The organism is Anaerovibrio lipolyticus, from assembly GCF_021531495.1.
Taxonomy (GTDB): domain Bacteria; phylum Bacillota; class Negativicutes; order Selenomonadales; family Selenomonadaceae; genus Anaerovibrio.
The window spans coordinates 57,672-101,717 of sequence record NZ_JADYTY010000004.1; the positions used below are offsets into that span (position 1 = coordinate 57,672).

Genomic DNA, 44,046 nt, shown 5'->3' on the forward strand with positions numbered 1-44,046 from the left:
TCAAAGAGGGCGTTTCCGAAGGTAAGGCTATGGATATGATGCAGACTGCACAGATCCTGAACTTCAACACTACTATTACCGGTGTTACCAACGACTATGCAGCTACTGCAGGTTCCAAGGTTGTTGTTATCACTTCCGGTATTCCTCGTAAGCCTGGTATGAGCCGTGAGGATTTGATCGGTGTTAACGCTGGTATCGTTGGCAGCGTTATTGAGCAGGCTGTAAAGTATTCTCCAGATGCTATCTTCATCGTAATCTCCAACCCAATGGACGCTATGACCTATTTGGCACTGAAGAATTCCGGTCTGCCTAAGAACCACGTAATCGGCATGGGCGGTATGCTTGACAGCTCCCGTTTCCGTTATTTCCTGTCCAAGGCTCTCCAGAAGGCTGGCTATCCAGCAACTCCTACCGACATTGAGGGCATGGTAATCGGTGGTCATAGCGACAAGACCATGGTTCCTCTCGGATCCATTGCTACTTACAAAGGTATCCCTGTATCTCACCTCCTCAGCGAGGCAGAGCTGGAGGATGCTATTGCACAGACCAAGGTTGGCGGTGCTACTCTGACTAAGCTGCTGGGTACTTCCGCTTGGTACGCTCCTGGTGCTGCTGCAGGCGAGTTGGTTAAGTCCATCATCACTGATGGCAAGAAGCTGATTCCTTGCTGTGTATATCTCGAGGGCGAGTATGGCGAGGATGATCTCTGCATCGGTGTTCCTGTAATCCTGGGCGCTGACGGCGTTGAGAAGATCGTTGAGCTGAAGCTGGATGGCGTAGAGAAGGATCGTTTTGCTGAGTCCGTAGCTGCTGCACGTAACACTCAGAACAACCTGGGCGACGCTCTGAAGAAGTAATTAACGTTGCTTCGCAAATTCAATATAGCAAGCTAGCATAACCAAAGACCTGCGGAGAAATCTGCAGGTCTTTTTTTCTGTCTACACCGACATATGTTAAAAAGAATTTAGCAAAATTTCAACAATGATTAATAATATTTATAAAAGTATTAAATTCTTTTTAGGTATTGTAAAAGCTATATTAGGAGAGGATAGGAGATAAGGACTGGAAAAAATGGGAAAAATATAGGCAAAAAGTATTAATAAAAGACTTTTTCCAGACGATATATATGTAAAGGAGTTGAAGGTATGTAAGTAGTTTATTGTTCCCTGGTAGCAAATGAGGTGATTGTCATGATGGGCAAAATTGATAAAGTAAGCAGAATTACAGGTGTAAAGCTGGATCCCAATAGTCCTTGGCTCCAAAGGCGGCAGCGGGATGGTCAAGGTAATGAGAGAAGCTTTCAGGATATGCTGAAAAACCGTAAGAGCAGGCTGGAGGCCAATGCCCCAGAAACTGAGGCGGCTACCTGGGAGGGAAATGGAGCTACTCAGTCCTTGTTTTATGAAAAGGGTGTAAATTTGGATTTCTTTTATCATCAAAGGATTGGAATGTAATTGTATATGCTAGACCATGAGAAATATATGCGCATGGCTCTAAAAGAGGCTGTTAAGGCCTATCAGCAGGGTGAGATTCCCATTGGGGCAGTTTTGGTAAACAATGAGGATGGTCAGGTGGTGGCCACTGGCTTTAATCTGAGGGAGCAAACTATGGATGCAACAGCTCACGCAGAAATGGAGGCCATTCGCAAAGGGTGTCAGGCTCTCCACCGTTGGCGCCTTAGTGGCTGTACATTATACGTAACCATTGAGCCATGTGCTATGTGCGCTGGGGCATTGGTAAACAGCAGAATAGACAGGCTGGTATATGGCAGTAATGAATCCAAATTTGGAGCTGTAGAGTCTATTTTCAATGTGGTGAACCACAAACTATTGAATCACCGCATGGAGGTAGTGGCCGGGGTTTTGGAAGATGAATGCCGTCAGCTGATGAAAAGCTTCTTCCATATGCGACGTTTGCAGAATAAAGCTCGCAAGCAAAAGCAGCATGAATTGGACTGTTAAATAATTTATCAAAATAAAAATCCCGCTACACTAGGGCAGTGTAGCGGGATTTTTGTTGGCTGGGATTAGATATCCCAGTGAATATTGTCTGGGTTTGGGGTGGCCTTGTCGATTTCTGCCATAATCCAGGAAATATTTTCATGCTGAGCCTCAAAGGCAGTTTTTAATTTTTCCTGATTAATAGGTGGAATATCCATAGCATGGAGAGCCATATGCATAAAGTCCTTGGCTACCAGTACTACGCCACGCTCTGCGGCCAACTGAGCCTTGAAGCGATAGCCATAGTAGAGATAGCTGTTGTGAGCCACAGGAATATCCTTGAAAAATCCAATTCTTTCGTCGGCTTCCGCTTCTGCCTCCTCAGTACGGTTCATGAGGTGAAGCAGATTCCAGCGGTCAGCCCACAGCTCTCCCCGAAGAATGTATTTGTAGAGAAAATCTGATTCCTCAGCAGTTTCCAGAGCGATATTGATGTAGTTGAGAGCTTCCTCGTAACGGTTGGCCTCCCGTTCCATTTGGCTGAGATGCTGGAGAGCATAGGTCTTTTCCTCAATGTCCTCAGCGTTTTCAGGATCTGGTTCCACATCAATTATGGAGTGGAATAGCTCCTTGGCTGCCTCTGGACGGTTCAGCTCCGGCATGGCCAGAAAATGAGCCAATCTAGCTCGGCAATGCCAATCCTCATAGCCACCGGCGAAAAGCTTTTCCGGTGGGCGGGCATTGGTTTCCAATACGGTATCTACCAGTACATCAAATTGTTCCTTATCCATAGTAAATCTCCTTCAAATTTATATACAATATTTTTGTTATTAATAGCGCAATGGTATCTGATTGGCCAGTAAAACTACAAATCCCACCAGGCTAAGGCCGATTAATACCAGACCGCCGTAATTGGGCATACTGTCCAGATTGCAGAGGAACAGCAGGGACAAGAGCAGCAGCACATTGACCAGCAGAGCCATAATCCAGCTGGTGCGTTGGCGCTTTTTTACCATAATAGCAATGTTCTTAGCGGTGGCAATGGTGCCAATGCTATTGGTGTGAATCAGCACATCTGCCATATCCTTGACACTTTGCTGGGCGTATTCCAAGGCAAAGCTAATATCACAGCTGCGGAGAGCCCCTTCAAATTTGCTGGTACGGCCAGCAGCAGCAACTACCTGGCCAGTGGCCTGCTTCAACAGCATTTCCTTGGCTTTTTCCAGATTACTTAGCTGGCTTCGCACTACATCTGCCCCAGAGGCCTTAAGATAGCTTTTGGCGGTGGAGCGATTGCTGCCACTCATAATCGTGACCTTGATACCGGTTTCCTGCAAAAAGCTGATGTCCCCGGGAATACTGCGTTTTAGCTTGTCCTGCAAGGTAATAAAGCCACGGCAGAATTTACCGATAGCTACAAAAACAATAATATGTCCCTTGTAGGCCAGTTGATCTGCCTTGGTGTAGATTTCCGCCGGAATATCAATGCCTTGCTCCTGAAAGAAATCAGCAGAGCCAACGCTAAGAGTCTGGCGGTTCATAAGAGCCTCTGCTCCTCGGCCGTTAACAGGATTGGAGGTGGAAATCTCTGGCAGTTCCAGTCCTCTAACATGGGCTTCCTCTACAATAGCCTCTGCTATAGGATGATGGATACCTGTTTCAATGGCTGCCGCCAAGGCCAGCAATCTGGCGGAAGAAATGCCGTTAGGATATATATCTGTAACTTGGGGTACTCCATAGCTGATGGTGCCAGAAAGATTTACTACCAATTCCTGCAGCTGGCTGAGGAGAGGCAGCTTCTGTCTGTTTTTCAGCACGATTTTCCATTTTCTTAGCAGGCGTCGTACTTGCCAAGGAAAAAGGATTTTTTGCAATCCCAGATTCAACAGGTTAAAAATTACTAGAATGGCGGCAAATATGATATATATTCTGAAGGGCTGTCCCTCCAGCAGAAGATAGTCCAAAAAAATCACCCTCTTAGAAAAGTATATTACTAAAATATTATCCTTTTCTTGGGAAGAAAAGTCAATAATACTTGCTGAAAAGCTAAAAAATTGGTAGAATTTATAAGCGATAAGTAAATTTCGACCAATGGGATGTGGGGATACATTGCTAACTTTAAGTGCGAATGCAAAGATTAATCTAACCCTTGATATTCTTGGCACCAGAGAGGATGGATATCATGAGGTGGCTATGATCATGCAGGAAATTTCTCTGCATGATACTTTGAGCATGGGGAAAATTAATCAGGGTATTAGTTTGACCATTGTTATTGAGGGCCAGCAGGGAACCCTGCAGGCAGATGAAAGCAATCTCTGCTGGAAGGCTGCAGCTCTGGTACAAAAGGAATACAATTTGCAGGAGGGTGTGGAGATTCACCTTACCAAGAGGATTCCTATGGCAGCTGGCTTGGCTGGAGGCTCCGCCGATGCTGCGGCTGTGTTGAAGGGCATGAATTATCTTTTCCGGCTGGGGATGACAGAGGCAAGGCTCTGTGAGTTGGGAGCAAGATTAGGCTCTGATATTCCTTTCTGTATTATGGGAGGCACCATGCTGGCTACCGGCCGAGGAGAGATTTTGACCAGATTGCCTAGTTTCCCGAGACTTAGTGTGGTTTTGGCCAAGCCACCGGTAGATGTATCAACGGCTTGGGCTTACAAAACCTATGATGCAGGCTATGATGGTCCTCATCCTGATAATGAGGCTATGTTGGAGGCTATTCATGGGGGAGATGCTCACAAGGCAGCTGGTTTGCTGTGTAATGTGCTGGAGGGTGTTACAGAGACTGAACATCCTGTGATAGCAGATTACAAAAGGCTTATGATGGAGCATGGGGCTATGGCCAGTATGATGTCTGGCAGCGGTCCAACAGTTTTTGGTCTGGTAAGAGAAAAGCAGCAGGCATGGCATTTGGCAGATACACTGAAGAAATACGATGGTGAAGCCGGTGTCTTTGTGGCTGAGACTTTGGGTTAATTTTTTATTTTAGAATAAAAGGATTTGAGTTTAATGGAAAAAAAGCTGACACCTATTAAATTGGATAGTTATCAGCCTTTGCGGGAGGTTGTGTGTGAAACCCTTCGGGATGCTATCCGCAAAGGTGTACTAGCTCCTGGCGAGCGGTTGATGGAAATCCAGCTGGCAGAGGAACTGGGGGTAAGCCGTACTCCTGTTAGAGAGGCTATCCGCAAGCTGGAGCTGGAAGGATATGTCATTATGATGCCTCGCCGTGGTACTTATGTGGCCAATCTTTCTATTCGTGATGTGAATGAGGTATTTGAGATTCGTACCTCTTTGGATTCTCTGGCCAGCGGTCTTGCTGCGGAGCGCATTACTGATGAGGAGTTGGAGCATTTGCAGCGCTTGTTGGTGTCCATTGGTGAGTACATTGAGGAAGGGGATATGGATAAAATCGTGGAAACTGATATGGAGTTCCATGATTTGCTGTATCAGGCCAGCCGTAATTCCCGCTTAGTAGGCATTATCTTTAATCTGCGGGAACAGCTGACCAGATTCAGATCCACCTCTATGTCTTATCCGGGGCGTTTACAGGCAACTCATGAGGAACATTGCCGTATTGTAGAGGCTATTGCCAAGGGGGATGTTAAGGAAGCCCAGGCGGCAGCAGAGTACCATATGGAGCAGGCAGAGCATACTCTCCTGGCCAGCATGGAGGAATTGAAGAAAAAGGCTGGCGGCAAAGCTGGTAAATAAAAAGGCTGATACCTGTCACGAGACAGGATTTGCAGGATAGCTGGGGAAAGCCCCGAAATTGCTATCAATATGAATATATTTTTTGGAGGCAATCAAATGCTGGATTTAGTTACTGTTATTCTGGCAGCAGGCAAAGGAACTCGTATGAAGTCCAAGCTGCCTAAGGTTCTGCACAAGGCAGCAGGGAAGCCAATGCTGCAGCACGTGTTGGATGCTGCAAAGGGAGCAGGCGCCAAGCGCAATATTGTAGTTGTAGGCTTTGGCGGTGAGATGGTAAAGGAAGCTATGGGAGATCAGGCTGAGTTTGTGGTGCAGGCAGAGCAGCTGGGTACTGGCCATGCAGTGCGTCAGACTGAAGCTTTGTTAAAGGATGAGCAGGGTACTGTAGTGGTGCTGTGCGGTGATACTCCTTTGGTAACAGCAGACCTTATTACCAAGCTGTATGAGGGACACAAGGCAGCAGGAGCCAAGGCAACCGTGCTGACTGCTATTATGCCAGATGCTACCGGCTATGGCCGTATTATTCGTACTGCTGACGGTGATGTGGCTCGAATTGTGGAGCAGAAGGATGCTACTGAGGAAGAGCGCAAAATCAACGAGGTAAATTCCGGTATTTATTGCTTTGAGTGTCAGGATTTGTTTGCTGCATTGGCACAGGTTGGCTGTGACAATGCTCAGGGTGAGTATTATCTGCCAGATGTTTTGGGGATTCTCAGAGACAAGGGAGAAAAAATCTGGGCAGTAGCTGCTGATGATTATGAGTCCACTCTGGGTATCAATTCCCGCTTGCAGCTGTCTGGAGCAGAGAAGATTCTCCGTCGTCGTAAGAATATTGAGTTGATGAACAATGGCGTTACCTTGATGGATCCAGACAGTACCTTTGTGGATGCAGATGTAGAGATTGGTCCTGATACCATAATCTATCCATTTACCTGGCTGGAGACTGGTACTGTAGTAGGTGCAGGCTGTGAAATTGGCCCTAATAGCCGTTTCAGCAATGCCAAGATTGGCAATGATGTTCACGCTCAGTTTGCTTATGGTCATGATTGTATTATTGACGATGGGGTTACTATGGGACCATATGTGCATATTCGTCCAAACAGTCATATTCATAATCATGTAAAAATTGGCAACTTTGTAGAGGTAAAGAATTCTCAGGTAGGAGAGGGTACTAAGCTGCCTCATCTCCAGTACATTGGTGATGCTGATGTCGGTGCTAATGTAAATCTGGGCTGTGGTACTGTTACTGTCAACTATGATGGCAAGAAAAAATTCCGCACTACCATTGGGGATAATGCCTTTGTAGGCTGCAATACCAGCCTGGTAGCTCCTGTAGAGGTAGGGGATGGTGCCTATATTGGTGCTGGCTCCGTTATTACCAAAAATGTGCCTAGTGGCACACTTGCTATTGGCCGGGCTCGTCAAAAGCTGATTGAGGGCTGGACTGATAAGCGGGAATAGGCTATAATAGTATCATAGGGGGAGTTTGGGAAAAATTTTCCCTAGAGCATTCTGGTTTCAGGACAAGATATGCTCATAGAGTATGAGGAAAAAGAAAATATTGGAGGCATTCAAAACAATGAACGACGCTGCGAAAAATTTACGACTTCTGGCCGGTAACGCAAACCCAGAGTTAGCACAGGAGATTTCCAAGTATCTGGATATTCCTTTGGTTGATGCACAGGTTGGCCATTTCAACAATGGTGAGATTCAGGTCATGATTGGTGAAAGTGTTCGTGGAAAAGATATTTTTATTATCCAGCCTACCTGTCAGCCTGTAAATGAGAATCTGATGGAGTTGCTGATTATGACTGACGCTTGTAAGCGTGCTTCTGCAAGAAGTGTAACTGCAGTAGTACCTTATTATGCATATGCTCGTCAGGATCGCAAGACTCGTGGCCGTGAGCCTATTTCTGCTAAGCTGGTAGCTAACCTTATGTCTGCTGCTGGTTTGAACCGTGTAGTAACTGTTGACCTGCATGCTGGTCAGATTCAGGGCTTCTTTGATATCCCTGTAGACCATCTGGCTGCTGCTCCAGCACTGGCTGATTATTTCCGTAAGCTGGATTTGGAGGATATGATTGTTGTTTCTCCTGACCTGGGCGGTGTAACCCGTGCCCGCAACATGGCAGATTTGTTGGGTACTGGCATTGCTATTGTAGAGAAGCGTCGTCCTCGTCCTGGCTGCGCTGAGGTTATGAACCTGATTGGCGATGTAAAGGACAAGACTTGTATCATGATTGATGATATGGTTGATACTGCTGGTTCTCTTTGCGAGGGTGCCAAGGCTCTGAAGAAGCTGGGTGCCAAGGAAGTATATGCTTGCTGCTCTCATGGTATTCTTACAGATCCTGCTGTACAGCGTATTCAGGATTCCTGCATCAAGCAGTTGGTTATTACCAACACCATTCCTTTGGACCCTGCCAAGAAGCATGAGAAGATTGTTAGCATCTCTTTGGCTCCAATGTTGGCTGAGTTCATCAGATGCATCTATGAGAATGAGCCTGTCAGCAATTTGTTTGACAAGAACTGGGCAAACTAAGCCACAGGAAAATATGCAAATTAAAGCTAAAGGGCGATGTATTTCGCCCTTTTTCTTTTTAAAAGTAAAGAGAGGTTAGTATTGTGAAGTTTGCAAATAGAATGAATCAGTTTGGGGAGGGTGTATTTTCCCGTCTGGCTGTTATGCGGAAAAATAGACTGGCCCAGGGCAAGGAAGTATATGATTTGAGCATTGGTGCTCCGAATATTCCTCCTACCAAGAGAATTATGGAGGTGATGGCAGAGGCGGTTATGAAGCCTGCTAATTATGTCTATGCCATTAATGATACTCAGCAGCTGCTGGAGGCAGTAGCTCAGTGGTATAAGAGACGGTATGATGTGGAACTGAATCCTGAGACAGAAATCTGCTCCCTGCTAGGCTCTCAGGACGGTTTATCACATATTGCCCTGTCTATTTTGGATCCTGGGAATGTTATGCTGGTGCCAGATCCTTGCTATCCTATCTTTGCCGATGGACCTCGTATTGCCGGGGCAGAGCTGTACTATATGCCTTTGCAAAAGGAAAATGATTATGTAATTCAGCTGCAGGATATTCCAGAGGAAATAGCCCGTAAAGCTAAATTCATGTTGGTGTCCTATCCTAATAATCCTACGGCGGCTATGGCTCCAGAGTCCTTCTATCATGAGGTGGTGGCCTTTGCCAAAAAGTATGATATTATTGTTCTCCATGATAATGCCTACAGTGAGCTGGTATTTGATGGTCAGAGCTGTGGCAGCTTTTTAAGTATTCCTGGGGCTATGGAGGTAGGCGTAGAGTTTAACTCTCTGTCCAAGACCTATGGACTGGCTGGGGCTCGCATTGGCTTCTGTGTAGGCAATAAAGAAGTAGTAGGGATGCTGAAAACCTTGAAGTCCAATATGGACTATGGTATGTTCCTGCCAATTCAGGCAGCAGCAGTGGAGGCTCTCACAGGTAATCAAGCTGTAGTAGCAGAAACCAGAGCAGCTTATGAGCACCGTCGGGATGTGCTTTGTGATGGTCTTATAGAGGCAGGCTGGCACATGGAAAAGCCGGCAGGTACCATGTTTGTGTGGGCACCAATTCCAGATAGTTACCAGGATTCTGAGTCCTTTGTGGCAGATTTGCTGGACAAGACCGGTGTACTGGTAACTCCAGGCAGTGCCTTTGGTCCATCTGGAGAGGGCTATGTCCGCATGGCGCTGGTACAGAGTGAGGATACCATGAAAAAAATTGTGGAGGCTGTAGCAGTCAGCGGTATCTTCGATAAATAAAATATATTGATGACAGTATCAAGTAGATTTCTGCTTGGTACTGTTATTTTTTTAAGATATAACTTAAATTCTAAAGGAAATACAAACTTCTTGAAAACTAATTGTATATATTATAAAATAGATATAATGTTAAATATAACGAGGTGTCCGATGTCCCCCACCTCTATTGGTGGCGGGAAGCTGTGCTAATGACAGGGTGGAGCTAATATCTCCACCCTCGTCGAAACCCCATTGAAAGAAAATGAAAAAATCATTTTCTTTGAATAATCTAGGGGTTATAATTTGCTTCTAGGAATTTGATACATAGAGGTAAAGTGGATTTGCAATAGAGGGATGAGTATGAATAAATATGAAGAAATAGCTAGGGATATCTATAATGATATTGCTAGTGGCAAATATGAGCCAGGCAGTCAGCTGGCTTTGGAAAAGGAAATGTGTGCTCAATATGGCGTTAGTAGAATCACTGTTAAAAGGGCTGTGGATGAGCTGGTTAAGCAGGGATTGGTAGTAAAGCGACGTGGCTCCGGCACCTTTGTGAAGGGAGTGCAGGAGGAGGATGTGGAAAATGTAGGCATGTGTGGCCAGTTTCAGGGCTTTTCCAAAAATAATGAAGGCCATGATATGCGTACTGAGGTGAAGCGGTTTGAAATTATTCATCCTACTGAGAAAATTGCAGAAAAGTTGAAAATCGGCGTGGATGATTTTGTCTACGATATTGTTCGGGTGCGTTTTTTGGATGGCAAGCCTAGTAATGTGGAATATACTCAGATGCCTATAGAGGTAATTCCCGGGGTTAAGATGGACGTGCTGGAGAACTCTATTTATAATCATATTGAGAATGTACTTAAGCTGCAGATTCAGTCTGCCCATCGTACTGTCAGCGCGGATATGCCTACGGAGGAAGAGAAGCAGTGGTTGCAAATCGAAGGTGTAATGCCAGTGCTGCAGGTGGCCCAGGTGGCTTTTCTCAGTGATGGCAGGCCCTTTGAATACTCCAAATCCAGACACCGGGCTGATACCAATGTGTTCCGGGCAGTAAGTATACATTAAGTATACTTACAAAAATATCACAAATGACTTGTTAAATATACTTTTTTGCTATACAATACATAAGTCAGTTATTATATGCAAGAAAGTGGGGATTTTTTTTATGGCGGAAACTGTTTGGTCAGTATTGCCTCCGGTTATTACCATTGTTTTGGCCTTGGCAACCAAAGAGGTGTACATGTCATTACTTATCGGTATTTTTTCCGGAGCCTTGATGTACACAGATTTCAGTGTGCTGAATGCAATTATGACCTTGTTTGAGGTTATGGCAGACAAGGTAGGGGGAAATATCAATATTTTGATTTTCCTGGTTATTTTGGGTATTCTGGTGGCGGCTATTACCCGCTCTGGTGCAACCAGAGCCTATGGTGAATGGGCAGCCCGTAATATTAGCGGACGCCGCAGTTCCATGCTGTTGACTGCTTTGCTGGGTGTGGTTATTTTTATTGATGACTATTTCAATTGTCTTACAGTTGGTACTGTTATGCGCCCTATTACAGATAGGTTCAAGATTTCCAGAGCCAAGCTGGCCTATATCATTGATGCTACAGCAGCTCCTGTATGTATTTTGGCGCCAGTGTCCAGCTGGGCAGCGGCTGTAGGTTCCTCTCTGCCAGAGGGCAGCGAGCTGGATGGCTTTAGCCTGTTTTTGCAGACTATTCCATTTAACCTTTATGCCTGGATGACTGTTTTGTTTATGCTGTTCATTATCTGGTCCCAGCGAGATGTATTTGCTATGGCCAAATACGTTAAGAGAAATCAGGAACATTTTATTGTACCTGAGGAGTACAGAGACAGTGAGGAAGCCCATGTAGAGGGTAATGGCAAGATTATTGATTTGGTATTGCCTTTGTTAGTGCTGATAGGCGCCTGTGTCTATGGTATGCTGTACACTGGCGGTATAAACGAGGGAGCTTCTATTCAGCAGGCCTTTGCAGATTGTGATTCCAGCAAGTCTTTGGTATTTGGTTCCTTTATTGCCTTTGTTTTTACAGCTTTGCTGTATCTGCCTCGCCGGGTTATTACCTTCAGCTCCTTCTGTGAGACCTTTGCTCAGGGCTTTAAGGCTATGACTCCTGCCAATTTGATTCTCTGCTTTGCTTGGACCTTGTCCGGCATCTGCAGCGACAAGTATTTGAATCTGGGTGGCTATGTAGGCAATTTGGTTAGCGCCAATGTGGATGTACTGGTATTCCTGCCAGCTATTTTCTTCCTGGTGGCTATTGTACTGGCTTTTGCCACTGGTACTTCCTGGGGTACCTTTGGTATTCTGATTCCTATTGCTATTGCCGTTATTGGCAACGGTGATCCAAGCCTGCTGGTATTGACTGTAGCAGCAGTTCTCTCTGGTGCAGTAGGCGGTGACCATGCTTCACCAATTTCTGATACCACTATTTTGGCTTCTGCTGGTGCACAGTGCAGTCATATTGACCATGTCAATACTCAGATACCATATGTGGCTATGGTTTCCACAGCTAGCTTTATGGGCTATCTGGTAGATGGCTTCACCAAAAATGGCTGGCTGGGGTTGGCTACTGCTTTGGGCATTATGGTAGTCATTATGTTGGTTATTTATTTCAAGGTAAAGCCTGTAGATGTAGCACATTAATTTTTATATGATTCTGCAACGCCGTAGATTTGATAAGAATCTACGGCGCTTTTGTATATTAAAGGATGGTTTTTTTACTATTTATCTAGGGTTAGGGGGATTAATTTCGGGTAATTCTTGACTTTTTGCCATAATAGATTTATAGTGTAAAGGTTATTGAAAATATGTATTTTTTGAATAGAAGGAGGCTGGAATATGGTTACGACAGCAATCCACAAGGTTAATTTTTATGATACAGATGCTATGGCTGTAGTGCATCATGCCAACTATATCCGCTGGTTTGAAATCGGCAGAGTAGAATTTCTCCGGGCAGCAGGTATTACTCTTACAGAAATGATGGATGATGGCTATGTATTTCCTATTACAGAGGTTAGCGCCAAATATATGAATTCTGCTCGTTTTGATGATGAGCTGTTGATAGAAACTACTCCGGAGGCTTTGACCAAGGCTAAGATGGCCTTTACCTATCGGGTGTTGCGGAAATCTGATAATCTGCTGCTGGTAACAGGGCGTACTCAGAATGTATTTACCAGCATGGAAACTGGACATATTACCAGATTGCCAGCTAAATATTATGAAAGATTGCAAAAGGCATTGGAATAAGATATGCTGTGTTTTATTAATTTGTATTTATAGATTCATGGGAGGAAATTTTTATGTGTACATTTACTTTGGGAAGTTGTCTGCTGTGGCTGGCTGTCATAGTAGTTGTTTTGTGTCTGCTGGTAAAGCTGTATCTCTGCCATGCTGGTACGGAGATTATTGTACCATTGGTAGATAGCCGTACTGCCTTTAAGGCTGAGGAGATTACTGATAACAGCATGGTGCTGACAACTGACATTGGCTTTGAGAATCGGGGCAAGCAGTGTGCTACCATTATGGATGCCTTTGTCCGGCCTCAGCTGCCTTATGAGCAGTATGATGGTCTGGAAACCAGGGGCCATGCTGAGCTGGTAGGTGTACCTCGTGAGGATGATTATTTCGAGGCTTATATCATTCAGGCCAAGGGTTATAAGGGCGGCTTGGATAAGGCTGCTATTCGTGCTCAGGTTCGTCTTACAGCTAGAAAGGGCATGAGCTTGAAAGAGGCTGTGGCTCATATGCCAGATTTCAATTTCCAGCTGATTTGGCTGGAGACTGGCCGTATGCCATGCCACTATCGTCAGGTTCGTATTGAAGTGCCTGCTGCCGAAGTAGCTAATCTGCTTGGCGTAGAGCTGGTAAAGGATTAATGGGAGGTTGCAGCAATGAGTGAGATAAAGATAGATTTGATTCCAGTTCCAACCCGTATCCTGACTGATAAGGATGATATTATTGACGAGGTTGAGCGTTATACCAAGGGTAAGATTGGCCCAGATGATGTTATTTCTGTAGCAGAAAGCGTTGTAGCTATTACTCAGGGGAGAGCTGTTCGTCCAGAGGATTTGAAGATTACCCGTGTAGCTAGACTGTGCTGTCGTTTTATTCCTGATTATGGTTCTCTGGCCAGCCCTCATGGTATGCAGTCCCTGATGGATGTAGAGGGTAAATGGCGGGTAGCTGGTGCCTTGGTGCTGGGCTTCCTGGGCAAGCTGGTTGGCATGAATGGCCTTTTCTACAAATGGGGCGGTGAGCAGACTGCTCTGATTGATGATGTTACTGGTACTATGCCTCCATTTGACAAGCATATTGTTTATGGTCCAAAGAATCCTAATGAGGTAGTGGAGAAGTTGAAGAAGCGTCTGGGCTGTTTTGGCGGTTTGATTGCCGATGTAAACGATCTGAAGCGTTCCCGCGTGGTAGGCGCTACTGAGGGCTTGGATGGGGAAAGAGCTGCCAGATTGCTGATTGATAATCCATTTGGTAATGCTTCTCAGAAAACTCCTATTGTTATTATCAAAAACTTCCGTAAGCTGCAGGAGCAGGGCTAATGTCTGAAATGCTATGGAATCCCTTGTTGGTTTTTCTAGGCGGCGGCTTAGGGGCTGTCAGCCGTTATCTGGTAACTACATTTATTGGCCATCAGGTGGGAGGAAATTTTCCTTTTGGCACTTTTACAGCTAATATTATTGGCAGCTTTCTTATGGGCTTTGCTATGTTCTGCTTTCTCAATAGGGGGATGGCAGTGCCAGAGCATATACGGCTTTTGCTGTTAGTAGGCTTTCTAGGGGGCTTTACCACCTTTTCCTCCTTTAGCATGGAAACGGTTAGTCTGATTCAGAATCAGCATATTTTATCCTCCATTATGAATGTGGCTGGTAATGTATGCCTGGGTATTGGAGCTGTGCTGGCAGGAATGTTGGCAGCAAATACTTTGAATTGAAAAAGCAAGGCTCTATTTGATGAGTGTGTAGATATAGTCAAGGGAAGTTTAGATTAAGGGGATTTGTTTGACAAATTTTGTCCATAATTGTATAATTATGGGAGTTTAATATGTACGGACAGGTGTCTGTTTATCAGACTTAATAAAGAATCCAGTGAAAAGCTGGAACGGTCCCGCCACTGTAAGATTGAGTGATGCACATATATGTCACTGGGAGTAATCCTGGGAAGGCGTGCAAAGCGATGAAGTCGAGTCAGGAGAATTGCCTGTTTGATCGTCACCGTTAGCAGATTTTTATCTGCTTGTACCTGCGAGCGATGGGTAGGGGATGCGCAGCCATGATTTTTGTTTAGATTGCGGTTTAACCATCTGTTTGCTCAAAACAGATGGTTTTTTTGTACCTCTCAGCGGTGAAGGTTTTGTAGAAATAAAGGAGAGAAACAATGAGAAGAAAAAGATGGGTGACAATTGGTATTACTCTGGCACTTATGGCTGGCAGCAGCGGAGCACTGGCAGCGGAAAATGTTGATGCACAGTCAGGGGGGGCAGATGTCTATGAAATGGATGATACCATTGTAACTGCTGAGCGTATGCCCAGCAAGACCATGGAAACTCCTGCTAATGTGGCTGTAATTACTGCTAAGGAGATTGAGGCCAATCATTTCAGCAGCTTGGATGAGGCTATTGGTCATGTTAATGGTGTATCTGTAGTACGTGGTGCTGGCGGCGAGAGACAGTATGTCCGCATTAATGGTGACGACAGAGTGGTTATCATGGTTGATGGACAGAGATTGAATACAGATCAGGGAGAACTAGTAGGTCGTTCTAGTGTAGATATGAATATGCTTCCTACTATGGAGAATATTCAGCGCATTGAGGTAGTAAAAGGTGGTGGCAGTGCCCTCTATGGCAGTGATGCTGTAGGCGGTGTGATCAATATTATTACCAAGAAGGTATATAAGAATCAAACTAAGATTGATATGAATACCGGTTCTTGGAATACCCATAATTATGAAATTACAACTCAGGGTAAGGAAAATGATTTTAGCTGGCTGATTACTGGTGGTATTCAGCGGAGAGGCCATTATGATTACAAATTCGATGGCAAGAGTCCTACCATGGAAAATAGTGATTATAACAATAATAGCTTTTCCATGAAGCTAAATAATCGTTTTTCCGACGCAGAGTCTCTAACTGCATATTATGCACATAGATCCATTGATAGTGGATTATGGAACTGTTATGGAACTACATCAGAAGTGCCTGGTATTTTTGCTGGCGTGTCTGCTAGAATGCAGGAGAACTTTAATAATTATAGTTTGACTTGGAATTTCAAGGAAGATACGGAAGTACCGGCTTATGTTCGTCTATTTTACAACGAAAAAACTGTTAATATGGGCGGATCTGATCCAATAACTTTTATGACAATACAGCATGCACCATTTACGACACAGACACAAGGTATTGATTATCAGGATGGTTGGAAGCTCAGTGATAAGCATACCTTGGTGGCTGGTGCAGAGTGGCATGAGAGTAAGTCCAGCAATAGTAATTCCGGCTATAAAAATGGTAAAACTATAAATAAGAGTGTATATGTGCAGGATAGTTGGCAATTATCTGATAGATGGATACTGGTGCCGGGGTTAAGAATGGATAATCACAGTAAATTTGGCACACATTGGTCACCCAAAATTGCGTTAAATTATCTTGCAGATAAAGATACACATATCTATGCGTCTTGGGGTAGAGTATTTAAGGCGCCTACTGCGGATGATTTATATACCTATCTTCCAGGTGGATGGTCCACATTAGGAAATCCAGATTTAAAACCTGAAACCGGTTATACGGCTACGCTGGGAATGGATCATAATTTCGATGAAAATATAAGTGCAGGTGTTTCGTTCTTCTATACCGAGTTGAACGATGCCATTGCATGGCCACAGATATCACCTAGTGTTTATGTTGCACAAAATGTAAATAAGGAAAAGCGTACTGGCATGGAGCTTTCCTTTAAGCAGAAGCTCAGTCCAATGTGGAGTTATGACCTGGGATATTCCTATATTAGGCGTGAAATAGATAAGAATAATGGCTCTGGCATGGTTTTGCAGGATAACCTTCAGCCAAATGGCTATAAAATAGGTCTGCACTACAATAGCGGTGCTTGGAAGGCTAATCTGCTGGGCACTATTGGCAGTGGTCTCAATGAATATTATTACAATGGCAATAGCAGCTATAATATTTGGGATTTCAACCTTAGTTATGAGGTTAATAAAGAGTTGACCACTTATTTCAAGGTGAATAATCTGACCAATCAGGAATATTATGAAAATGGCGCTTCTTATGGTAATTATTATCCTTGCGGCGGTCGTTTCTATCAGGTTGGCTTTAATCTGACTTTCTAATTCCTTTTTCATTTTAGCAACGGCAGGATATGGAGCAGTTGACCTTTTCATATCTTGCCCATAAAGGGGATTTTGCTATGCTGCAATTGGTGAATTTGTCCAATGATCCTACTGATACTGAGGGACTGCTGGGGGGCAGTCAAGAGAGATTACAAAATTTCTTGCAAGCTCATCATTTGGATGGCATTGAATTTATGTGCTGTGGACCTTGGGATAGGAGCTTTCATACTCCAGAGATGATACATGGTCTCCACCTATGGTTTTGGCCCAGTTGGCTGGACTTTTGGCGTGGCAATGAGGAGGCACTGATGGAGGAATATGGTTCCCTTTCTACTGTGGAGGCCGTATTTGGTACATCTCCTGAGGCCTGGCTGAATAGCTGGCAAAGGAATTTCCAGCAGGCAGCTGAATGCGGCGCTGAATATGTGGTTTTTCATGTAGCTCAGGCTCGCAGCAGTGAGGTCCGTTGTCGGCAGTTTGCCTATAATTCAGCTCAGGTAATAGAGGCTGTGTTAGAATTTATCAATAATTTGACACTCTGTCTGCCAGAGGATATACCTTTATTGTATGAAAATCTTTGGTGGCCAGGTATGACCTTGTTAGAGCCAGAGCTGGCAAGAGAGCTTTTAATGGGCACCAATCATGCTTGTGGTCTTATGCTGGACACAGGCCATCTAATGAATACTAATGTTCATCTGCAAAATGAGCAACAGGGAATTGATTATATTTTGCAGGTAGTGGCCAAGCTGGGGGATTTGTCAGATAAAATCTATGGTATTCACCTGCATCAATCCTTATCCGGCAGGTTCACAGAAGAGCAACGGCAAAGGCATCCAGTACCAGAAGATAATATATCATCAGGGGAGTTGATGAATTATGTGCTGGATGTGGATAGGCATCAGCCCTTTGGCACAGGGGCAGTGAAAAAAATAGTGGCAGAAATCAAGCCACAATGGTTGGTACATGAATTTGTGCCAAAGAATTTTGCGGATTGGCAGGCCAAGCTGACGAAACAGCAGAGAGCTTTGTCTTTCTATTGATATATGGTATTTGGAGTGTAGTGGCTTGTTTGGAAGCAAATAGGCTGCTGCACTATTCTTATTTCTGTGGAAAGGAGAAAATTTACATCTTATGGAATCAATCACAACAGGTATTGAGTTTTTTCACAAGGGCGGAGCAATTATGTATGTGTTGCTGTTATGCTCCTTTATGGTCATAGCTATTGGGGTGGAAAGATGGCAGTATTTTAGGCGGGAGGATTCTGGCCGAGATTTTGCCAGGAAATTTTCGCAGCATTTGTCCCAGGGAGACATCCCAGCAGCTATCTTGTTAGCAAAAAAATCGAAAGGTTTGCTGGCGGGTATTTTGGCAGAGGCTTGTCCTCTAGCTGGCAGAGGCAGTATGTACAGCTTTATGGAGGTGCAATCAGGCATTGCCCTTTCCAAGCTAAAACAGCGTTTATACTACCTGAATGTCATTGTCACCATGGCGCCCTTGTTGGGATTGTTAGGAACTATTAGCGGTATGATTTCTGCCTTTAGTATCTTTAATTTGGAATCAGGTCAGGCCACAGCTATTACTGGCGGCGTAGGGGAGGCTTTGATTGCTACAGCCTTCGGCTTGTGTGTAGCCATTATCTCCTTGGCAATTCATGCCTATTTTATCCAGAGGCTGGATAATATCATTACAGATATGGAGCAATGCTTTTCCATGGCAGAGGCTAAGGAAAAACAACTGGCCGGGTTTATGGGAGCAGGTGAGGCAGTATGAGGTTGCGGGAGCGTCGTTCCATGACTAAGCCAGAGGTAAATATCATACCTATGATAGATATTATGTTTTTTCTGCTGGTATTTTTTATGATGAGTACTTTGTACATGGTAAATATCAAAACTGTAAATGTCAATCTGCCTCAGGCCAGTCATGCAGAAACTGAAATGAAAGTGACCTATTTGGTTACTTTGAAGGCAGATGGCTCCCTTTGGCTGGAGGATAAGCAGATAGAGGAAGCAGCCCTGTTAAATCAGGCGGCCAGAGAACAAAAGCGCAATCCACGTTTTGCAGTGGTGCTGCGGGCAGACCAGAATATGGATTATGGTATGGTTATAGGTTTGCTGGATAAATTAAAGGGTGCTGGTATTAGCAAAATAGCTCTGGCGGCAGATAGCGGGAGGCAATGATGATACAGGGGCAAAAGGATAAATACAAGGCCTATAGTATCTCTGTTGTGCTGCATCTGATTATTTTTGTCATCATCTGCTTAACAGGACTTTTTACTAGAGTTTCCCCTGAGGTGCCTCATAATATAGATGTCGATATCTACGAGGCTGTAGATTTGAGTGATGGAGGCGGTGGTGGCGGAGCCAGCCCTCCGTCGGTGGATTCACCTATAGACTCAGGGGGTGAGGCTGTTACCTTTAATATTGAGACAAAAAAATTGCCGGAAATAGCTGAGGAATACACCAAGGAACCAGAAAAGCAGCAGCAATATCGCCAAGAACATCAGGCTGAGAATGTTTCTGCTAAGGGTAGTAATGGTGGGGTGGCTTCCTTAGGTGGAGCTGGCTCTGGTACCGGTCAAGGTATTGGTCAAGGCTCTGGTAATGGCAGTGGCAGCAGTACAGGCAATGGCGATGGTGCGGGCAGTGGTAATGGCACTGGCCATGGCAGCGGGCGAGATGAAGGAGCGGCCAAGGTGGCCAAGGTTCCGCCACGTTTTCTGGGAGGCAGCAATCCCGTTTATCCTGAGGATTTGCAGGATCAGGGCATCGGTGGTACGGTGGTATTGCGTTTGACGGTATCAGCTGATGGAACAGTAACCAATGTGGATATAGCAGGAAGCTCTGGTATTAGTCAACTGGATAAGGCTGCGGTTAAAGCGGCTTATACCTATAGCTTTGCACCGGCAAGAAATGTTTATGATGAACCGGTTATGTGCATTATGAATAAAAAGGTAGTCTTTGTGCCATAGAATAAGTTCCTATGAGGTATTTAATCTACAGATGGGGGGAATTTTAAGTATGATAAATTTCTTCAATGTAGGTGTTATAATGGACAAGGCCATATTTCTTTGATAAAATATCATTAAAAGGTAATTTGCCTTGACTAGAATGATTAGAAAAGGAAGTTGATTATGAACACAGACAGATATACCAGTCCTTTATCAGAGCGTTATGCCAGCAAGGAAATGCAGTATATTTTCTCTCAGGATAAGAAATTTACAACCTGGAGAAAATTGTGGATTGCTTTGGCTGAGACAGAAATGGAATTAGGTCTTTCTGAGAATGGCAAGCCTGTTATTTCTCAGGAGCAGATTGATGAGATGAAGGCTCATGTTGATGAAATCAATTACGATGTGGCAAAGGCTAGAGAAAAGCTGGTTCGTCATGATGTTATGAGCCATGTTTACGCTTATGGCCAGCTCTGCCCAAAAGCAGCCGGCATTATTCATCTTGGTGCTACTTCCTGCTACGTTGGTGATAATACTGATATTATCATTATGCGTGAGGCATTGGAGCTAGTTCAGAAGAAATTGGTTAATGTAATTGCTGAACTGGCTAAGTTTGCAGATAAATACAAGGATCTGCCTACCTTGGCCTTTACTCATTTCCAGCCAGCCCAGCCTACTACTGTAGGTAAGCGTGCTACCCTGTGGGCTCAGGAGTTTATCATGGATCTGGAGGATTTGGAGTATGTTAAGGACAGCTTAAAGCTATTAGGCTCCAAGGGTACTACCGGTACTCAGGCCAGCTTCCTGGAGCTCTTTGATGGCGATCAGGAAACCATTGATAAGATTGATCCATCTATTGCTGCGAAAATGGGCTTCAAGGAGTGCTATGCTGTTTCCGGTCAGACCTATTCCAGAAAGGTAGACACCAGAGTTGCTAATATTCTGGCAGGTATTGCCGCCAGCGCTCACAAATTGTCCAACGATATTCGCCTCCTGCAGCATTTGAAGGAGGTAGAGGAGCCATTTGAGAAGAATCAGATTGGTTCTTCTGCTATGGCATACAAGAGAAATCCAATGCGCAGTGAGCGTATTGCTTCCCTGTCCAGATATGTGATGATTGATGCTTTGAATCCTGCCATTACCTCTGCTACTCAGTGGTTTGAGAGAACACTGGATGATTCTGCTAACAAGCGTCTGTCCATTCCAGAGGGCTTCCTGGCTATTGATGGTATTTTGGATTTGTGCCTGAACGTTGTAGACGGCTTGGTGGTTTATGACAAGGTTATTACTAAGCATCTGATGGCAGAGCTTCCTTTCATGGCTACTGAGAATATTATGATGGATGCTGTTAAGAACGGTGGCAACCGTCAGGAGCTTCATGAGAAGATTCGTACCCTTTCCATGGAAGCAGGCAAGAATGTTAAGCAGCAGGGCAAGGACAACAACCTGTTAGAGCTTATTGCTGCTGATCCAGAGTTTAATCTTACCTTGGAGGAACTGCAGAAAACCATGGAGCCTTCCAGATATGTGGGACGTTCTCCTATTCAGGTAGAAAAGTTCATCAAGAACGTGGTTCAGCCTGTTTTGGATGCCCATAAAGAAGAGTTGGGCATGACTGCTGAAATTAATGTGTAAGCAGGTTGAAAGCTGTAAAATAAAATAATACCGCTATGCGGAATGAAAGTCCTCGTAAGTTAGTAAAATGAGACTTATTCAGTGGGAGCTTTAGACTCCCACTGAATTTAGTCGAATAAATCCAGAGCCTTACGGGTGCTTAACTCCCTCCTAAGAGGAGGGAGCCTTAGCACCCGTTAGCGTGGGGTCAATCTAGCTTATGGGGACTTTTTAATATATATGTATATTAATATTAAAATAATAAATAAAATATGCGATATCACTTTCGATTTTTCTTTACATTACCAGATAAAAGCAATATAATTTTGAATAACAAGAATATTGCTAAGGGGTGATAGTATGTACGCAAGGACATATGGTGCAGCTACTATGGGGGTAGATGGGCTATTGATTGATGTGGAGGTGGATGCGGCTAATGGTCTGCCGGGGTTTGAAATGGTTGGGATGCCGGATACCCTGGTGCGGGAGGCCAAGGAAAGGGTTAGGACTGCTATTCGCAATAGCGGTATTATGATGCATCAGGAAAGGGTTACTGTAAATCTGGCTCCAGCGGCTATTCGCAAGGAAAGTGCTGGTTTGGATTTGCCTATTGCTATTGCTCTGCTAGCTGCAGATGGCATAATTGGCAGTGAAAGCATTGGTAATTATGCTTTTATTGGGGAGTTGTCCCTAGAGGGGCGGTGTCGTCCAGTGCGGGGCGTTCTGCCTATGGCTATCAAGGCATTGGATATGGGGCTTAAGGGAGTGTTTATTTCCAGGGAGAATGTACAGGAGGCCTTGCTGGTTAAGGGGCTTACTGTTTATGGGGTAGAAAATCTGCGGCAGGTGGTGGAGCATTTGCAAAATCATCAGGTATTGTCGCCTGCCTGCAAGCTACAGCAGACAGACTGCTCTAGGTTGGAAGCAGATTTTGGGGAGGTGCAGGGGCAGTTTCTGGCCAAACGAGCCTTTGAGGTGGCAGCGGCAGGAGGACATAATATCCTTTTGTCTGGCGCTCCAGGTTCAGGAAAAACCATGCTGGCAAGGCGCATGGGCAGTATTTTGCCAGAAATGACAGATAGGGAAGCTCTGGAGGTAACCAGAATATATAGCATTGCGGGGATGCTAAAGGAGGGGGAGGGATTGATTCGTCAGAGGCCTTTCCGCAGTCCCCATCATACGGTATCGGCAGCAGCTATGATTGGCGGAGGTACGATTCCCCGTCCGGGAGAAGTGACTCTAAGCCATAATGGAGTGCTGTTTCTAGATGAATTACCGGAATTTGGTCAGCGGGTGCTGGAGTGTCTCCGTCAGCCATTGGAGGATGGCACAGTTACGGTTTCTAGAGCTAATGCCAGCTATCGTTTCCCATCCCGCATTATTCTCATAGGGGCCATGAATCCATGTCCTTGCGGCTATTACGGAGATAAAGAGCATAGTTGTGAATGTACACCATCCCAGATACGCCATTATACACAAAAGCTATCTGGTCCCTTGCTGGACAGGTTTGATATTCAGATACAGGTGCCTCGGGTTTCCTATCAGGAATTAACTGCTGTGAAAAAGGCAGAAACTTCGGCTCAAATCCGCCAAAGAGTCATGGCAGCTAGGGAAAGACAGCTATACCGCTTCCAGAAGATGGATATTGTTTCTAATGGCCAGCTTACTCATAGTATGCTGGGCCAATATTGTTCTATGACAGCAGAGGCGGAGCAGCTGCTAGAGACAGCCTTTCATCAACGGCAGATGTCGGCTCGTTCCTACGATAGATTGGTAAAGGTGGCTAGGACTATTGGTGATTTGGCAGGAAAAGATACCATAACAGCAGAATACATAGGAGAAGCTTTGCTGATGCGAAATGATAATATTGCCAAGGCCTTGTAGGCAAGAGTCTCACAATGAACATCTTGCCAAGCCATTGGATAAGGATTTGTTGTTAAAAACCTTGTATAGTTTTAGCAAGGGTAAAGAGTAACTGGCAGGTGCAGGGATAAATGCAACAAATTTGCGAAATAAATTTTAGAAAATATTTGACAAAGGTGTTGCATGCTGATATAATATCAAATTGTTCGGTGCTTGTTTAAGCACTGACCTACATCGCGGGATGGAGCAGTAGGTAGCTCGTCGGGCTCATAACCCGAAGGTCAGAGGTTCGAGTCCTCTTCCCGCAACCAATTGCTGATATAGCTCAGTAGGTAGAGCGCATCCTTGGTAAGGATGAGGTCACCAGTTCAACTCTGGTTATCAGCTCCATTTTTGGCTGCGTAGCTCAGTTGGCTAGAGCATTCGGTTCATACCCGGAGTGTCAGGAGTTCAAATCTCTTCGCAGCCACCATTTGAAAGTTCGAACCGTCTGCCTGATTTTATCAGGAGGCGGTTCTTTTGCTATATTATCGTAATCTGGAGGAGGTTTGTCTTTATGTCTGAGAATATTCCCTTTGCCCATCTACATGTACATACAGAGTACAGCCTTTTGGATGGAGCTAATAGAATCAAGCCTCTTGTGGCCAGAGTCAAGGAAATGGGCATGGAATATATTGCTATTACAGATCATGGCAATATGTTTGGCATTATGGATTTTTACAAGACCTGCAAGGCAGAAGGGGTTAATCCTGTTATCGGCTGTGAGGTTTATGTAGCTCCTAGAGATAGACATGAGCAGTATGAGGTAGAGGGCACCAGATATTATCATTTGATTCTTTTGGCAGAGAATAATGAAGGGTATAAAAATCTGGTTCAGCTGGTGTCCAGAGCCAATACAGAGGGGATGTATTACAAGCCAAGAGTGGACAAGGAGCTTTTGCGCAAGTATAGCAAGGGGTTAATCTGTCTAAGCGCCTGTATTGCCGGAGAGGTGCCGGCCTGGATAATTCGTGGGGATATGTACCGGGCGGAAAAGGCTCTTCAGGAATATCTGGAAATTTTTGGACCAGAGAATTATTTTATTGAAATTCAGAATCATGGTATGGCTGAGGAAAAAATTGCTATGGATGGCATTATTCCCTTGGCCAAGAAATACAATCTAGGCCTGGTAGCCACCAATGATGCTCATTATCTGAAAAAAGAGGATAGTGAGTTCCATGAGGTGCTGCTTTGTATTCAGACAGGTAAAAACTTGGATGATCCTAATAGAATGAAGTTTTCCAGTGATGATTATTATCTCAAATCACCAGAGGAAATGGCGGGAATTTTTCGTGAATATCCAGAGGCTATTGCCAATACTGTGAAGATAGCTTCCCGCTGTCATGTGGAATTTGATTTTGATCATCGTCATTTGCCATTGTTCCCTTTGCCAGAGGGTATGACAGATGAAATGTATCTGCGGAAGCTGTGTGAGGACAATCTGCCAGAAAAATATGATGTGATTACTCCAGAGGTAAAGCAGCGGTTGGAATACGAGCTAGGGGTTATTCACAGCATGGGCTTTGACAGCTATTTTTTGATTGTTTGGGATTTTATTAATTATGCCCGTAGTGTTAAGATTCCTGTAGGGCCGGGACGAGGCTCTGCTGCTGGCAGTATTGTGGCCTATGCTTTGGGAATAACAGATTTGGATCCCTTGGAATACGATTTGCTCTTTGAGCGTTTTCTTAATCCAGAGCGAGTTACCATGCCAGATATTGATATTGATTTTTGCTATGTACGGCGGGAAGAGGTTATAGAATACGTAAAGCGCCGTTATGGTGAGGACCATGTTAGCCAGATTATCACCTTTGGTACTTTAAAGGCCAAGAATGCAATTCGGGATGTGGCCAGAGCTATGGGTATGCCCTATGCAGAGGGAGATAGAGTAGCTAAGCTAATACCATCAGGTCCCAAGGTTACTCTAGAGGGAACCCTGAATACAGTGGAGTCCTTTCGGCAGTTATACAATGAGGATGCCAATGTGCAGCGGCTGGTGGATATGGCCAAGCGGGTGGAAGGATTGCGGCGGAACTGTGGCAAGCATGCGGCAGGAGTGGTAATAGCCCGCAATCCCATTACGGATTATATGCCTGTAATGATTGCCGATGGCGCCTTGGTTACTCAGTTTGAAAAGGATTTGGTAGAGGAATTGGGCTTGTTGAAAATGGACTTTCTGGGCCTGCGCACTCTAACGGTTATGGATGATGCTGTAAAAAACATCAAAAAAACTCATAATATAGACATAGATTTGCGGAAAATTCCTCATAATGATGCTAAGACCTGCGCCATGCTTTGTGACGGTGGTACCAGTGCTGTATTTCAGATGGAGTCAGCAGGTATGACTAGAATCATGCGGGATTTGAAGCCAGAGGGCTTTACGGATTTGATACCTTTGGTAGCTCTATATCGTCCAGGGCCTTTAGGCAGCGGCATGGTGGATGATTTTATTCAGGGCCGTCATGGGGAAAAGGAAGTGGTATATCTGCATCCTTTGTTGGAGCCTATTTTGAAGGAAACCTTTGGCGTGGTGCTGTATCAGGAGCAGGTTATGCAGATTGTGCAGGTATTGGCAGGCTTTAGCCTGGGCCAGGCGGATTTGCTGCGCCGTGCTATGGGTAAGAAAAAGGCAGCTATTCTAATGGCACAGAAGGAAAATTTTCTGAAGGGTACAGCAGAAAAAGGCATTGATGATGATTTGGCGGTGAGAATTTTTGACTTGCTGACTCATTTTGCTGATTATGGCTTTAACAAATCCCATAGTGCCGCTTACGCCTGGGTGGCTTGGCAGACAGCCTATTTGAAAGCTAATTATCCTGCGGAATTTATGGCAGCCATGCTGACCAGCATTATGGATAATACAGACAAGGTTAGCAGTTATATAGAGCAGTGCCGCCATATGGACATTGAGATATTGCCACCGGATATTAATGCCAGCCAGGTGACTTTCAGCGTAGATGGTGAAGCTATCAGATTTGGTCTGGCGGCTATTAAGAATGTAGGAGAGGGTGCCCTGTCTGTAATGGTAACAGAACGGGAGAAAAATGGCGAATTTACCTCTCTTATGGATTTTTGCACCAGAGTGGATATGCATGCCATTAATAAAAGGCATATAGAGAATTTTATTCGCTGTGGCTGTTTTGATTCCTTGGGCTATCGTCGTTCCCAGCTTTTGCAGGCAGCGCCCCGGATTATAGATGCAGCTGCGGCTGTGCAGAAGGAGCAGGCCACAGGTCAGCTGGGACTTTTTGGGGAAGAGGAAGTACAGGAGGCGGCAGAAATCAAGCTGCCGGATATTCCGGAAGTCTCTAAGGATATATTGCTGGCTTGGGAAAAGGAAATAACCGGCTTTTACATTACTGGTCATCCTCTGGATAAATATCGGGATAAAATATCTGGTCTTACACCTATCAGCCAGGTGGTGGATGGCCAGGTGCCAGATAAAAAGAAAATCAAGCTGGCAGGTACTATCCGGGAATGTGTCCGCCGCACTACTAAAAAGGGAGATATGATGTGCTTCCTGCGGCTGGAGGACTATAGCCACAACATTCGGGTGGTGGTATTCCCCAAGGTATTTTATGCCTCTATGCACAATACGGAGCCTGATACAGCTGTGGTTATTATAGGCCGAGTGGATTTTAGCGATGATGAGCGGGACAAAATTCAGTTGGTAGCCGATAGTATTATTCCTATGGAGGAATATATGCCGGATTACTATATTGCTCTGCGGCCAGAGCAGGAAAAACCGGAAATCTATCAGGCTTTGCAGGAAATCTTCCAGCAGCATCATGGTAATTGTGTGGTTTATATTTATTATTATGGTACAAAAAAGCTGACCATGAATGAAAAAAAATATTGGTTGGATGGTTCTCAGGAAGCCGTGGACAAAATAAAGAAATTGCTGGGGGAAGATAATATCCGGCAAAGGTAAAAATAGAAGCTTTGCGGTATGGCAGGGTTCGCCATTGAAAGAAAAGAAATTTTATGTTATCATAGAACAGTTAAAGTATATGAAATTTAGATGAAAGTGAGGCGTTAACTTGCCTGCGATTACTTATGAATTAATTAAGCAGGATCCTGCTACCGGAGCCAGGGCCGGCATTATCCATACACCTCATGGGAGCTTTCCTACACCTATTTTTATGCCGGTAGGAACTCAAGGCTCTGTAAAGGGCGTATCTCCGGAAGAGGTAAAGGAACTGGGGGGTGGCATTATCCTCAGCAATACCTACCATCTTTTCCTTAGACCAGGCTCCGCATTGGTCAAGGAGGCTGGCGGCCTGCATAAGTTTATGAACTGGGATGGAGCTATTCTGACTGACAGCGGTGGGTTTCAGGTGTTCAGTCTGGGAGATTTGCGGAAGATTACCGAAGAAGGTGTAACCTTTAGATCTCATATTGATGGTTCCAAGAAATTCCTTTCCCCAGAGGTATCCATGCAGGTTCAGATGGATTTAGGCTCTGATATTGTTATGGCCTTTGATGAATGTATTCCTTATCCTGCGGATTTTGCCTATACCAAGGCCTCTACAGAGCGGACTACCCGTTGGGCCAAGCGCTGTAAGGAATATATGACCAGCCCACATCAGGGACTGTTTGGCATAGTTCAGGGTGGTATGTTCAAGGAACTGAGAACTCAGAGTGCTCAGGAACTGATAGAGCTGGACTTCCCAGGTTATGCCATAGGCGGTCTTAGCGTGGGAGAGCCAAAGGAGCTTATGTATGAAATGCTGGATCACACTGTAGAACAGCTGCCTGCCAACAAGCCACGCTATCTGATGGGTGTAGGCACTCCAGATTGTCTGGTGGAGGGAGTTATGCATGGTATTGATATGTTTGACTGTGTATTCCCTACACGAGTAGCCCGTAATGGTACAGCTATGACCTGGCAGGGCCGTATGGTTATGAAGAACAGCGAATACACTCACGATTTCCGTCCTATTGAAGAAGATTGTGATTGCTATGCCTGCCGTAATTACAGCCGGGCTTATATCAGACATCTGGTGCGGGCTAATGAGATTTTTGGTTTGCGATTGTTGTCCATTCATAATCTCCGCTTCCTCCAGAGATTTACCAGAGCTATGCGCCAGTCTATTATTGAGGATAGATTTGGCCAGTTCCGCCGGGAATTTTTGGATCAGTATAATTACAACGCCAAAAAGCCTATTGGCTAATGGGTAAATGCTATGGATAAAAAAGCTATGCGACGTCAGGGCTTGGCTGGCAGACGGGGGTTAACAGCCAGTGACCGCCAGTTAAAGAGTAAATTAATAGCAGATAAATTGTGCCACAGTCAGTTGTTTCAGCAGGCAAAGGTTATCTTCTGCTATGTAGCCTCAGAGGATGAGGTACATACTCTGGAAATTCTCCAAAAAGCTATGGAGGATAAAAAGCTGCTGACTGTGCCTTATATTACAGATGCTGTTAAAGGCATGATGGAGGCAGCGGTTTTGGCTAAAATAGAAGCTCTGGTGCTGGGGATATATGGTATTCCCACGGTTCCAGAGTCTAGTAAGCGTTTTCTATCTGGAGATGCTATTGATTTGGTGATTGTGCCGGGAACGGCATTTGATACAGCTGGTCATCGTATCGGCATGGGAGGCGGTTTCTATGATCGCTTTTTGCAGGATACCTCTGTGAGCAAGGTGGCTCTGGCCTATGAATGTCAGATTTTTGACAGCCTGCCTGTGGAGGAGCATGATCAGCAGGTAGATTATATATTTACCGAAAACAAAATTTATACAAGAGAGGATTTGAGGTAGTTGAGGAAAGACAGTTTGCTGAAGCTTCTAGCAGCAGTTGTGATTATTGTTGCTGTATTCTTCACCTTTGTCAGCCCTCTGGCAATGTCCATCCGTCAGGGTTTGGACTTGCAGGGTGGTACTCATGTGGTGCTGGAGGCGGAGGATACGCCAGAGGCCACAGTTAATGAGGATGCTATGGAGCGCGTAGTACGCATTATGGAAAAGCGTGTTAACGAGCTGGGCTTGGCAGAGCCTATTGTACAGCGTCAGGGTGAACGCAGGATTATTATTGAGCTGCCAGGTATCAAGGACCCGGATAAGGCTATCCAGGTTATTGGTAAGACAGCTATGCTGGAGTTCAAAACCGAGGAAGGGGAAACCGTTCTTACCGGTACTGATTTGAAGGATGCTAGAGAGCAGACTGACCAGCAGGGACAGAATGTGGTAGGCTTGGAGTTCAGCCCAGAGGGAGCAGAGAAGTTTGCCACCCTTACCAGCCAGAATGTAGGCCGTACCATTGCTATTCTGTTGGATGGCGAGGTGCTGACTGCTCCTCGTGTCAATGAGGCTATTACTGGCGGTAAGGCTGTTATTACTGGTAACAAGACCTTGGAGGAGGCTCATAATCTAGCTATTCTTCTGAGAAGTGGTTCCCTGCCTGTTAAGGTTAATATTATTGAGACTCGCACTGTAGGACCTACCCTTGGTCAGGATTCCAAGGATAAATCTGTCTTTGCCTTTACTATCGGCCTTGGTGCAGTAGTGCTGTTTATGGCTCTGTTCTATCGCCTTTCCGGTGTTGTGGCTGATATTAGCTTGATGGCTTACGTTGTTATTCTGTTATTTGTATTGAAGCTTTTAGATGCTACCTTGACCTTGCCAGGTGTAGCAGGTATTATCCTGTCTATTGGTATGGCGGTAGATGCCAACGTATTGATATTTGAGCATTTCAAGGAGGAGTACCTTAGCGGTAAGACCTTGCGTCTGTCTATGGATGCAGGCTTCTCCCGAGCTTTTACCACTATTTTTGACTCCAATATAACCACTATCATTGCTTCTGCAGTGCTGTTCTGCTTTGGTACAGGCAGTATTCGTGGTTTTGCTATTACCTTGGGTCTTGGTGTTATTATATCCATGTTTACTGCTATTACCTTGACTCAGTTCATGACCAAGAATCTGATTGCAGCCAATGTAATCAAGAATCCGTGGGTATATGGTATCAATAAGAAGCCACAGGCAGAGAAAGAGGTGAAGCAGCTTGGCTAAGATGAAGGTACAGCAGAATCTGCCCAAGATTCGCTTTGATATACTGAAGCGTTCTAAGCTTTGGTTTGCTATTTCCCTGCTGATTATTATCCCTGGTATTTTCTGCATGTTTACCAAGGGCTTTAACTTTGGTATTGATTTTACAGGCGGTACCATTATTGAAATGGAGTTCCAGCAGGAAGTTACCCTGCCTCAGGTTCGTGATGTATTGCGAGAATACAATCTTGATAATGCTACTATTCAGCTGTCTGGTGATGTTAGCAATGTAGAGGCATCCAAGGATGTAATGATTCGTACTATGGATCTGGAGGAGAATGAACGCAAGGCTGTTATGGCCAGCCTGAAGGATGAGATTGGCGATTATACTGTTCTCCGTGAGGAAAAGGTTGGTGCCACTATTGGCGGCGAGCTGATAACTGATGCTTTGATGGCCACAGTTATTTCCTGGATTTTGATTATTCTCTACGTATCCTATCGCTTTGAATGGCGTTTTGGTATAGCTGCTATTCTGACCTTGATACATGATGTATTGATTGTTTTGTCAGTGTTCTCCTTCCTGCAGAAGCAGGTGGATTCCAGCTTTGTGGCAGCGATTTTGACCATTATCGGTTATTCCATCAACGATACTATTGTTATATTTGACCGTATTCGAGAGAATCAGCGCCTTCACTTCAAGAGAGGCGGAGATTTGAACGAGCTGGCTAATAGAAGTATCTATCAGACTCTTACCCGTTCTTTGTACACAGTATTTACCGTATTGTTTACAACCTTTGCTTTGTACTTCTTCGGGGGAGATACCACCAAGGATTTCTCCTTCGCTTTGCTGATAGGTTTCTTCAGTGGTTCTTATTCTTCCATCTTTATAGCCAGCCCATTGTGGGTTGTTTTGAAGAACAGGTTCCCTGCCAAAAAGATTTAATTCAATTTATAGATAGCGGACAGGCTTCGGCCTATCCGCTATTTTTTTATCTTTTATCAGAGAAAAAATTTTGCTATAATATATATGTGACAAAATTAGTATGTTATGTGCGTTTTTTATAAAGTAAGGCGGGGTAGGCTATGGATATGGAATTATTCCACAAATTTAGAGAAAATGGGTTGGTCAAAAACAATTTGCATACAGCAAAGGTGAAGCATCTAGGTGCTCCCCCTATTCAGAAGCCATATCCTCCCGAGGCACAGCTGATTCCGTTGCCGGAACCGGATTTTTTGGAGGATCATCAGGTAAGCTTTTTGGAGCTGATGGAGCTTAGGTCTACGGTGCGGGAATATAGCCCAGAGCCATTGACTATGAAGGAATTAAGCTATCTACTCTGGTGTACCCAGGGAGTAAAAATGATTATGCAGGGTGGTGCTACCAAGCGAACTGTGCCTTCTGCTGGTGCTCGCAATGCCTTTGAAACCTATCTTTATATTGACAAGGTGGAGGGGCTGGAACCTGGTTTATATCGTTTTTTGGCCCTTGAGCACGCCTTGCTGCCTATAGAGCTGGGGCCACAGGTAAAGGAAAAGCTGGCTACTGGATTTAACAAGGTGAATATGTATAATCAGTCTGCCGTTACCTTTATTTGGGCAGCAGTGCTGGAGCGTATGGAATATGCTTTTGGAGGCAGAGCCTTGCAGTATTTGTATATAGATGCAGGCCATGTGTGTCAGAACCTTTATCTGGCAGGCTATACCATTGATGTGGGTACTTGCGCTATTGGGCATTTTAATGATGTAGAGATAAATAATCTGTTAGGGCTGGATGGAGATAAGGAATTTGTGGTCTATGCAGCTCATACAGGAAAAAATAAATATAGATTAGGGTGAAGGATTATGGGGGACAATCGTTACAGTAGTTCTATATTTGCACCAATGACTGGCAGCGTTGTAGATTTGAGTCAGGTACCTGATCCCATTTATGCAGAGCGAATGATGGGAGATGGCGTAGCCATTGTGCCAGAGGATGGAACCATGTTCAGTCCAGTTAATGGCTATGTAAGCGTGGTAGCTGAGGATAAGCATGCCTTTGGCTTCACTACAGATGATGGATTGGAGATCCTAATGCATCTGGGGGTTGATAGTAAAATGCAGAAGGATTGCTGTGCTGTTCATGTCAAGGTAAATGACAGAGTTCAGGCCGGAGATATGATTGCAGAATTTAATATGGCAGAGCTGAAAAAAAGGGATATTAATCCAATTATGGCGATTATTATCTGCGGTGGACTGGAGGGCAAAAAAATAGAGCCTGCCAGTGGGCATGTACAGGCTGGTTCCGGAGCGGTTATGACTGTTATTGATCTGGAGGCCTTGGAAAGATATGAGGCTAGCCAAAAGGAACAAAATATAGCTGGCAATGCCAATGAAGAGACAAGGAAAACTGCCTCAGATAAGCCTGTCAAAAAGTCATCTGCCGCATCGGCGGAAAGTGATGCTATGGATTTTTTGAAGGATAAAGGCAATTGGCCTAAGCTCATTGGTGGTTTCGTGGCTTTGACAGCCCTGATGGTGGTAATTTTTGTCAGCATCGCCATGTTTATCGGTCACTAGGAGATTTTTTGCATATGGATTTGACAGAACCAATAGATATATTGAAGGGTGTAGGCCCCAGAAAGCTGCAGCAGTTGCAGCATATGGGAATCTGCACCCTCTTTGACCTGCTTACATATTTTCCTCGCAGCTATGAAGATCAAAGCGTGGTTACGGCTATAGCCAATCTACAGGCTGGGGAAACTGCTACTGTATCAGGAGTGATTACAGGGATTCAGGAACGGCAGGCAGCACGACGGCGCATGACTATTTTAACTGCCTTTATTTCGGATGGTACAGGGTATTTGCAAATTACCTGGTTTAATCAGAAATTTCTTAAGGACAAGCTGAAGGTAGGCAGTAGGATTTTTGCTACAGGCAAAATTACCTATGCCTATGGCGGGCAGGGCAGTTTTGCCATGAGTCAGCTTTCTTCTTGGGAAATTCTTGCTGAGGAGGATGGAACAGAGGACAAATGTGGTATTTTGCCTGTATATAGCATCACGGATAAAATAAATCAAAAATTCATGCGGCAGCTTACGACTCAACTGTTGGAGGGAATGGCAGATAATTCTCAGGAAGATAGTTGGGAACTGCCAGAGGTAATTCCTGCAGATATTTGTCAGCAATATCATTTACTGGAGCGAAATCAGGCCGTTAGACAGGTTCATTATCCTACCAATGCCCAGACTTTAAGGCAGGCCAGATATCGGCTGGCTTTTGAGGAGCTGTATTTAATACAATGTGGCCTGCTGCTGTTAAAAAAACAAAGTCAGGAGCAGAGACAGGGTATCTGTCATCGTGTTAATGGCTATTTGGTAAGACAGCTGTTTCAGGCTTTGCCTTTTCAGCTAACTAATGACCAGCAAAAGGTTTGGCAGGATATTTGCAATGATATGGAGAGCTATGTGCCTATGCGAAGATTGCTGCAGGGTGATGTAGGCTCTGGTAAAACAGTGGTGGCTATGCTGGCATTGGTAAAAACTGTGGAAAATGGTTTTCAGGGGGTTTTAATGGCTCCTACAGAAATACTGGCTCATCAGCACTATGAGGATTTTTGCCACCTGCTGGAGCCATTGGGGGTAAGAGTGGCCCTTTTATCCGGTCGGCTTAGTATAGGTAAGCGCCGGGGAATTTACGAAAAGCTGGCTAAGCATGAAATTGATATTGTAATTGGTACCCATGCCCTGATTCAGGATGAGGTGCAGTTTGCTGCCTTGGGCTTGGCCATTACAGATGAACAGCATCGCTTCGGTATTAATCAAAGAGCCTTGCTGGAACAAAAGGGAGATGCTCTGCCTGATGTGCTGGTTATGACGGCTACTCCTATACCTCGAACCTTGACACTAACTGTATATGGGGATTTGGATGTATCAATGATTCATCAGCTGCCGCCGGGGCGAAAACCCATTCGTACCTTTGTCCGGGGGGAGGATAGGAGAGAACTTATCTACAAATTTGTGCTGGAAGAAATTGCCAAGGGACGGCAGGCCTATGTGGTGTGTCCTTTGATTGAATCCAAGGAGGAAAGTAGATTGTCCTCAGCTCAGGATGTGTACGAGGAATTGTCCCAGGGAATATTTGCAGGTATTTCCTGCGGTCTGGTTCATGGCAAGTTGAAGCAGAAGGAAAAGGAAGCCATTATGGAGGAGTTTTATCAAGGGAAGATAAAGCTCTTGGTGGCTACCACAGTTATTGAGGTGGGCGTTAATGTGCCTAATGCCAGTATTATGGTGGTGGAGCATGCCCAGCAATTTGGTTTGTCTCAGCTACATCAGCTACGAGGACGTATTGGACGAGGAGAATATGCTTCCTATTGTATTCTGGTATCAGATGGGAAAACAGAAAATGCCCGCCGCAGAATGGAGATTATGGAGAGCACTACCGACGGTTTTGTTTTGGCTGAGGAGGATTTGAAGCTGAGAGGACCAGGACAGTTCTTTGGCTCTATGCAGCATGGCTTGCCGGATTTGAAAATGGCTGATGTGGAGCGGGATATAGATATTTTGCTGCAGGCTAGAAGGGCAGCCCTGGAATCTGTGGATAGGCCGGAATATATGAGCAGGGTTTTGCCAGCTCTGCGGCTGCAATATCAGGAGCAGTTTATGAATATCATGGAAAATTAATTTTAACGCTTTATTTTGTGAAAGTAGTATGCTATAATATATTTTGTTGATTTTCGTAATGTAAAGCATGAAAGTAATGGAGATATGGGAGGTGGCTTAGGTGGTAAATCCAAAGCTAAAAGATGAACTGAATGACCAGCTGTGCAAAGCAGTGCTGAAACTGAAAACGATTGATGAGTGTTATCAGTTTTTTGAGGATATATGTACTATTAGCGAGCTGAAGGCTATGTCTCAGCGTCTGGAGGTAGCCAAGATGCTGCAGAATCGTCATACTTATGATGAAATAGTTAGCCGCACAGGAGCTAGTACGGCAACTATCAGCCGGGTAAAGAGATGTCTTAATTACGGCGCAGACGGCTATAATCTGGTTTTTGACCGCCTTGGACTGGATGAGTCGGAAAAATAACGGATAACCAATGGTTTTAAGGGAGATTTTGTAATATGAGCAACAAGGATTTAGTTTTGGAAATACCATATGGCACCAGAGATTTTTTGCCTAGAGAAGCAGCAGAGAAGCGGGCCATTGAAGGAAAAATCGCGGAAACCTTCAAGCGCTGGGGATATGATGAGGTAGCTACTCCTACGATTGAGTTTCTGGACACCCTTACTATGGGTAATGGCAGCAATCTTGAATCAAAGATGTTCAAGCTGTTTGACAAAGAGAATCGTACTATGGCCCTTCGGTATGAAATGACTACTCCTATTGCTCGTGTAGTGGCCAGCAGATTGGTGGATGATTTGCTGCCATACAAATTGTCCTATATCAGCAGTGTTTTCAGATACGAAAAGACTCAGACTGGCCGGCAGTGCGAATTTCATCAGGCTGGTGTGGAGCTGATTGGCAGTTCCAAGGCAACTGCAGATGCAGAGGTTATAGCTTTGGCTGTTTCCATTATGCAGGAGGCAGGGCTAAAGGATTTTCAGATTTGTCTGGGCCAGGTAGAGTTTATTAACGGCTTAATGCAGCAGTGCTGTATTCTGCCTAAGCAGCAGGAGCAGATAAAGCAGGCCATCGAAAGTCGTGATTTGGTGGCGTTGAATGCTATTGTGGACAATACAGAGCTGCCAGAGGCCGCCAAGGCTATGGTAAAACAGCTGCCTTTGCTTCACGGCGATAGGAAGGTGCTGTATAAGGCCTATAATATGGCCATGAATGAGCAGTCCCGCCGGGCCTTGGATAATTTGACCGAGATTTATGAATTACTGGAGGCATATGGTGTAGCTCAGTATATTACCTTTGATTTGGGTGTTATTAGAGATTTCAGCTATTACAGCGGTATGGTATTTGAGGCTTATACTCCAGGGCTGGGCTATCCTCTCTGTGGCGGCGGCCGTTATGACCATATGTTGACGGATTTTGGTCGGGCATTGCCAGCAACTGGCTTTGCGGTAGGTATTGAGCGTATCCTGCTTTCCTTGGAACGACAGGGATTGGCCAAGCCTGCAATTGCAAAGAATGTTTATGTGGCCTATGTTCCTGGCAAACAGCAGGAGGCTATCAAGCTGGTGCAGGATCTGAGAAATCAGGGCAAAACCTGTGAACTGGCCATGTCTGCCTGCCTGGAACTGGAGGCGGATGCTTACAGACAGGAAAAAGGCTACAAGGAATTGGTTTTCATTAAGTAAAATGATAAAAGGGGCGGCTGCTGAAAGAAGGGCAGGAAACCTTATGTTTTATAGAATAAAGCAGTTTGTGGCAGGGGTTATGGCCCAAGGCCCCAATAGTGAAGAGCGTTTGCGCATAGAGAAGATTTTGCCACCAAAGGCAAGAGAATTTTTTTATGGTATGAATAGAGGGGATCAGCGCCACAGCCTACAAGTAATGTATACAGCGGAAGCCCTGTGGGCTAGCTGTCAGGATAATGAGGAAAATCGAAATTTGCTTTTGCGCTGCTGTCTTTTGCACGATATAGGACGAGGCAAGCAGATGGGGCCTATTCGTAAAACCTGGGCGGTTATTTTGGACAAGATTCATCCTATTTGGGCCAGACGTTATGGACGATGTGATTCTCAGAGCTATATCCGGGGCCTTTTGTATCGTTATTATCATCATGGAGAGATTAGCGGTGAAATGTTGATGTATATTGGCATGGTGTCAGAAGCCAAAGTGGTAGCTAGACATCACAAAAAATCTGCCACAGGCCTGCCGGAGATAGAGACTCAAGTGTGGAAAATATTGCGTCAGGCAGATAGCGTTAATTGAAAAATTTGAGATATGTAAAATAATTGGAAGTAATTTCTGCCAAAAAGAGGATTTTGCTTATCTATAGCGAATATAGAGTAGTGAGAAATTTTAGGAAAGAGGCAGATTTTTATGCAATACGAAGCTGCAATATTCGATTTGGATGGAACATTGATTAATTCAATAGATGATCTGGCTGATAGCTGTAATGAAATGCTGATAGCCTATGATTTGCCTGTCCATAATGTAGAGGATTATAAATACTTTGTTGGCAACGGTGTCGCTAAACTGGTGGAGAGAGCTTTGCCAGAGAAGCAGGCTCAGGACAAGGAGTTTTATGAAAAGGCATTGGCTAAGTTTCGGGCTATTTATAATGGCAAGGTGCTGAATAAAACCAGAGCCTATAGCGGTATCAGGGATATGCTGGCCAAACTGATGGAAAAGGAAATACCTATGGCGGTATGTACCAACAAGCCAATGGAAGCGGCTAAGACCATTATTAATATTCTCTTTGAGCCAGGCACCTTCAAAATGGTGATTGGGGATAGGCCAGGACATCCTCGCAAGCCGGATCCTACTACTGTGCTGGAGATTACCAAGGAATTAGGGGTAGAGCCAGACAAGGTAGCATATCTAGGAGATAGCGGCGTGGATATGCAGACAGCAGTTAATGCGGGGTTCTTGCCAGTAGGCGTTCTGTGGGGCTTCCGTCAAAAGGAAGAGCTGTTGGAGAACGGAGCCAAGCTGCTGTTGGATAAGCCAACGGATTTGCTGTTCCAGGTACATTTCAAGGCAAAGAAATAAACAAAATCAAACTCGTCTTGCAGGCAGAGGTGTAAGGTCTAAGGGCTGGGCCTCTGCTTGTAAAGGCGAATTTTTTTGTTTATAATAGTAATAATTGCTGTGCTATGGACTTTGGAGATAAGATTTTTGGATTGTAGAAGGCAGGTGGGAAATAATGGGAACTAATATTGTGTTGATGCACAAAAATATTTCTGTAGCAGAATATGAGATTGATGCTGATACTGGTAGAATTATGAGCAGTATCAAAGTGTTGGAAAAGGAACATTTGCCACTGCCAGTGCAGTTTAATCTAAAAAATGATTTTACTGCCGTAGATGCCTTGCAAAATTGGATAGCCTGTAGGAGCATACCACAATCCAGATGTGCTTTTACAGAATTTTTGGAGAAATTTAAGGTTAGTACTCCAAGTGCTGCAGCCTATAAAAGTCTGGGCTTGAATCTTTCTGATCAATATTGGTTTAAACCTCAGAGTGAGGAGATTAATTGGCAGGATATTAATCTTTTTGACAATGAGTTTGTTAAGCAAAATTTTGAATCTAATGCGTGGTTAAATGATAGTATTGTATCACCAGATAGCAACTCTAATGGTGAATTGCCAAAGTTTTGGTGTGTGGAGAACGGAAGCAGATTGCTGTATAAACAAGGCTCTGGGCCATTATTCCAACAGCCACATAATGAAGTGTTTGCAGCTAGACTGCTGGAGAAATTTAAACTAAAGCATGTAGATTATCAACATTGTAAAATTGGTAATAAATCATATTCTGTTTGTGAGACATTTATCCAGCCGAATACGGAATATATACCAGCTGTGGACATTCTTATGGCCAGGAAAAAGACGAATAACGAAAATGCTTGGCAACATTTTTGGCACTGTGTAGAATTATTGGGGATAAATATTGAAAAGTGTGATATAAATAATATGCTTTTATTTGATAGGATTATCAATAATATTGACAGGCATTACGGAAATTTTGGCTTTATTCGTAATGCGGATACGCTGGAATTTCAAGGATTTGCACCTATTTTTGATAATGGCAACAGCCTGTGGTATAATGTTTCAGATTTTGAAATGATAACGACCAATCAGCCAGCGAAGCCATTTAGGAAAAATCATGAAAAGCAGGTGCAACTGATAGATTTTGTAAATATGGATTTTAGTGACTTAAGCAGCGATTTTGTAAGTCACACTGTATATGATGTTTTTGCAACAGCTGTTAGGACAGGAAGAATAACAGAAAATAGATTGGAAAGCATTGTGCGGAATGTTAATTACAATATTAAGATTAGTAAAATGAGACTTATTCAGTGGGAGCTTTAGACTCCCACTGAATTTAGTCGAATAAATCCAGAGCCTTACGAGTGCTTAACTCTCTCCTAAGAGGATGGAGCCTTAGCACCCGTTAGCATGGGGTAAAAAATATGGCAAATGTATGTAAAAATGTTGAACTGTGGAGGAGAGAACATGGCAAAAATACCTGTAGAGGCAGGCAAGGAATACGAGATTGAAATAGGAAGTTTGGGCAGCAGTGGTGAAGGTGTAGGCCGTTATAATGGTTTTACCGTCTTTGTGCCGGGCGCACTGCCTCAGGAAAAGGTTAAGGTAAGAATTTTAGAAGTCAAAAAGACCTATGCTGCTGGCAAACTTTTGAAGGTGATAGAAGCCAGTGAGGATAGAGTAAAGCCGGAATGTCCTATTTATGAAGCATGTGGTGGCTGTCAGCTGCAGCATATCTCCTATAAAGGACAGTTAAAGCTGAAACAGCAGCAGGTACAGGATGCCTTGGAAAGAATTGGTCATCAGAAAAATTTAAAGGCATTGCCTACCCTGGGGGCGGAGAATCCTTGGAACTATCGCAATAAGGTAGCTTTCCCTGTAGGACGAGAAAAAGGCAAGACCATTATTGGCTGTTTTGCCAAGGGAACTCATCGTATTATAGATGCTTCACATTGTCTGATTCAGGAGCAGGTAAATAATGAGGCCATTACCGCTGTGCGTGAGGTTGTAGAAAAGCTGGGGATTCCTGTCTATGATGAAGATAGGCACACAGGAGTAATGCGTCATGTGGTGGCTCGTACTGGCATTAAGGGCAAGCTGATGGTGGTATTGGTAACTGCTACTCCTAAGCTGTCAAAGGAAAAAGAGATTATCAAAATGCTGCGTAACCGTCTGCCTAATATGGTAAGCCTGCAGCAGAATATTCAGACCTATAGAAATAATGTGATTTTGGGACGGGAAACTAAGGTGTTATGGGGCAGCCCTACTATTAAGGCAGGATTAGATAAATTTGCCTTTAATGTGTCTGCTCGTTCTTTCTTCCAGGTAAATACCAGACAGGCGGAAAGGCTATATGCCAAGGCTTTGGAATATGCCCAGCTTACCGGTCAGGAAACTGTTATTGATGCTTATTGCGGTACTGGAACTATTAGTCTTTATTTAGCCCAAAGGGCGAGAAAAGTCTATGGTGTAGAGATTGTAAGTCCGGCTATTCGGGACGCCCAGAAAAACGCTAGGGAAAACAATATTCGCAATGCGGAATTTATTGTAGGAGATTGTACTAAGGTGATGCCACGGCTTTATCAGCAGGGCATCCGGGCGGATGTAGTGGTGGTAGATCCACCAAGAGCAGGTTGTACTGAGCAGGTACTCAAAACCTTTGCCAATATGAAGCCAAAGAGAATCGTCTATGTATCCTGCAACCCTGCAACACTAGCCAGGGACATTGAGATATTGGAAAAGCTGGGGTATAAAGCAGAAAAAATCCAGCCGGTAGATATGTTCGCCCAAACCAGCCATGTGGAGAGCGTAGCACTAATTAACAGAAAATAAAAATGCCATAAACCCTTGTCCTATAAAGCTTAACGGCATATTTGAGACATATAAAAACAATAGATTATGCTGTGCCAGAAAGACAACATTTTAGTGAATTTCAGCAGGGCAGCATACTCAAAACGATAGTTGGGTATGTTGCTATGCTGATTTTTTGCATTAGGGTAGAGTATGTGGTTGTAGTTAGAAAAATTTTTAATGAGTATCTTGCTGGTAAATCACCGAGGGATATAGCTAATAGTCTTGAAGCTGATGGAATACTTACAGGGGCAGGCAAAGAAAGATGGCGTAGCAGTACCATTTTAAAAATGCTTCAGAATGAGAAATATATTGGTGATAATTTAACACAGAAGACCATCACAGTTGATACCTTAAACAAGGTGCGAAAAGTGAATAAAGGTCAGGAAGATCAATATTATATCAAGAATTCTCATCCGGCAATTATAGATAGAGAAACATTTGAATTAGTTTCCAAAGAGATAATGCGAAGGCGTATGTTGTACCAGGAAAAGAAAAGGATATATGCAAGCAAGTATGCCCTGTCAGATTTTTGTAAATGTGGTAAGTGTGGAAGTAGGTTTTATCGTGTTACAAGGTATACGCCAAAAAAATACTGTGTTTGGATATGTGGCCAGCGATTATATTGTAAGGACGCATGTAAATGTGAGATGAGAATTCTTAAAGAGCAGCAGCTTCAAGAGTATGTAATAGAGGCTTTGAAAGGGAGTGGTATGCCAGTTGAAGATGGATATAGTGATAAGATTGTCAGAAAATACATAAAGAAGGTAGTGATTTATGAGGAATATGTTTTAGTGGATATTTTTGATTAGGCTATTTTTTCATTTTGCAGGAATGATAGGGAAAAGATATTGACTTTCATGCTTATTTATTAGAAAATAATAAGCATAAAAGTTTAGATATGGTTAGGAGTGATAGGTGTGACAGCAATTAATAAAATTCTAAAAATGGCTGAAGATAACAATGGTATGGTCACATCTGCTATGATTGATGCTGCAAATATATCTAGAGGATGCCTTAAATATCTAGTAGATAGGGGAAAACTGGAGAATACTAACAGAGGTATATATGTTTTGGCAGACCTTTGGGAAGATGAGATGTATTCTTTTCAATCAAGATTTGGCAGGGGGATATACTCAGGTGAAACAGCATTGTTTCTCTTAGATTTGACAGATCGTACTCCGATAAGTTATTGCATGACTTTTCCAGCATCTTATAATGTTTCTAGAGCTAAAATGGAAGGAATTATTTGTAGACAGGTAAAAGAACCATTTTATAGCCTTGGTTTAACACAAGTTCAAACCCCTGGAAAGCATAGTGTAAAATGCTACAATATGGAAAAAACATTATGTGATATCTTGCAAACAAGGGCTAATACAGATATTCAGGTAATTAGTGAAGCGTTTAAAAGATATATAATGTATAGTGATAAAAATATACCGCTACTGTCAGAATATGCAAAACAGATGAGAGTAGAAAAACGTGTTAGAAGCTATCTGGAGGTGTTACTGTGAAGAATGCTATGCAATTAAAAGCTAGAATGAAAAAATTATCAAAAGAAAAACATATATCAGCACTATAATGGATATATGGTATGCACAGCAGACCATCGAAAATGGGTGGAGCAGTAACACTCTTGAACTCCATGTATATTGAATTTCTCCCAAATGTGACATAAAATTGGGAGAAAGAAAGCTGCGTTGGGAGAAATAAAGACAACTTATGAGAGAATTTAACTATCACAAATTAGCAGCAAGAACATAGGATAATGAGGTATTATCCTATGTTGCTAAAATACGCGAGGAGGTAATCTTGTGAATAATGATCCTTTTGAAGAATATATAAAACAATCGGAGCCTAGCGCACAAGATAAAGGCTATGCTTGGCATACAGCTATTGGTCTTCAGGCTGTGGATGGCCTAAAACCTTCACAATATCTGATAGAAACAGCTATCAAGAATATTGAGGGCGATATTTCAATTGATGAGGCGCAAACACTGTTAGATAGCTATTATGAAGAAAATCCAAAGCATAGTAGTTCCGATAGAACAGAAGAGGCAGATAAGGTTTCAGTACGAATAGCTAAAATACTGTCAGAAAAAGCATTTAGCTTCACGCCAAATGAATATATTTCCATTCATAGAAAGTTGTTTACTGGCATATATAGTCATGCCGGAAAAATAAGAGATTATAATATTACAAAAAAAGAATGGGTGTTAGATGGTGCAACGGTATTATATGGCAGCGCATCAGAACTGGACGCTACATTGGACTATGATTTCCAGCAGGAGAAGAACTTCAGCTATAAGAATCTGAGTATGGATGAGATTATTCATCATCTGGCTGTATTCATATCCAGGCTATGGCAGATTCATATATTTGGTGAGGGGAATACTAGAACAACGGCAGTATTCTTCATAAAATATTTGAGAATGTTGGGATTTGATGCAACAAATGATATTTTTGCAAAAAATGCTTGGTATTTCAGAAATGCCATGGTTAGGGCTAATTATAATGATTTGAAGAACGGCATACATGAGACTACGGAATATCTAGAGTTGTTTTTAAGAAATCTGTTGTTGGATGAAAAGCATGAGCTACATAACAGAGAAATGCATATTAGTGGCAAATTGGTTCAAAGTGCCAATTCAAATATTTCAAAGTGCCAAAATGGCACTTTGAAATTTACTATTGATGAATTGAGTATTATTAAAATATTACTTTCAGATTCTAAAGTGACTCAGAAGAAGATAGCTGAGTTAACGGGATTGTCGGAGCGTACAGTAAAAAGAAAAACTGTTGAAATGCAGCAAAAGGGCTTTATAATTAGAGAAAATGGCAAGCGTAATGGCAAATGGATTGTTTTGATTGATGCCGAAGAGATATAATTCCAACGATATACTCAACTATGGAGTAGGTAGATATGATTGCATTGTTTACTCATTCTACCCTGTGAAATAAGGTAACTTTTCATTGTCTATACCATCTCGATGCATGTGGAAACAGTATGTTTGCTGTCAAGGAAAGATAAATAAGTGCTGAAAAGTGGATTGTGAATTTCTGTAAAGACAATAATTATCTAACACCAATGGAGGCTAGTTATAGGTAGGTATTTATCGAATAAAGAGTTACAAAAAAGCTTGATAACTACAAATCATCAGAGGAGGAAAACTAAAATGGCAGATAAAAATACAGCCGATATTGGATTTGAAAAACAAATATGTGATGTTAGAATAAAAATAGAGCAAGTCAAGATGAGAATTTCACATAGCCCCAATAGGGGTATAATAGAGACA

40 protein-coding genes, 3 tRNA genes and 1 riboswitch (1 of these 44 cut by a window edge) are annotated in these 44,046 nt (G+C 43.7%); of the genes, 41 read left to right on the forward strand and 2 right to left on the reverse strand.

Annotation, left to right across the window (positions count from 1 at the left end; translation table 11 throughout):
* From I6E26_RS03015 to tadA, 3 genes are all read left to right on the forward strand, one after another.
* A protein-coding gene (locus I6E26_RS03015; protein ID WP_235320358.1) for a malate dehydrogenase crosses the window boundary here: on the forward strand, positions 1–857 show its 3' portion. Its footprint begins 97 nt before the window's first position; 857 of the gene's 954 nt are visible here — the last part of the coding sequence; its start codon lies off the left edge, out of view; it ends in the stop codon at positions 855–857.
* Positions 858–1,190: 333 nt separating this feature from the next.
* Positions 1,191–1,454 carry a hypothetical protein gene (locus tag I6E26_RS03020; protein ID WP_235320359.1) on the forward strand — a complete coding sequence of 88 codons (264 nt, stop codon included), beginning with the start codon at positions 1,191–1,193 and terminating at the stop codon, positions 1,452–1,454.
* Positions 1,455–1,460: 6 nt separating this feature from the next.
* Positions 1,461–1,961, forward strand: a complete 501-nt coding sequence (tadA, locus tag I6E26_RS03025) for a tRNA adenosine(34) deaminase TadA (protein ID WP_235320360.1) — start codon at positions 1,461–1,463, stop codon at positions 1,959–1,961.
* Between the two features lie 65 nt (positions 1,962–2,026).
* Here tadA and I6E26_RS03030 read toward each other — a convergent pair whose 3' ends face one another.
* Together I6E26_RS03030 and I6E26_RS03035 are read right to left on the reverse strand one after the other, a co-directional pair.
* Positions 2,027–2,731: a tetratricopeptide repeat protein gene (locus tag I6E26_RS03030; RefSeq protein WP_235320361.1), complete on the reverse strand. Its 705-nt coding sequence runs from the start codon at positions 2,729–2,731 to the stop codon at positions 2,027–2,029.
* Between the two features lie 39 nt (positions 2,732–2,770).
* Complete coding sequence (locus I6E26_RS03035) at positions 2,771–3,904, reverse strand: HAD family hydrolase (RefSeq protein ID WP_235320362.1); 1,134 nt, start codon at positions 3,902–3,904, stop codon at positions 2,771–2,773.
* 145 nt (positions 3,905–4,049) lie between these two features.
* Here I6E26_RS03035 and ispE point away from each other — a divergent pair, with 145 nt between their 5' ends.
* The 38 genes from ispE to I6E26_RS03225 all read left to right on the forward strand — a co-directional run bounded on the left by ispE (position 4,050) and on the right by I6E26_RS03225 (position 43,638).
* Positions 4,050–4,916 (forward strand): 4-(cytidine 5'-diphospho)-2-C-methyl-D-erythritol kinase, encoded by an 867-nt coding sequence (ispE, locus tag I6E26_RS03040; RefSeq protein WP_235320363.1) that lies wholly within the window; start codon positions 4,050–4,052, stop codon positions 4,914–4,916.
* A gap of 33 nt (positions 4,917–4,949) precedes the next feature.
* Complete coding sequence (locus tag I6E26_RS03045; RefSeq protein ID WP_235320364.1) at positions 4,950–5,654, forward strand: GntR family transcriptional regulator; 705 nt, start codon at positions 4,950–4,952, stop codon at positions 5,652–5,654.
* Positions 5,655–5,750: 96 nt separating this feature from the next.
* Entirely contained in the window at positions 5,751–7,115 is a 1,365-nt protein-coding gene (gene glmU, locus I6E26_RS03050) for a bifunctional UDP-N-acetylglucosamine diphosphorylase/glucosamine-1-phosphate N-acetyltransferase GlmU (protein ID WP_235320365.1), read from the forward strand.
* A gap of 118 nt (positions 7,116–7,233) precedes the next feature.
* Positions 7,234–8,196 carry a ribose-phosphate diphosphokinase gene (locus tag I6E26_RS03055; RefSeq protein WP_235320366.1) on the forward strand — a complete coding sequence of 321 codons (963 nt, stop codon included), beginning with the start codon at positions 7,234–7,236 and terminating at the stop codon, positions 8,194–8,196.
* Positions 8,197–8,279: 83 nt separating this feature from the next.
* On the forward strand, positions 8,280–9,449 hold the full coding sequence (locus I6E26_RS03060; protein WP_235320367.1) for an aminotransferase class I/II-fold pyridoxal phosphate-dependent enzyme: 1,170 nt from the start codon (positions 8,280–8,282) through the stop codon (positions 9,447–9,449).
* Between the two features lie 339 nt (positions 9,450–9,788).
* Positions 9,789–10,499, forward strand: coding sequence for a GntR family transcriptional regulator (locus I6E26_RS03065; RefSeq protein ID WP_235320368.1), 711 nt, complete (start codon positions 9,789–9,791; stop codon positions 10,497–10,499).
* Positions 10,500–10,599: 100 nt separating this feature from the next.
* Positions 10,600–12,105, forward strand: coding sequence for a Na+/H+ antiporter NhaC family protein (locus tag I6E26_RS03070; protein WP_235320369.1), 1,506 nt, complete (start codon positions 10,600–10,602; stop codon positions 12,103–12,105).
* A gap of 195 nt (positions 12,106–12,300) precedes the next feature.
* Positions 12,301–12,708 carry an acyl-CoA thioesterase gene (locus I6E26_RS03075; RefSeq protein WP_235320370.1) on the forward strand — a complete coding sequence of 136 codons (408 nt, stop codon included), beginning with the start codon at positions 12,301–12,303 and terminating at the stop codon, positions 12,706–12,708.
* A 53-nt stretch (positions 12,709–12,761) separates the two neighbouring features.
* Positions 12,762–13,337 (forward strand): hypothetical protein, encoded by a 576-nt coding sequence (locus I6E26_RS03080; RefSeq protein WP_235320371.1) that lies wholly within the window; start codon positions 12,762–12,764, stop codon positions 13,335–13,337.
* Between the two features lie 15 nt (positions 13,338–13,352).
* Positions 13,353–14,015: a coenzyme F420-0:L-glutamate ligase gene (locus I6E26_RS03085; RefSeq protein ID WP_235320372.1), complete on the forward strand. Its 663-nt coding sequence runs from the start codon at positions 13,353–13,355 to the stop codon at positions 14,013–14,015.
* The gene (crcB, locus tag I6E26_RS03090) at positions 14,015–14,407 is read left to right on the forward strand and encodes a fluoride efflux transporter CrcB (protein WP_235320373.1); all 393 of its coding nucleotides are present in this window, start codon (positions 14,015–14,017) and stop codon (positions 14,405–14,407) included. Before I6E26_RS03085 ends, crcB begins: the two co-directional genes overlap by 1 nt.
* Positions 14,408–14,510: 103 nt before the next feature.
* A riboswitch (cobalamin riboswitch) is annotated at positions 14,511–14,691 on the forward strand.
* 159 nt (positions 14,692–14,850) lie between these two features.
* A complete protein-coding gene (locus tag I6E26_RS03095) occupies positions 14,851–16,809 on the forward strand; it encodes a TonB-dependent receptor plug domain-containing protein (RefSeq protein ID WP_235320374.1) in 1,959 nt (652 codons plus the stop codon).
* Positions 16,810–16,886: 77 nt separating this feature from the next.
* A complete protein-coding gene (locus I6E26_RS03100) occupies positions 16,887–17,849 on the forward strand; it encodes a TIM barrel protein (RefSeq protein WP_235320375.1) in 963 nt (320 codons plus the stop codon).
* A gap of 91 nt (positions 17,850–17,940) precedes the next feature.
* On the forward strand, positions 17,941–18,579 hold the full coding sequence (locus I6E26_RS03105) for a MotA/TolQ/ExbB proton channel family protein (RefSeq protein ID WP_235320376.1): 639 nt from the start codon (positions 17,941–17,943) through the stop codon (positions 18,577–18,579).
* Positions 18,576–18,986 carry an ExbD/TolR family protein gene (locus I6E26_RS03110; protein ID WP_235320377.1) on the forward strand — a complete coding sequence of 137 codons (411 nt, stop codon included), beginning with the start codon at positions 18,576–18,578 and terminating at the stop codon, positions 18,984–18,986. Before I6E26_RS03105 ends, I6E26_RS03110 begins: the two co-directional genes overlap by 4 nt.
* The gene (locus I6E26_RS03115) at positions 18,986–19,777 is read left to right on the forward strand and encodes an energy transducer TonB (protein WP_235320378.1); all 792 of its coding nucleotides are present in this window, start codon (positions 18,986–18,988) and stop codon (positions 19,775–19,777) included. The genes I6E26_RS03110 and I6E26_RS03115 overlap by 1 nt, the downstream gene beginning before the upstream one ends.
* 162 nt (positions 19,778–19,939) lie before the next feature.
* The gene (gene purB, locus I6E26_RS03120; protein ID WP_235320379.1) at positions 19,940–21,391 is read left to right on the forward strand and encodes an adenylosuccinate lyase; all 1,452 of its coding nucleotides are present in this window, start codon (positions 19,940–19,942) and stop codon (positions 21,389–21,391) included.
* A gap of 339 nt (positions 21,392–21,730) precedes the next feature.
* Positions 21,731–23,254: a YifB family Mg chelatase-like AAA ATPase gene (locus I6E26_RS03125; RefSeq protein WP_235320380.1), complete on the forward strand. Its 1,524-nt coding sequence runs from the start codon at positions 21,731–21,733 to the stop codon at positions 23,252–23,254.
* A 214-nt stretch (positions 23,255–23,468) separates the two neighbouring features.
* Positions 23,469–23,544: transfer RNA gene (locus tag I6E26_RS03130), tRNA-Met, on the forward strand.
* A 3-nt stretch (positions 23,545–23,547) separates the two neighbouring features.
* Positions 23,548–23,623: transfer RNA gene (locus tag I6E26_RS03135), tRNA-Thr, on the forward strand.
* A 5-nt stretch (positions 23,624–23,628) separates the two neighbouring features.
* Positions 23,629–23,705: transfer RNA gene (locus I6E26_RS03140), tRNA-Met, on the forward strand.
* Positions 23,706–23,789: 84 nt separating this feature from the next.
* Positions 23,790–27,203, forward strand: coding sequence for a DNA polymerase III subunit alpha (locus I6E26_RS03145; RefSeq protein WP_235320381.1), 3,414 nt, complete (start codon positions 23,790–23,792; stop codon positions 27,201–27,203).
* Between the two features lie 109 nt (positions 27,204–27,312).
* Positions 27,313–28,446: a tRNA guanosine(34) transglycosylase Tgt gene (gene tgt / locus I6E26_RS03150; protein WP_235320382.1), complete on the forward strand. Its 1,134-nt coding sequence runs from the start codon at positions 27,313–27,315 to the stop codon at positions 28,444–28,446.
* Positions 28,447–28,458: 12 nt separating this feature from the next.
* Entirely contained in the window at positions 28,459–29,034 is a 576-nt protein-coding gene (locus I6E26_RS03155) for a 5-formyltetrahydrofolate cyclo-ligase (RefSeq protein ID WP_235320383.1), read from the forward strand.
* Complete coding sequence (gene secD, locus I6E26_RS03160; RefSeq protein WP_235320384.1) at positions 29,035–30,282, forward strand: protein translocase subunit SecD; 1,248 nt, start codon at positions 29,035–29,037, stop codon at positions 30,280–30,282.
* Positions 30,283–30,301: 19 nt separating this feature from the next.
* The gene (secF, locus tag I6E26_RS03165; RefSeq protein WP_235320400.1) at positions 30,302–31,201 is read left to right on the forward strand and encodes a protein translocase subunit SecF; all 900 of its coding nucleotides are present in this window, start codon (positions 30,302–30,304) and stop codon (positions 31,199–31,201) included.
* Between the two features lie 140 nt (positions 31,202–31,341).
* On the forward strand, positions 31,342–32,094 hold the full coding sequence (locus I6E26_RS03170) for a SagB/ThcOx family dehydrogenase (RefSeq protein ID WP_235320385.1): 753 nt from the start codon (positions 31,342–31,344) through the stop codon (positions 32,092–32,094).
* A gap of 6 nt (positions 32,095–32,100) precedes the next feature.
* Entirely contained in the window at positions 32,101–32,814 is a 714-nt protein-coding gene (locus I6E26_RS03175) for a PTS sugar transporter subunit IIA (protein ID WP_235320386.1), read from the forward strand.
* A gap of 14 nt (positions 32,815–32,828) precedes the next feature.
* Complete coding sequence (gene recG / locus I6E26_RS03180; protein WP_235320387.1) at positions 32,829–34,919, forward strand: ATP-dependent DNA helicase RecG; 2,091 nt, start codon at positions 32,829–32,831, stop codon at positions 34,917–34,919.
* A 100-nt stretch (positions 34,920–35,019) separates the two neighbouring features.
* Positions 35,020–35,325 carry a YerC/YecD family TrpR-related protein gene (locus I6E26_RS03185; RefSeq protein WP_235320388.1) on the forward strand — a complete coding sequence of 102 codons (306 nt, stop codon included), beginning with the start codon at positions 35,020–35,022 and terminating at the stop codon, positions 35,323–35,325.
* Between the two features lie 35 nt (positions 35,326–35,360).
* Entirely contained in the window at positions 35,361–36,545 is a 1,185-nt protein-coding gene (gene hisZ / locus I6E26_RS03190; RefSeq protein WP_235320389.1) for an ATP phosphoribosyltransferase regulatory subunit, read from the forward strand.
* 43 nt (positions 36,546–36,588) lie between these two features.
* Positions 36,589–37,122, forward strand: a complete 534-nt coding sequence (locus tag I6E26_RS03195; RefSeq protein ID WP_235320390.1) for an HD domain-containing protein — start codon at positions 36,589–36,591, stop codon at positions 37,120–37,122.
* A gap of 111 nt (positions 37,123–37,233) precedes the next feature.
* On the forward strand, positions 37,234–37,905 hold the full coding sequence (locus I6E26_RS03200; protein ID WP_235320391.1) for an HAD family hydrolase: 672 nt from the start codon (positions 37,234–37,236) through the stop codon (positions 37,903–37,905).
* Positions 37,906–38,059: 154 nt separating this feature from the next.
* A complete protein-coding gene (locus I6E26_RS03205) occupies positions 38,060–39,223 on the forward strand; it encodes a hypothetical protein (RefSeq protein WP_235320392.1) in 1,164 nt (387 codons plus the stop codon).
* Positions 39,224–39,367: 144 nt separating this feature from the next.
* Positions 39,368–40,732, forward strand: coding sequence for a 23S rRNA (uracil(1939)-C(5))-methyltransferase RlmD (gene rlmD / locus I6E26_RS03210; protein WP_235320393.1), 1,365 nt, complete (start codon positions 39,368–39,370; stop codon positions 40,730–40,732).
* A gap of 71 nt (positions 40,733–40,803) precedes the next feature.
* Entirely contained in the window at positions 40,804–41,562 is a 759-nt protein-coding gene (locus tag I6E26_RS03215) for a recombinase family protein (protein ID WP_235320394.1), read from the forward strand.
* 108 nt (positions 41,563–41,670) lie between these two features.
* Positions 41,671–42,264 (forward strand): type IV toxin-antitoxin system AbiEi family antitoxin domain-containing protein, encoded by a 594-nt coding sequence (locus I6E26_RS03220; RefSeq protein ID WP_235320395.1) that lies wholly within the window; start codon positions 41,671–41,673, stop codon positions 42,262–42,264.
* Positions 42,265–42,564: 300 nt separating this feature from the next.
* Positions 42,565–43,638 (forward strand): Fic family protein, encoded by a 1,074-nt coding sequence (locus I6E26_RS03225; protein ID WP_235320396.1) that lies wholly within the window; start codon positions 42,565–42,567, stop codon positions 43,636–43,638.
* Positions 43,639–44,046 lie beyond the last annotated feature (408 nt).

What these genes read in the sequence shown, in the direction of transcription:
- I6E26_RS03020 (WP_235320359.1), top strand. Translation starts at nt 1,191, where the DNA reads ATGATGGGCAAAATTGATAAAGTAAGCAGAATTACAGGTGTAAAGCTG.
- tadA (WP_235320360.1), top strand. Translation starts at nt 1,461, where the DNA reads ATGCTAGACCATGAGAAATATATGCGCATGGCTCTAAAAGAGGCTGTT.
- I6E26_RS03030 (WP_235320361.1), bottom strand. Translation starts at nt 2,731, where the DNA reads ATGGATAAGGAACAATTTGATGTACTGGTAGATACCGTATTGGAAACC.
- I6E26_RS03045 (WP_235320364.1), top strand. Translation starts at nt 4,950, where the DNA reads ATGGAAAAAAAGCTGACACCTATTAAATTGGATAGTTATCAGCCTTTG.
- glmU (WP_235320365.1), top strand. Translation starts at nt 5,751, where the DNA reads ATGCTGGATTTAGTTACTGTTATTCTGGCAGCAGGCAAAGGAACTCGT.
- I6E26_RS03055 (WP_235320366.1), top strand. Translation starts at nt 7,234, where the DNA reads ATGAACGACGCTGCGAAAAATTTACGACTTCTGGCCGGTAACGCAAAC.
- I6E26_RS03065 (WP_235320368.1), top strand. Translation starts at nt 9,789, where the DNA reads ATGAATAAATATGAAGAAATAGCTAGGGATATCTATAATGATATTGCT.
- I6E26_RS03070 (WP_235320369.1), top strand. Translation starts at nt 10,600, where the DNA reads ATGGCGGAAACTGTTTGGTCAGTATTGCCTCCGGTTATTACCATTGTT.
- I6E26_RS03075 (WP_235320370.1), top strand. Translation starts at nt 12,301, where the DNA reads ATGGTTACGACAGCAATCCACAAGGTTAATTTTTATGATACAGATGCT.
- I6E26_RS03080 (WP_235320371.1), top strand. Translation starts at nt 12,762, where the DNA reads ATGTGTACATTTACTTTGGGAAGTTGTCTGCTGTGGCTGGCTGTCATA.
- I6E26_RS03085 (WP_235320372.1), top strand. Translation starts at nt 13,353, where the DNA reads ATGAGTGAGATAAAGATAGATTTGATTCCAGTTCCAACCCGTATCCTG.
- crcB (WP_235320373.1), top strand. Translation starts at nt 14,015, where the DNA reads ATGTCTGAAATGCTATGGAATCCCTTGTTGGTTTTTCTAGGCGGCGGC.
- I6E26_RS03095 (WP_235320374.1), top strand. Translation starts at nt 14,851, where the DNA reads ATGAGAAGAAAAAGATGGGTGACAATTGGTATTACTCTGGCACTTATG.
- I6E26_RS03100 (WP_235320375.1), top strand. Translation starts at nt 16,887, where the DNA reads ATGCTGCAATTGGTGAATTTGTCCAATGATCCTACTGATACTGAGGGA.
- I6E26_RS03105 (WP_235320376.1), top strand. Translation starts at nt 17,941, where the DNA reads ATGGAATCAATCACAACAGGTATTGAGTTTTTTCACAAGGGCGGAGCA.
- I6E26_RS03110 (WP_235320377.1), top strand. Translation starts at nt 18,576, where the DNA reads ATGAGGTTGCGGGAGCGTCGTTCCATGACTAAGCCAGAGGTAAATATC.
- I6E26_RS03115 (WP_235320378.1), top strand. Translation starts at nt 18,986, where the DNA reads ATGATACAGGGGCAAAAGGATAAATACAAGGCCTATAGTATCTCTGTT.
- purB (WP_235320379.1), top strand. Translation starts at nt 19,940, where the DNA reads ATGAACACAGACAGATATACCAGTCCTTTATCAGAGCGTTATGCCAGC.
- I6E26_RS03125 (WP_235320380.1), top strand. Translation starts at nt 21,731, where the DNA reads ATGTACGCAAGGACATATGGTGCAGCTACTATGGGGGTAGATGGGCTA.
- I6E26_RS03145 (WP_235320381.1), top strand. Translation starts at nt 23,790, where the DNA reads ATGTCTGAGAATATTCCCTTTGCCCATCTACATGTACATACAGAGTAC.
- I6E26_RS03155 (WP_235320383.1), top strand. Translation starts at nt 28,459, where the DNA reads ATGGATAAAAAAGCTATGCGACGTCAGGGCTTGGCTGGCAGACGGGGG.
- I6E26_RS03170 (WP_235320385.1), top strand. Translation starts at nt 31,342, where the DNA reads ATGGATATGGAATTATTCCACAAATTTAGAGAAAATGGGTTGGTCAAA.
- I6E26_RS03175 (WP_235320386.1), top strand. Translation starts at nt 32,101, where the DNA reads ATGGGGGACAATCGTTACAGTAGTTCTATATTTGCACCAATGACTGGC.
- recG (WP_235320387.1), top strand. Translation starts at nt 32,829, where the DNA reads ATGGATTTGACAGAACCAATAGATATATTGAAGGGTGTAGGCCCCAGA.
- hisZ (WP_235320389.1), top strand. Translation starts at nt 35,361, where the DNA reads ATGAGCAACAAGGATTTAGTTTTGGAAATACCATATGGCACCAGAGAT.
- I6E26_RS03195 (WP_235320390.1), top strand. Translation starts at nt 36,589, where the DNA reads ATGTTTTATAGAATAAAGCAGTTTGTGGCAGGGGTTATGGCCCAAGGC.
- I6E26_RS03200 (WP_235320391.1), top strand. Translation starts at nt 37,234, where the DNA reads ATGCAATACGAAGCTGCAATATTCGATTTGGATGGAACATTGATTAAT.
- I6E26_RS03205 (WP_235320392.1), top strand. Translation starts at nt 38,060, where the DNA reads ATGGGAACTAATATTGTGTTGATGCACAAAAATATTTCTGTAGCAGAA.
- rlmD (WP_235320393.1), top strand. Translation starts at nt 39,368, where the DNA reads ATGGCAAAAATACCTGTAGAGGCAGGCAAGGAATACGAGATTGAAATA.